Origin of the sequence: Pseudomonas aphyarum (assembly GCF_028657055.1) — a bacterium.
Classification (GTDB): domain Bacteria; phylum Pseudomonadota; class Gammaproteobacteria; order Pseudomonadales; family Pseudomonadaceae; genus Aquipseudomonas; species Aquipseudomonas aphyarum.
This window is the reverse complement of sequence record NZ_JAMDGS010000010.1, coordinates 229416-287086: the sequence shown is the minus strand read 5'-3', so window position 1 is coordinate 287086 and position 57671 is coordinate 229416. Positions and strand designations below refer to the sequence as shown.

The following is a 57671-nucleotide window of genomic DNA, read 5'->3' as shown; positions in this document are numbered from 1 at the left end:
CCGATGGAGTAACGGTGTCGATGCCTTGATCAGCAGCGACAACGCGCGCCGTCAGGAGCAGTTTCTCGATGGTCTGGACAGGGCAGTGCGCAAGGTCGGGATTGGCGAATTATCGCGAAAGGGCGGCGGGTTCGATGAACTGTTCAGTCTGCTCGACAGCCTCGGCGGCGATTGTTATCGCGAACTCTACTCGCAAGACGATCGGATGCCGTGGCGTCCGCTCGGCGAATTCGAAGCGTGCCGTCGCACCAGCTATATCGGTATCGACGATATGGTGGTGGGCAAAATGGAAGAGCGGTGGCCCTTGCTCAGCGATTTTCTCGGGTTTCAGGCCGACGACCTGATGCTTGAAGCGCGCACCGGCGAGTGCGCCGATCCCCTGGTCGGTGCCTACCTGAAAGGGTTGCAAGCCAGTTATGTCGAAGGGCGCACCTATGAGGCCGGAGTCTCGGAGTATCAGCAGCAATGCCTGGCGACGATGCGCCGCAGAAACACCCCGGAGCAGGTTTGTGAACGTTTTGAATCCGCTTTCGGCAATCTGTCCGATCTGGCGGAGCATCGATCGCTGGCGGCAGCCTCCCTGCAGAAGAATTTCGGCCTCAACGAACCGCAACTGGTTTGCCTGTTGTTTGCGCCCTTCATCAGTGCCGGCGCCGGTCTCGAGAGGTTCCTGCGCACCTGTCATCCGGGAATGCTGGTTGCCATGCCTGACCTGCACCGCGCCATGCAGGGCCTGCATGCGCCGGAGCAGGTGCTGCAATGGATGACCGATGTCAGCGGCTTGCCCCTGCGACTGATCAGCCGGTTGTATGCGATGGAAGCGGCCCCGATGGGCGATCACGTCGCAAAAACGCCCGAGTTGCCTGAGCATGACGTCACATTGGGCGACCGTTCGGCGGAAGGTTGAGCGTGTTCCTACTGCCCGACCACGGGGTCTGCCAGCAGGCGCCTGCCCATGAGTGAGTCGCGAGGATCCGATTTTGCCTATCAGGCGGTTTATCGTTACCTGACGCAACTGATCAGCGAACCGGGCATTGAGGGCGCGATTCGACTGCCGTCGTTACGGCAACTGGCCGAGCGGCTAAGCGTGTCGATTTCGACCATTCAATACGCCTACGCATTGCTGGAAAAAGAAGGTCGGGTCTATTCCGTAGCCAAATCGGGATATTTCGCACAACCGACATCGATGGTCATGCCGCCCGGACGCGGCAGTGATTTGCTGGAAACGGTCTACGTCAACGCCAGGTGCACTGGCATGCAGGTATTGAGCGCCGATGAACCGGCGTCGATCCAGCCCCTCGATCGTCCCTTGCTGATGCTTGAACGAGAGCTGTTGCGCCAGTATCCACGGCACTTGCAGGCGCCGGCCCAGCCTTGCGGCGAACTGGAGCTGCGCAGGCTGCTCGCGGCCCGCTATACCTCATCGGCCGAGCATTGCTGGCACGCCGAAGATGTCTACATCGGGGCCGACCTGCGAGGGGTGCTGGAGATCCTGATCGCTGTCCTTGAGCTGCGCCACGCAACGGTGGTGATCGAGTCGCCGTGCGACTGGATGATCCTGCGCCTGTTCCAGTCCGCCGAGGTTCGGGTGATCGAGCTGCCACTGCAGCCAGACGGGGCATTCGATCCGCAGAAACTCCAGAAGCTGCTTGAAAGCGAGCGGGTGCGATTGATCCTGCTGTCCTCCAGATTGAACATGCCCCACGGTACCTGCATCCCGCCAGCCAGCCGTGAGGCCATTGCACATCTACTCCTGAATCATGGCACCTGGTTGCTGGAAAATGATTGTCATGGCGAGTTGCCGGACCACGCCGATGGGGAGCCGCTGCGGGATCTGGTGGATCCCGACCGTCTGTTGGTGTTTTCCATGTTCGAAAAAGTCATCGGGGTCGAAGCCCCCTACGGTTTTGTCCTGTCGCGGCAATGGCGCGCGGATCTGCAGCGTCACTTCCTGTTGCGCTCGTTTCGCCTTTCACCGATCCGCCAGAAAGCGATTGCCCGGCTCTATGCGAGCGGGCGGGTCGACCAGCATTTGCCGGTACTCAAGCGCTTGCTCCGGGAACGTCGTACGCAATGGATCGATCTGATACGCGATCGGCTGGGGGACATTCTGCAAGTCGTCGAACCTGATGGCGGTGCGACGATCTGGTTGCATTCTGCGCGCCCGGTCGCGATGGATGCCGTGTTTCAACGGTTGCTCCGCCAGCATGTGTTGATTGCACCGGGGGAGCTGTTCAGTCTCAGGGGATTGCACGCGCAGCACCTGCGTTTGAGCGCGATTGGTGGCACGGAACACGAGTTGTTAAGACTTGTCGGACTGCTTGGGGATGCGTTACGACTGGCTCCGCGGACAGATGCGCGAAAACACTCGGCTTGTACGCAATAGACCCCATCGCACTCCGGACAAACTGCCAGTAAACTCCGGTGTAATTTCCTGAACCACTCTATTTCAGAGGTTTTGCATGACACTCAGTCCTTTTGCGGGCAAACCGGCACCAGCAGAACTGTTGGTCGACATCCCGCGACTGGTTACGGCGTATTACACCGGTCAACCCGACGCCTCGGTTTCCACCCAGCGCGTGGCGTTCGGCACCTCCGGGCACCGGGGCAGTTCCTTTGATTTGAGTTTCAACGAGTGGCACGTTCTGGCCATCAGCCAGGCGATCTGCCTGTATCGCGAAGCCCAGGGCATCACCGGGCCGCTGTTCGTTGGTATCGACACCCATGCTTTGTCGACCCCGGCCGGGGCAAGTGCCCTGGAAGTGCTGGCGGCCAACGGCGTGACCGTAATGATCGCCGAAGGCGATGAATACACCCCGACCCCGGCGGTTTCTCACGCCATCCTTTGCTACAACCGTGGTCGCACCACCGGTCTGGCCGACGGCATCGTCATCACCCCGTCGCACAACCCGCCACAAAGCGGCGGCTACAAGTACAACCCAACCAACGGTGGCCCGGCCGACACCCACATCACCAAGTGGATCGAAGCCAAGGCCAACGAACTGCTGGCCAACAAACTGGCCGGCGTCAAACTCATCAGCTACGAGCAGGCGCTCAAAGCCGAAACCACCCACCGTCACGACTACGTCAACACTTACGTGGCCGACCTGATCAACGTCATCGACTTCGACGCCATTCGCGGCGCCAAACTGCGCTTGGGCGTCGATCCGCTGGGCGGAGCAGGGGTGCGCTACTGGTCGGCAATTGCCGAGCACTATCGTCTGGACCTGGACGTGGTGAACAAGGAAGTCGACTCGACGTTCCGCTTCATGACTGTCGACTGGGACGGGCAGATCCGCATGGACCCATCGTCCAGCCATGCCATGCAAGGCCTGATCGGTCTGAAAGAGCGCTTTGACGTGGCCTTCGCCTGCGACCCTGACCACGACCGTCACGGCATCGTCACACCGTCCGGCGGCCTGCTGGCACCGAACAATTACCTGGCGGTGTCGATCGACTACCTGTTCCAGAACCGTCCGCAATGGCGTGCCGATGCAGCCGTGGGTAAAACCGTGGTCAGCAGCGGTCTGATCGATCGCGTGGCCAAGCGTCTGGGCCGTCGCCTGTACGAAGTCCCGGTCGGTTTCAAATGGTTTGCCGATGGCCTGTTCGACGGCTCGCTGGGTTTTGGCGGCGAAGAAAGTGCCGGCGCCTCGTTCCTGCGCAAGGACGGCGGTGTCTGGAGCACTGACAAGGACGGTCTGATTCCGGCCCTGTTGGCTGCTGAAATGACTGCCCGTACCGGCCGCGACCCAAGCCAGGCCTACCGTGCACTGACCGATGAGTTGGGCGAGCCGTTCTCGGTGCGTGTCGACGCCAAGGCCAACCCGGAACAGAAAGCGCTGCTGAGCAAGCTGTCGCCGGAGCAGGTCACCTCGACCGAACTGGCAGGCGAGAAGATCCAGAGCATTCTCAGCAAGGCTCCAGGCAACGATCAGGCCATCGGCGGTCTGAAAGTGATGACCGAAAACGGCTGGTTCGCTGCGCGTCCGTCGGGCACCGAAGACATCTACAAGATCTACGCCGAAAGCTTCATCGGCGACGACCACCTCAAACAACTGGTGGCCGAAGCGCAAACCCTGGTAGACGGTGCGATCAGCACCAGATAAATCCAGACAACGGAAAAGGGCGACCCTGAGGTCGCCCTTTTTTGTGCCCGCGATTCGCCGATCAGGCCAGATCCACCAACACGATCTCGCTGTCTTCCAGCGCCGTGACGGTCAACACCTGTTCATCAGCCACCGCCACGCCGTCTCGAGCTTGTGCGCGCAAGCCATTGACTTCAATCACACCCGTAGCGGGAACCAGATAAGCACGGCGTCCGGCATCAAGACGATATTCAGCGGTTTCCCCGGCCTTGATATTGGCCGCCACCAAACGCGCGTCGGCGCGGATGCGCAGGCTTTGATCGTCACCGTCCTTGCCGCTGGCGAGGGTCACGAAACCTTCGCGGTCGCCTTTCGGGAACGGTTTGGCGCCCCAAGACGGCGGTGCGCCGGTTTCGGTCGGCAGAATCCAGATCTGGAAAATCTTGGTGTCCGTGGCTTCCAGGTTGTATTCGCTGTGAGCGATCCCGGTGCCGGCGCTCATGACCTGCACGTCACCAGCCTCGGTGCGGCCCTTGTTGCCCAGGTTGTCCTGGTGGCTGATCGCACCTTCACGCACGTACGTGATGATTTCCATGTCGCGGTGCGGGTGAGTAGGGAAGCCCGTGCCGGCGGCAATGATATCGTCGTTCCACACGCGCAGGTTGCCCCAGCTCATGCGTTGCGGATCGTAGTACTCGGCGAACGAAAAATGGTGATGGGCATCCAACCAGCCGTGATGGGCGCCGCCCAGCGAGCTGAAAGATCTGAGTTCAAGCATGATCGTCTCCTCAAAAGGTTCGTCATGGGGCGTGATGCCTGAGCCACGAAGCGAGACCGGTGATTGATGGCAGGCATCATCTATCAGTCAATCATCGATAAAAAGCGTAAAAAGTGCGGCATTCCCATCGAATCGTTTGATATGAAAAAGGCTCGAAACCATCTCATCCCACCTTCAATTCATCGCCTAAACCAATGACCTGTAAGCATTTCGCTAGAACAAAAAAGCAAATGCAGACACCATAGCCCTCAACAGCCTCACATCCGGAGTCCGTCAGCGTGGCGCAACACACCCCCGATCTTCCTCCCGAACTTCGTCCCCTGGCCGAGATGCCCTGGTTCAAACGCTTGGCGGCGCGTTTCCTTGGGCACGGTCTGACGCAATTGCGCGCCCAGCACCGGGCTTCGTGGCTGCACGGTCAGGCCGACGGTTTTCGCAGCGGGCATACCGCCGGCGTGGATTACGGGTACAAGGAAGGCAAGGCAGATGGGCTGGAGGAGGGTCGGCAGGTCTTGTTGATCCGCGACAGCCGCAATACCGAGCATCGCCCGCCGGGTATCGACAATCATCTGTTCGACGACTGGCGCCTGCCACTCAGCGCAGAATTGAAGAAGCGCATGAAAGCCGACGTCGCGCGCCTGCTGCCTGCGCACGCCCAGCCGAGCGTGGCGCAATGGAAGATGATTTTCAGCGATACCCCGTCAACCTCGGTGATTGCCGGCGCCGGAGCCGGCAAGTCGACCACGCTGGTACTGCGGATCCTGCTGCTGACTCACTACCTGGGTTTTGAGCTCGATTCGATGACCGTGGTGACCTTCACCCGCGAGTCGCGCAAGGATTTCATCAACAAACTGATCGAACTGTTCGTATTGTGGGGCCGGGCACTCAGTCAGAAAGACGCGCGGGATCTGGTGCGCACCTTCCACTCGCGGATCTTGCCGATGGTTCGCAGTCTGCCGGGGTTCGAGCGCTTGCAGGCATTCGAAAACCTCAGCCACCGCGCGCAGGGTGTAGATGAAGACGTCGACAGCAATCCGTTCGATCTACGCATCAACGACGCACAGCGCCAGCAGCTCAACGCCTGTTACCACCGACTCTACAAAGAAGACCCGCGCTTTGCGCAACTGATCCAGCCGTTGTCCCGGCACGCCTTGCAGCTTAAAGAGCTGGAACGTGATCACCCGGACGTGCAAAAGCGCGTCGCTGTAACGGAGCTGGCGGCTCGCCGCGACGAAGAGCTGTGCGACATGATCGAGGACATGTGGCTCCGCGCCGGCGCCTGGCCGATCAAGGGCATCGAACCGAGCCGCCAGACTTTCGAAATCAACGGCGCGTCCTTCCATTGCCACGGCTACATTCCGAGCCTGGATGCCTGGGTGGTATTGGGTTTCGATCCTCGGGAAAACCCGCAGGTCTGCCGTCCCAACGCCAAGCTGACGGTGCGTGCAGAGTGGGCAGTCAAGCGTACCCTGTTTCAAGCTTTCTGTCGTAAGCCATTGATTTGGCTTGATAGTTACGAGTCATCAAAGCGTTTATTGGCCACGCTGGCTGGTGATGTCAGCGCCGGTCCGGGCTTCGACTACAAGGTCAAAGGTGAGCTCGCGTCCGCGCCATTGCTCGACTGTTTTGTCGCCGCCGCAGGCTTTATCGAGAACCTGGGGCTGGACGTGCCGGACGCCGTTGGCCGCATGAGTTTCGCCAAGGACGATCCGGACCGGTTTTTCTTCGAGGCCTTGAGCCTGTTCTGGCGAGCGCTGGAAGACCATTTGCTGGATCAGAAGCCGCCGGTCATGACCTACAACCGGATGTTTGCGCTGTTCAGCGAACACTCACCGGAAAACTTCAAACTGCTCAGCGATGAGCTGCTGAGGCCGATGTCGCACCTGATGATCGATGAGTTTCAGGACGTTTCGCCGCAGATCGTCTCGTGGATCCGCGCCAGTCTCTCGGAAATCCGCAGTCGCGGCCCGGCCATGCACGTCGGACGAGGCGCGCAGCGATCGTCGCTGCTTTGCGTCGGTGATGACTGGCAATCGATCTACGGCTGGCGCGGCAGTTCACCGAGCTACTTCATGGAGTTCAACAAGGAATTCCCTTCGCCGAGCACGACCCGGGTGATGCTCAGCGACAACTATCGCAGCCATCAGCACATCATCGACGCGGCAGAGCACATCGTCCGGGCAGCGCCGGCGATCCCGGGCAAGAAGGCCAAAGCCAGCGGCGAGGAGAGACCGGTGCAGCCAGTCAACGTACTGGAGCGCGACGATCAGGCACTCGGCGAGCGCCTGGCAGAACACTATCGAAAGGGCGACTCAATCCTGATGCTCTATCGAAAAAGCAGCGATAAGTTGTTGATAGAGCAGCATATTCAGTCTGTAGTTAATGTGGATTCGAGCTTGCCGTACGAATCCCGTCGCCTGAAACAACTGACCTATCACAGTGCGAAAGGCCTGCAGGCCGACGCGGTTTTTCTGCTGGGCGATTGCCAGCACCTGACCAGTTCACCTTACAAGAATCAGGTGTATCGCATGGCCGGGCTGGGCAAGGCCGGCGACAGCGAGCCGTATGACAGCGCGCAAAAAGACGAAATCCTGCGCCTGGCCTATGTCGGTATCACTCGCGCAGTCAGCCATTGCTACTGGTATGTCGAGCCGCAAGACACTCAGGCGGTCAACATGCCCCGGGCCTCGGACCGGATTGCCAAAGGCAAACCGTTCTTCGTCGATCATCGTCCGGAAAAGAAAACAGCCTGAATCCAACGCCCATGAAAAAGCCCGCACAAAGCGGGATTTATTATTCTAATCAGCTAGTTACGCGTAACTCTTGAGAGATTCCGGAGGAATAAAAGCCTCCAGTTCATCCTCGACGGCTTCGATTATTCGTTCCACATCCGCCGCGTTCATCACCGTGGCACAGGGAATGCCGGCGATGGCGATCAGGGTTTCGCCGCTGGCCCGATCGAACAGGCGCGCGACCAGACTGCCCGGCGCATCCATGGTCGCCTCGAAACCCATGGGATGAAAATGCCAGCGCATCAGCTGGCAGGCATTGGGGAACGTGACCTTGCTTGACCCTTTATTCATGTGTTGCCCGCCTTCTTCATCGAGCGCTTCCGTTTGCTCATGGTAGGTGGGAAGAGCCTTCATTGGCCCAACCGGTGATTGCCTTTAAAAGTAGCATCTGGATGTGAAATTCCTGTGAGAATTTTCAGTTCATTTAGCGATTGCGCGGATTTTTTTGATGTAAGTCACAGCCCACCCCAATCGTCGCCAAAGTGCCATCACGTCCGGGTTGTTGATGCCGCGAGAGAAGTTGGGCAAGCTCGGTTCTTTTTCCAAGAGTCCCTTATGCACGCCGATGATGACGGCCCGGAACAGACGCGGGCCACGGCCGAAACGGTCATGCGCTATCACCTGTGCTGGAAACACCGGGACCTGGATGGCGTGATGGCGCTGTACCACTCGGACATTCAGTACAACGATTTCTTCCAGAACCGCGTGCTTGGTCTCGACGAGTTGCGCGAGTACGTCCGGGTCAGCATGCCGCGCGAATCCGACGAAGCGCTGGAGCATTGCGACCGCATCCGCATCGACGGCAATACCGCCTTCATTCAGTACGAAGTGACGTTGCGCGGCGGCAACGGGCTGGTGTCGTTTCGTTCCAGCGAAGCGATCACGGTCAAGGACGGGCAGATCTGGCGGGTCAACGAATATGCTTCGCTGGTGCGCGAGCAGGCCGACAGCCCGACGGCTACCAGCCAGCGCCCGGCGGTTAGCCGTCTGGGCCTGTCGCCGCGTCAGTTGAGCTTCATGGCCGATGACCTGCAGCAGTATTTCCAGCGTCAGCAGCCTTATCTCGATCCCGAGCTCGACCTGCAGCGAGTGGCGAAGGAGTGCGGTTACAGCCGCAACCAGATTTCCTATTTGCTGAATCAGGTGCTGGGGCAAAGCTTCTACCGCTACGTCAATCAGGCGCGTCTGCAACATCTGTTGCAGGCGCTGGACAACGCTACGCCGCCGTTGCGCATCGATGAACTGGCTTTCGCCGCCGGTTTCAATTCGCTCTCGGCTTTCTACAGCTGCTTTCGCCAGCACACCGGCCAGTCGCCCAAGGCCTACGCGAAGCAAATTTCTTTGCGGACACGCGCGCAAGACAATCCCTGAGTTCTGCCTCTAGGATCGACGCCATCGAAATCTGGATTGGCGGAGTCTTGCATGCCGGCGTGGCGCACTATCAGTTTGTGGATGGATCAACTCGACGAGCCGCTGACCGCGCGTCCGTCGCTTGCGCAGGATCTGGACGTCGACGTGGCGATCATCGGCGCCGGTTACACCGGGCTGTGGACTGCGTACTACCTGAAACAACAGGCGCCGAGCCTGAACATCGCCATCATCGAAGCGCAAACCGCCGGGTTCGGCGCATCCGGTCGCAACGGCGGCTGGTTGATGGGCAATTTGCTGGGCGAGGATCGTTTGCTGGCGGGCCTCTCGCCACAACAACGCCGCGCTTCGTTCGACCTGTTGCACGGCATTCCTGATGAAGTAGAAGTCGTCCTCGAACGCGAAGGCATCGACTGCGATTACCGCAAAGGCGGGGTGCTGTACTGCGCCGCGCGTTATCCCGAGCAGGAAGCCAGTCTTCGCGATTACCTGAAGAAACTCCACGCTCAGGGCCTGACTGACGACGATTACCGCTGGCTCAGCCCCGAACAATTGGCGCAGCAGATCCGCATCGCCAAACCTTACGGCGGCATCTTCGCGCCACATGTGGCGACCATTCACCCGGCGAAACTGGTGCGCGGTCTGGCGCGAACCGTTGAAAGCATGGGGGTGAAGATCTACGAAAACAGCCCGGTGACCCATTGGCAGGCCGGCAGCCTTCGCACCGACAACGCCAGCGTGCGCAGCCGCTGGGTCGTCCCGGCCATCGAAGGTTATTCGGTCACGTTGCCTCCGCTAGGCCGTTATCAATTACCGGTGCAGAGCCTGATCGTCGCCACCGAGCCGTTGTCCGCCGCGACCTGGGACGCCATCGGCCTCAGTCGGGGCCAGGCTTTCAGCGAATTCAGTCGTCAGGTCACTTACGGTCAGCGCAGCGCCGACAACCGGCTGATCTTCGGTGCCCGTGGCGGTTATCAGTTCGCCGGCAAGTTGCGGCACAACTTCGACCTGACCCGTGATGAAGTCGAGCTGCGCCGCTACCTGTTCGGTGAGCTGTTCCCGCAACTGAAAAACGTCCAGATCACCCACGCCTGGGGCGGCAACCTCGGCATGTCCCGGCATTTCAAACCGCACATGCTCTGTGACCGGGCCAACGGCATCGCGTTGTCCGGCGGCTATGGCGGGGAGGGTGTCGGCGCTTCCAACCTGGGCGGGCGGACGCTTGCGGATCTGATTCTCGAGCGCGATACCGAGCTGACCCATCAGCCGTGGGTGCTGCCCGACGGCGGGATTCACGCGCTGCGGGCCTGGGAGCCGGAACCGTGCCGCTGGCTCGGCTACAACGCGATCATCAAAAGCTTCGTCCACGAAGACCAGACCCTGGCCAACCCGGCGACCGCGCCATGGCGGCGCAAGCTTGCCAGCCAGGTAGCCGGGTTCATGGAAGGTTTCATGCACTAAACGTTGTTTACTACCAGACAGGTAACGCCATGAGCATCACCCAATTCAAGAACACCGCCACGTTGCAGCTGGATGAGTCCAACCCGGTGGCCGTGCCGCTCGGCACACCGGTGGCGATTGCCTCAACCACCAGCGTCGAGCGCGACGACGGCGTCGAAACCGGCGTCTGGGAATGCACTCCCGGTCGCTGGCGCCGGCAGATCACCGCTCAGGAGTTCTGCCATTTCATTTCCGGTCGCTGCACGTTCACCCCGGACGACGGCGGCGAAACCCTGCACATACAAGGTGGCGACGCACTGATGTTGCCGGCCAACACGCTCGGGATCTGGGACATCGAAGAAACCGTGCGCAAGACCTATGTCCTGATTTTCTGACGTTTTGATCCTTTTGATTGCCTGCCAACAACAATAGCCAATACAGGAATCGATCCATGATCCGAAAGACCCTCGCGCTCGCACCCTTGATGCTCGCCGTTTCCCTCGCTCAGGCGGCGGATACGGTCAAGGTTTACAACTGGTCCGACTACATCGCGCCGGACACCGCCAAGAACTTCGAAAAGGCCAGCGGCATTGGCGTCACCTATGACGTCTACGACAGCAACGAAACCCTCGACGGCAAGCTGATGACCGGCAAATCCGGTTACGACGTGGTGTTTCCGTCCAACCACTTCATGGCGCGGCAGATCGAGGGCGGGGCCCTGAAGAAGCTCGACAAGAGCCAGCTGCCTAACTGGAAGAACCTCAACCCGGTGTTGCTCAAGGCCTTGCAGACCAACGATCCGGGCAACGAACACGGCTTTCCGTACCTGTGGGGCAGCACCGGCATCGGCTACAACGTCGCCAAGGTCAAGGCCGTACTGGGTGACAACGCGCCGGTGGATTCCTGGGATCTGATCTTCAAACCCGAATACATGGAAAAGCTGCAGAAATGCGGCGTGGCGATCCTCGACAACGGCCCGGAACTGCTGCCGGCGGCGCTCAACTACCTGGGATTGCCGCATCACAGCAAGAACCCTGAGGACTACAAGAAAGCTGAAGCGCTGCTGATGAAAGTGCGGCCGTATGTCAGCTACTTCCATTCCTCGAAGTACACCAGCGATCTGGCCAACGGCGACATCTGCGTGGCCGTCGGTTTCTCCGGCGACATCCTGCAAGCGGAAAACCGCGCCAAGGAAGCGAAGAACGGCATCGAAATCGGCTACGAGATTCCCAAGGAAGGTGCCGCTATCTGGTTTGATATGGTCGCCATGCCCGCCGACGCACCGGACGAGAAGGCCGGCTACGCGTTCATGAATTACCTGCTGCAGCCCGACGTGATGGCCGGCATCAGCAACTACGTGCACTACGCCAATGGCAACGAACAGGCCGACAGCCTGATCGACCCGGCGATCAAGAACGACACCAAGGTTTATCCGAGCCCGGAAATGATGGGCAAGCTGTTCGCACTGGAAGCGATGCCGCTGAACATTGACCGGATCCGCACGCGGGTGTGGAACAAGATTCGTACTGGCAGCTGAAGAAAACAGGCGAGGGCGGTACAGCCCTCGCATTTCCTGTCTGATTTATTTGATATCAATACACTGGCATTGCACTAATAAAGTGCAGCAAAGTGAGACGCTGCTAACAAAAAACAACTTACCGATATTTAATATTTAAATAAGAAATCGTCAGACAATTAGGCAAATTCACCACACTTACAAACTTCTTTCGGCGGCACGCGCTTTGTTTACGGGAGTTTCCCGGAACAGTTCAATTTGATCTCAAAAAAACGCTAGACGTTAGATTTCAAATTGTGTCAGGTTTCTTACGCCTTCATTGGGCGAGTGATAGGACAATCTCGCCAGAGGTTGTCGCTATCGGACAAAAACTGTTCCATTGCTAAACAAGGAAGTGTGTTTATGTCGAAAGTAAAAGCTAACGCTATTGATACCGCCGAACAGGCTTTCCAGCTGGGCGCGGCGCCGGAACCACTGGCGGCAACCAGCACGGCGTATAACCAGATCAATAGCTTCAGCCATCAGTACGATCGTGGCGGCAACCTCACGGTCAATGGCAAACCCTCCTTTTCCGTCGACCAGGCCGCAACCCAGTTGCTGCGCGACGGCGCTGCCTACCAGGACAAGGATGGCAGCGGCAAGATCGAACTCACCTACACGTTCCTGACTTCGGCATCGTCCAGCACGATGAACAAACACGGGATCAGCGGGTTCAGTCAGTTCAGTACCCAACAGAAAGCCCAGGCCGTGCTCGCCATGCAATCCTGGGCCGATGTGGCCAATGTCACCTTCACCGAGAAAGCAACCGGCGGTGACGGCCACATGACCTTCGGTAACTACAGCGGCGGCCAGGATGGCGCTGCAGCGTTCGCTTATCTGCCAGGCACCGGCGCCGGTTACGACGGCACGTCGTGGTACCTGATCAACAGTGGCTACACGCAAAACAAAAACCCGGATCTGAACAACTACGGTCGTCAGACTCTGACCCACGAAATCGGCCACACCCTTGGCCTGGCGCACCCGGGCGACTACAACGCCGGCAACGGCAACCCGACCTACAACGACGCGACCTACGGGCAAGACACCCGCGGCTACAGCGTCATGAGCTACTGGAGCGAAAGCAACACCAGTCAGAACTTCAGCAAGGGCGGCGTGGAAGCCTATTCCTCCGGCCCGCTGATGGATGACATCGCAGCGATCCAGAAACTCTACGGCGCCAACCTGACCACCCGTACCGGTGACACCACCTACGGCTTCAACTCCAACGCCGGTCGCGATTTCCTCAGCGCCTCGTCGTCGGCCGACAAGCTGGTGTTCTCGGTGTGGGATGCGGGCGGCAAGGACACCTTCGACTTCTCGGGTTTCACCCAGAACCAGAAGATCAACCTCAATGAAGCCTCGTTCTCCGACGTTGGCGGCCTGGTGGGCAACGTGTCCATCGCCAAGGGCGTTACCATCGAGAACGCGATCGGCGGTTCGGGCAACGACCTGCTGATCGGCAACAGCGCGGCCAACGAGCTCAAGGGCGGTGCCGGCAACGACATCATCTGGGGCGCCGGCGGTGCGGACAAACTGTGGGGCGGCGCGGGCTCGGACACCTTTGTGTTCGCGGCCAGCTCCGACTCCAAGCCGGGTGCGATCGATCAGATCCTCGATTTCGTCAGCGGTCTGGACAAAATCGACCTGACCGGTATCACCAAGGGCGCCGGTCTGCACTTCGTCAGCGCCTTCACCGGCGCGGCGGGTGATGCGGTTCTGACGTCCTCGGGCGGCAACAGCCTGTTGTCGGTGGACTTCTCCGGGCACGGCGTGGCTGATTTCCAGGTCAGCACCGTCGGCCAGGCAGCCACCAGCGACATCGTGGCGTGATGTAACAAGGGAAAGCGGCGCTTGATGCGCCGCTTTCTTCGCTTGCTTCGTCTCGCTACGTGCGCAAGGCTACACGCCGGAGTGAAATTTCCTATGATTCGAAACCCTTTTTCCCGCATGGCAGTCGTCTGTTTCATGCCGATGCTGATGATGATTTCTGGAGAAACAACCATGGCAAGCAGCCTCAGACTCGAAGATCCATCGGTATTCGCCGGGCACTGGCAGGCGACGCTGACCGCCGCCCATGACGCCCCCGAAGCGCAGGCGCTGCAAGACAAACCCTCTAACACCTGCGTAATCGACCTTGAGCCAAACCAGACGCTGGGCCAGGGCGCCGATTGCCTGAGCGCCTGGCTGCAAGAAAACGCCATCGGCTGGTTTCCGGACCCGGACGGTCTGTCCATCACCGGTAAGGAAGGCTCAAGAATCAAGTTCTTCGGCCGACAACATGACGGACTTTATTCAAGCACTTTGACGTCAGGTCTGATCGTGACACTCAAGCGTATCGAGCAATAACGCTGCTGGTAATCAACGAAGCGATATAAACAAGTGCCCGACAGTTATAAGTCTTCGAAAAAGTTGTTGTGAAAGTGTAAGCGGGTACTTGCAAGTCATCTCTCGCAGGTAAGCGAAATAACAATTGAGCGCTCGTCATTATTTGGGCGAGTTCAATCATTTCAGGAAGAATCAATGAAGATGGCGAAGGCCCCAGCCACTGCTCCCTTATTCAAGGCCTTGGGTGACTATAAAAGCATTCTGATCAGCGTCGGATGTTTTACCGCATTGATAAACGTGCTGATGCTGGTGCCCTCCATATATATGCTCCAGGTTTATGACCGGGTGCTGTCTTCGCAGAACGAAACCACCCTGGCGATGCTGTCGCTGATGGTCGTCGGTTTCTTTGCCTTCATTGGTCTGCTGGAAGTGGTGCGCAGCTTTATCGTGATCCGCATCGGCAGCCAGCTGGAGCGCCGCTTCAATCTGCGGGTTTATCAGGCAGCGTTCGAGCGCAACCTGTTCAAGGGCGAGGGTAACGCCGGGCAGTCCCTGGGCGACCTGACCCACATTCGCCAGTTTGTCACCGGGCCTGCGCTGTTCGCGTTCTTCGATGCGCCGTGGTTCCCGGTCTACCTGTTCGTGATTTACCTGTTCAACGTCTGGCTCGGTGTGCTCGCCACGGCGGGTGCACTGCTGCTGATCGCGCTGGCGTGCCTGAACGAATACATGACCAAAAAGCCGCTGGGCGAAGCTGCCGGTTACTCGCAGAAGTCCAGCCAGTTGGCCACCAGCCATCTGCACAACGCCGAAACCATTCAAGCCATGGGCATGCTCGGTGCCTTGCGCAAGCGTTGGTTCCAGGTGCACTCGCGCTTTCTCGGCCTGCAGAATCAGGCCAGCGACACCGGCGCGGTGATCAGCTCGCTGAGCAAGACCCTACGTCTGTGCCTGCAATCGCTGGTTTTGGGCCTCGGCGCACTGCTGGTGATCAAGGGCGACATGACCGCCGGAATGATGATCGCCGGCTCCATCCTGATGGGCCGGGTGCTGAGCCCGATCGATCAATTGATTGCCGTGTGGAAGCAGTGGAGCGGGGCGAAGCTGGCTTACCGTCGCCTCGATGCGCTGCTGCAAGCCTTCCCGCCGAGCGATGACGCCATGGCGCTGCCGGCGCCGAAAGGCCAGATCACCTTCGAACAAGTCAGCGCCGGCCCTCCGGGTCAGCGCGCCGCAACCCTGCACATGGTCAACTTCAACCTGGCGGCCGGTGAAGTGCTCGGCGTGCTCGGTGCTTCCGGCTCCGGCAAATCGACCCTGGCGCGGGTGTTGGTTGGCGTATGGCCGGCCCTGGGCGGCACCGTGCGTCTGGACGGCGCCGATATTCACCGCTGGAACCGCGATCAGCTCGGTCCGTACATCGGCTATCTGCCGCAGGACATCGAACTGTTCAGCGGCAGCATCGCCGAGAACATTGCCCGCTTCAGCGAAGCCGATCCGCAAAAGGTCGTGGCTGCCGCGCAACAGGCCGGCGTGCACGAACTGATCCTGCGTATGCCGCAAGGCTACGACACACAGTTGGGCGAGGACGGCAGCGGTTTGTCCGGCGGCCAGAAACAGCGCGTGGCACTGGCCCGTGCGTTGTACGGCAACCCGAGCCTGGTGGTGCTGGACGAGCCGAACTCCAACCTCGACACCGTCGGCGAAGCCGCGCTATCCAGCGCGATCGTGCAGCTCAAGGCCCAGGGCACCACCGTGGTGCTGGTGACCCACCGTTCTTCGGTACTGGCCCAGGCCGACAAGCTGCTGGTACTCAACGACGGTCGCCTGCAAGCGTTCGGCCCGAGCCATGATGTGCTCAAGGCGCTGTCCGCCAACCAGCCCGGCAATCAGCCACAACACAATGAAAAACCTGCGCAAGCACCGGCCGGGCTCAGCATGAGCCGACAGTATCAGCCGACGACAAGGAATTCGGGTGTATGAGCAGCGCGAGCATGAACACGCAAAACGAAGCCACCATGGAACACGCGTACATCACCGAACGCCCGGAGCGCGATGCGAAATTCTTCGCCCGCATGGGCTGGATTCTGGCGCTGGTCGGTGCTGGCAGTTTCTTCACCTGGGCGGCATTGGCGCCGCTGGATCAAGGCATTCCGGTGCAAGGCACTGTGGTGGTGTCGGGCAAGCGCAAAGCCGTGCAGTCGATGAGCAGCGGCGTGGTCAGCCGGATTCTGGTGCGTGAAGGCGAGATCGTGAAGCAGGGCCAGCCGCTGTTCCGCCTCGACCAGACGCAGGTCGCCGCCGACGTGCAGTCGTTGCAGGCGCAATATCGCATGGCCTGGGCCAGCCTGGCGCGCTGGCAGGCCGAGCGTGACAACCTCAAGCAAGTGACCTTTCCGGCAGAACTGAGCGACAACGCCGATCCGCGCCTGGCGCTGGTACTGGAAGGCCAGCGCCAATTGTTCAGCAGCCGCCGCGAAGCGTTTTCCCGCGAGCAGGCCGCCCTGCGCGCCAGTATCGAAGGCGCCACCGCGCAACTGGCCGGCATGCGCCGCGCCCGTACTGACCTGAATGCGCAGGCCGACTCCCTGCAACAGCAGTTGAGCAACCTACAACCGTTGGCCGACAACGGCTACATCCCGCGCAACCGCTTGATGGAATACCAGCGTCAGCTGTCGCAGGTTCAGCAGCAACTGGCCGAGAACACCGGCGAAAGTGGCCGGGTGGAGCAGGGCATCCTTGAGTCCCGCCTGAAACTGCAACAGCACGGCGAGGAATACCAGAAGGAAGTCCGCACCCAGCTGGCCGACGCGCAACTGAAAAGCGTCACGCTGTCGGAGCAACTGACTTCCGCCGGTTTCGACCTGCAACACAGCGAAATACTCGCCACCGCCGACGGCGTGGCAGTCAACCTCGGCGTGCACACCGAAGGCGCCGTGGTGCGTCAGGGCGAAACCCTGCTGGAAATCGTCCCGCAAGGCACGCGCCTGGAAGTGGAAGGGCACCTGCCGATCAACCTGATCGACAAGGTCGGCACGCACTTGCCGGTCGACATCCTGTTCACCGCGTTCAACCAGAGCAAGACGCCACGAGTGCCCGGCGAAGTCAGCCTGATTTCCGCCGACCAGATGGTCGACGAGAAAACCGGCGTGCCGTACTACGTGCTGCGCAGCAGCGTCAGCGATCAGGCCATGGAAAAACTCAACGGTCTGGTCATCAAGCCCGGCATGCCGGCGGAAATGTTCGTGCGCACTGGCGAACGTTCACTCCTCAACTACCTGTTCAAGCCGCTGCTCGACCGCGCCGGTTCCGCGTTGACCGAAGAATAAGGATGTTCGGCTGTATGAATAAGCTTTCCATGCTGGCGGCAGCGATCGCGCTGCTCGCGGGCAACAGTGCAGTGGCGGCCATGGGGCCGTTCGAAATCTACGAACAGGCGTTGCGCAATGACCCGGTGTTCCTCGGCGCGATCAAGGAGCGCGACGCCGGCCTTGAAAACCGCGCCATCGGCCGCGCCGGCCTGTTGCCGAAGCTGGGTTACAACTACAACAAGGGCCGCAACTCGTCGAAAGCCACGTCCCTCGACGAACGTGCGCGCAATCGCACCGATGACCGTAACTACAGCAGTTACGGCTCGAGCCTGACCCTGCAACAACCGTTGCTCGACTACGAAGCCTACGCGGCGTATCGCAAGGGCGTGGCCCAGTCGCTGTTTGCCGACGAGAACTTTCGCGGCAAGAGCCAGGAACTGCTGGTTCGCGTACTGGATAACTACACCAAGGCCTTGTTTGCCCAGGATCAGATCGACATCGCGCAGGCCAAGAAGAAGGCGTACGAGCAGCAGTTCCAGCAGAACGAGCACATGTTCAAGCAGGGCGAGGGCACTCGCACCGATATCCTCGAAGCCGAGTCGCGTTATGAACTGGCGACCGCCGAGGAAATCGAGGCGCGCGACGAGCAGGACGCCGCGCTACGGGAGCTGGGCGCATTGGTAGGCGTGCCGGCGATGGACATCAGTGATCTGGCACCGCTGGATCAGAACTTCCAGACATTCACCTTGATGCCGGCCAATTACGACACCTGGCACGAACTGGCAGTCAGCAACAACCCGAACCTCGCGTCCCAGCGTCAGGCGGTGGAAGTGGCGCGGTACGAAGTCGAGCGCAACCGCGCCGGACACCTGCCGAAAGTCAGCGCTTACGCCACGATGCGTCAGAACGAGTCGGAAAGCGGCAACACCTACAACCAGCGTTACGAAACCAACACCATCGGTTTCGAAGTCAGCGTGCCGTTGTATGCCGGCGGCGGCGTGTCGGCCTCGACCCGTCAGGCCAGCCGCACCATGGAACAGGCCGAATACGAACTGGACGGCAAGACCCGCGAGACGCTGATCGAATTGCGCCGCCAGTTCAGCGCCTGCCTGTCCGGGGTCAACAAGTTGCGCGCCTATCAAAAGGCCCTGGCCTCGGCGGAAGCGCTGGTGGTGTCGACCAAACAAAGCATTCTCGGTGGCGAGCGAACCAACCTCGACGCACTGAACGCCGAACAACAACTATTTACCACCCGCCGTGATTTGGCCCAGGCACGCTATGACTACCTTATGGCCTGGACCAAATTGCATTACTACGCGGGCACGTTGAGCGAGCAGGATCTGGCGCGGGTGGATGAGGCGTTTGGGGTGGCTCGACGTTGATGTGCATGGCTTCAGACCGGCCCTCACCCTAACCCTCTCCCGGAGGGAGAGGGGACCGATCGGGGGATATTTTAGAAGTACGCCGACCTGATCGAGCGTCACTGAATCCAGCATCGACCCGGTTTTTCAGGTCGGTGCATGACCCGAAAGTATTGGAGATTTTTACCGGCCCGGATGGATCCATAGTCGACCGTTTTTTTCAGGTCGATGTATGACGCAAGACAACTCGGTCAGCTCCCTCTCCCTCCGGGAGAGGGCTGGGGTGAGGGGAACAGGCAACACCGCAGAATCAACCTGCATAAAACAATAAAAGTGAGTGGTGAACATGGACGTACGCATCAAGCCGGTTTCGGTCGGCACCCTGCTGCTTGTGATTTCTGCAACCCAGGCCCAGGCCCAATACCTCGAAGCCGGAAAACCCGGCGATCCCGTCAGTTGGCGCAGCGCCGAATTCCTGCGTGACTGGGGCCTGGAGCGGATGCAGGCGGATCAGGCCTACGCCGCCGGCATCACCGGCAAGGGCGTGAAGATCGGCGCGCTGGACTCCGGTTTCGACGCCGCCCATCCCGAATTCGCCAGCGACCGTTATCACCCGGTAATGGCCAGCGGCAGCTACCTCGACGGCTCGCTGTTCAACGTCAACGGCACCCTCAACCCGAACAACGACTCCCACGGCACCCACGTGGTCGGCACCATGGGCGCGTCCCGCGACGGCACCGGCATGCATGGCGTCGCGTACAACGCGCAGATCTACGTCGGCAACACCAACAAGAACGACAGTTTCCTGTTCGGCCCCAACCCGGATCCGCGCTACTTCAAAGCGGTGTACGACGCCCTGGCCGATGCCGGTGTGCGGGCGATCAACAACAGTTGGGGCAGCCAGCCGCCGGATGTCAGCTATCGAACCCTCGCGGATCTGCACGCCGCTTACGCCCAGCACTGGAACAAAGGCACCTGGCTGGATGCGGCGGCGGACGTTTCCCGTCGTGGCGTGATCAACGTGTTCAGCGCCGGCAACAGCGGCTACCCGAATGCCAGCGTGCGCTCGGCGCTGCCGTACTTTCAGCCGGATCTGGAAGGCCACTGGCTGGCGGTTTCCGGGCTGGATCAAAGCAATCAACAGAAATACAACCAGTGCGGCATTGCCAAGTACTGGTGCATCACCACGCCGGGGGCGAAGATCGACAGCACCATTCCCGACGGCGGTTATGCGATCAAGTCCGGCACCTCGATGGCCGCGCCGCACGCCACCGGCGCACTGGCGTTGGTGATGGAGCGCTATCCGTACATGAATAACCAGCAGGCTCTCGAAGTGCTGCTGACCACCGCCACCCAACTCGACGGTTCGGTGACCGACGCACCGACCGAGCGAGTCGGCTGGGGCGTGGCCAACCTGTACCGGGCGATGCGCGGGCCGGGGCAATTGCTCGGGGCGTTCGACGCTAATCTGGCGGCCGGGCAGAACGATGTCTGGAGCAACGACATCAGCGACAAAGCGCTGATCCAGCGCCAGAGCGAAGACCTCGCCGAACACAGCGCCTGGCAGCAAACCCTGCAAAGCAAAGGCTGGCAGAACGGCGTGCCGGCCGGCGCCAGCCAACAGGATCAGACCGATTACGCCGTGGGCATGGCCCGAGACGCAGCGGCTTCCACTCGGGTTTATCAAGGCAGCCTGATCAAGTCCGGCGACGGGCGACTGGTTCTGACCGGTGAAAACACTTATCGCGGGCCGACCACGGTCAATGGCGGTCTGCTGACGGTGAACGGCTCGCTGACCTCCGCCGTGACCGTCAACGACGGCGGCACACTCGGCGGCTCCGGACGAATCGGCGCGTTGACCGCCAACAACGGCGGCCGCGTGGCACCGGGCAATTCGATCGGTACGTTGAACGTCGCCGGTGACGTGACCTTCGCACCGGGTTCGACCTACGCCGTTGAGTTGTCGCCCACCAGCAGCGACCGCATCGTCGCCGGCGGCACCGCCTCCATCAACGGCGCTACCGTGAGCCTGTCGCTGGAAAACAGCCCGACGCTGCTCAGCACCACCGAGGCCAGAAGCCTGCTCGGCCGGCAGTACGACATTCTGCAAGCGGCGGGCGGCATTCAGGGTCGGTTCGGTGCGGTGCTGCCGGATTACCTGTTCATCGGTGGCAGCCTGGCCTACAGCGGTAACGGCATTGGCTTGAACGTCGAGCGCAACGCGACATCGTTCGCCAGCGTCGGCCAGACCCCGAATCAACGCGCTGTGGCTGCCGCCGTGGAAGGCATGGGCGCGGGCAGTTCGGTTTACGAAAGCCTGCTGTTGTCGGCCACCGCCAGTGATGCGCAACAGGCCTTTCAACAGTTGAGCGGTGAAATCTACCCGGCCCTCGGCTCCGTGCTGATCAACGACAGCCGCCAACTGCGCGATGCAATCGGCGAACGCCTGCACGATGCGCAAGCCACGCAAAGCAATGGCTGGATCAAAGCCCTCGGCGCCTGGGGAACAACCGACTCGCGCCACGATACCTCTGGATACAGCACGTCGATTGGAGGCCTGTTGGCAGGTGTCGACGGCGCGGTCGACGAGCAGACCCGCATCGGTCTGGTCACCGGTTACAGCGACAGCTCGCTGAGCATGGGGTCGGGCACGCATTCTTCAGCCAAGGTCGACAGCTATCACCTCGGCGCCTACGCCGGTCACGACATCGGTGCCTGGCGCCTGAGCACCGGCGCGGCCTACAGCTGGCATCGCGCCGATGTGAAACGTGACTTGCAGTACGGCAACGTCAGCGCCAAACAGAAAGCCAAGGTCGATGCCGCCACCACCCAGGTATTCGGCGAGGCGGCCTATCGACTGAACCTGCAACCGCTGGCCCTGGAGCCGTTCGCCAACCTGGCCTACGTGCACCTCGACACCGACGGTTTTACCGAGAAGGGCGACGCCGCCGCGCTGAAAAGCGGCGACGACCAGCGCGACGCAGTGTTGAGCACCCTCGGTGTGCGGGCGATCAAGACCTTCGACCTGCCGTCCGCACAGAAACTGGAAGTGAGCGGACATCTTGGCTGGCAGCACAGCCTGACCGACATCGACTCCGAACAGCATTTGCGTTTTGCCAGCGGTAGCGCGCCGTACACGGTCGAGAGCTCGCCACTGGTGCGCGACGCCGCGCTGGTCGGCGTGCAGGCCAGCCTGGCACTGACCCGCGACGTGCGGATCAACCTCGATTACACCGGACAACTGGCCAGCCGCGAGAAGCAGCACGGCGTGGGCCTGAGCCTGAACTGGCAGTTCTGATTGATCGCAACTGATCGTTCCCACGTCGAGGCGTCGAACCGTCTGCGTGGGAATGCCTCTAGGGACGCGGAGCGTCCAGTGACGCGGAGCGTCACGGGCTGCATTCCCACGCGGGAGCGTGGGAACGATCAGCGGGGAGAGCGTGGAACGATCAGAGATTGAAATAGACGGATTTTTCGCAACATCACTAAGGAAGGTCGCTGGATGAAAAACAACAACACCCCCGCGCAATCGAGTGGAGGCTTTCGCCTGAAAACTCTCAACATCGCGTTGCTCTGCGCGATGACTACGTGGAGCAGCGCACACGCCGCGCCCTACGTGGAAAGCGGTCGGGCAGGGGATCCGGGCAGCTGGCGCAGCGCCGAATTCCAGGCCGACTGGGGCCTGGGTGCCATCGGTGCGGATCACGCCTATGCCGCCGGATACACCGGCAAGGGCGTGAAGCTTGGGATCTTCGACCAGCCGGTCTACGCCGCGCACCCGGAGTTCTCCGGCAGCAACAAGGTCATCACCCTGGTGACCTCGGGGATCCGCGAATACACCGACCCGTACATCCCGGTCAAAGCCGGGGACGCGTTCCGTTATGACGGTTCGCCCTCGGTCGGTTCCGACGGCAAGCTCGGCGCCCACGGCACCCACGTTGGCGGTATCGCCGCCGGCAGCCGTGACGGTGGGCCGATGCACGGTGTGGCGTTCGGCGCGCAGATCATCAGTGCCGACAACGGCGACCCGGGCCCGGAAGACGGCATCGTGCGCGGCAACGACGGCGCGGTGTACAAGGCTGGCTGGGATGCGCTGATCGCCAGCGGTGCGCGGATCATCAACAACAGCTGGGGCATCGGCATCACCGACCGTTTCGACCTCGGCGGCCGTGACCCGGCGTATCCGCACTTCACCGTCAACGACGCTCAAGTGCAGTTCAACGAGATCCGCACACTGCTGGGCACCAAACCCGGCGGCGCCTACGACGGTGCAATCGCCGCCGCACGCAGCGGGATCGTGACGATTTTCGCGGCGGGCAACGACTACAACCTGAACAACCCGGACGCCATCGCCGGTCTCGGTTACTTCGTGCCGGAGATCGCGCCGAACTGGATCACCGTCGCCGCACTGCAAAGGAACCCGGATCAGGCCAGCGCCAATCCGTACATCATGAGTACGTTCTCTTCGCGCTGCGGCTATACCGCCAGTTTCTGCGTCTCGGCACCGGGCACACAGATCTACAGCTCGATCATCGAAGGCACCAACGCCGACAACCTGACCACCGGCTACAAGAACTACAACGGCACCTCGATGGCCGCGCCGCACGTGGCCGGTTCCATGGCGGTGCTGATGGAGCGCTTCCCGTACATGTCCGGCGATCAGGTCGCCAGCGTGTTGCGCACCACGGCCACCGACCTCGGCGCACCGGGCATCGACGCTCTGTATGGCTGGGGCATGATCAACCTGCGCAAGGGCATCGACGGCCCGGCGATGTTCGTCACCGAGCAGGACATCCCCGAAGAGTTCCGCATCCAGGGCGCCTACGGTTCCGGTCAGTTCGTGGCCGATCTGCCGGGCATCGGCGCGATCATCGATGCGGGCAAACCCACCGAGCGCGTGTGCAACGACATCACCTGCGGGCTCGACACCTGGCGCAACAACATCTCCGGCCACGGCGGTCTGACCAAGCAAGGCATCGGCACCCTGGTGCTGACCGGCAACAACACCTACAGCGGCCCGACCCTGGTCAATCAGGGGCGACTGGCAATCAACGGCTCGTTGCAATCGGCGGTCACGGTCAATGACGGCGGCATCCTCGGTGGTAACGGCCGGATCGCCGCGCTGACTGCCAACAGCGGCGGCACCGTGGCGCCGGGCAACTCCATCGGCACCTTGAACGTGGCCGGTGACGTGACCTTCGCGCCAGGTTCGACCTATGCGGTGGAAGTGTCGCCGACCAGCAGCGACCGGATCGTCGCCGGTGGCAAAGCGGTGATCGAAGGCGCGACCGTAACCCTGTCGCTGGAAAACAGCCCGACACTGTTGACCACCGGCGAAGTGAAAAGCCTGCTGGGCACCCAGTTCAACATCTTGCAGGCAGCGGGCGGCATTGAAGGGCAGTTCGGCCAAGTGTTGCCCGACTACGCGTTCCTCGGCGGCACCCTGGCGTACTCGGCAAGCGGTGTGCAACTGGACGTCGGTCGTAACGGCGCCTCGTTCGCCAGTGTCGGCGTGACCCCGAACCAGCGCGCGGTCGGTGCTGCCGCCGAACGCCTCGGCGCCGGCAATGCGTTGTTCGAAACCCTGTTGCTGTCGCCGTCGGCGGCCGCTGCGCAGGATGCCTTCCAGCAACTGTCCGGCGAGATTCATCCGGCCATCGGCACGCTGCTGATCAACGACAGCCGCTACCTGCGCGATGCCGTGGGCGAACGTCTGCGCGAACGCGATCTGTTCGATGCCGGCGCGCCGACCGATGACCGCAGCAACGCCTGGCTCAAAGTGCTGGGCGCCTGGGGCAAAAGCGATGGCGGGTCGAAATACGCCGATTCCACCAGTTCCATTGGCGGCCTGCTAGCCGGTGTCGACGGTTTGATCGCTGAAGATACCCGTCTGGGTTTCGTTACTGGTTATAGCGACAGCTCGTTGAGCATGGGCGAGGGTACACATTCGTCCGCCTCGGTCGATAGCTATCACCTGGGTGCATACCTGGGGCATCAGATCGATGCGGTGCGTCTGACCGCCGGTGCGGCTTACAGCTGGCATCGCATCGACGTCAAACGCGACCTGCAGTTCGGTGGCGTCAGCGGCAAACAGAAAACCAAGCGCGATGCGACCACCGCGCAACTGTTCACCGAAGCGGCCTACGACCTGGGCCTGCAACCGATGAACCTGGAGCCGTTCGCCAATCTGGCCTACGTGCACCTCAACAGCGACAGCTTCACCGAGAAGGGTGATGCCGCCGCACTGAAGGGCGGCGAAGACAACCGCGATGTGGTGTTGTCGACCCTTGGTGTGCGGGCCAAACGCACGTTTGCCCTGTCGGAGAAACACCAGCTGGAACTGGGTGCAAGCCTGGGCTGGCAGCACAACTTGAGCAGCGTGGATTCCGACAGTCACTTGGCCTTCGTCAATGGCAACAGTGCGTTCACCGTGCAAAGTGTGTCGATGGATCGAGATGCAGCGGTGGTCGGCGTACGCGCCGGGCTGGCGCTCAATCGCGATGTCCGGGTCAACCTGGACTACAACGGGCTGATCGGCTCCAACGAAAAGGACCACGGAGTGGGCCTGACGCTGGACTGGCAGTTCTAAGGGGTAGCGGCAGTTCTTTAGAGAACTGCCGTTTTTGAAAGGAAGAGAGAGCACAACATGGGATTGTTCGATTACAAAAATGCCGACGGCAAAGCGCTTTACAGTGATGCCATCGCCCTGACGCTGTATGCCTACACGCCGACCGGGCAGGCCTTGCCCGGCACCGGCTGGAAGCCGATCGGCGCCACGGCGCTGGGCTATCAGGGCAAGGTCGGGGCGCAGGGCACGTTCTTCGGCGAGAAGGACGGCTTCACCAGCGCCGAAGCCGAAGTGCTCGGCAAGTACGACGCCGCGGGCAAACTGATCGGCATCGGCGTGGCCTTCCGGGGCACCGGCGGGCTGGGTTACAGCGACACCTTCGGCGACATGAAAAACAATCTGCTGGCCGCCATCGGCCCGACGGATTACGCCACCCAGTACGCGAAAAATGCGTTCGACAACCTGCTCAAATCGGTGGCGGCTTTCGCTGTCGCCCACGGCATTGCGGCCAAGGACGTGCTGGTCAGCGGCCACAGCCTGGGCGGTCTCGGGGTCAACAGTGTGGCGGAGTTGAGCGCGAGCAACTGGGGTGGTTTCTTCAAGGACGCCAACTACATTTCGTTCGCCTCGCCGACCCAGAGCAGCACCGGCACCAACGTGCTGAACATCGGTTACGAGAACGACCCGGTGTTCCGCGTGCTCGACGGCACCACGTTCAGTACCGCGTCGATGGGCAAGCACGACAAGCCGCACGATTCGACCACCGACAACATCGTCAATTTCAACGACAACTACGCGTCCACCGCGCAGAACCTGGTGCCGTTCAGCATCGCCAATCCGCTGAACTGGTCGGCCCACAGCTCGCTGGGGTATGCCGACGGCCTGAACCGGGTGATCGCGTCGAAGTTCTACGGCCTGACACACAAGGACTCGACGATCATCGTCTCCAACCTTGAGGAAGCGTCGCGGGGCAAGACCTGGGTCGAAGATCTGGGCCGTAGCGGCGAGCCGCACACCGGCAGCACGTTCATCATCGGCACCGACAGCGGCGACTGGCTCAAGGGCGGGGCGGGCAACGACTTCCTCGAAGGGCTGGGCGGCGATGACCGTTTCCGTGACGACGGCGGCTTCAACATCCTGCTCGGTGGCCAGGGCCACAACACCTTCGAGCTGCAAAAACCGCTGCAGAACTTCAGCTTCGCCAACGACGGCGACGGCACGCTGTATGTGCGTGACGCCTACGGCGGCATCAGCATGACCCGCGACATTGGCGCGCTGGTGAGCAAGGAGTCGGGTTCGTGGTGGGGCAGCAAGGAAATCACCTGGACCGTCACCGCCAAAGGCCTGGCCAACGGTGCCGAACTGACCCAGTACAACCATTCGCTCAGCGGCGGCGCCATGGGCGACACCCTCAAAGCCACCGCTGACGGCGACTGGCTGTTCGGCCTGGGCGGCAACGATCACCTGCAAAGCGACAAGGCCCACGTGACCTTCGTCGGCGGCGCCGGCAACGACGTGATGAGCGCGGTGGGTGGCAACAACACCTTCCTGTTCAGCGGCGCGTTCGGCTTCGACGCGATCAATGGCTACCAGGGCAGCGACAAACTGGTGTTCATGGGCGTCGAAGGCGCGGGTCTGGGCTACGACTACAAGCAACACGCGTCGCAGTCCGGAAGCGATACCGTGCTGAAGATTGGCGACTTTGCCGTGACGCTGGTCGGGGTGGGTGTGGCTAACCTGTCGGATTCGAGTTTCGTCTTCGCCTGACAAACGAAAGTTGTACTGAAATGCTCCGGGGCGCCTCGGGAGGGGCGTTCTGGTTGTGAGCTATCTCTGAACAATTCCAACAAAGAGAGAGGCAACAGCAATGGGTGTGTATGACTACAAGAATTTCGGTACGGCGGAATCCAAGGCGCTGTTCAGCGACGCCATGGCCATTACGCTGTATTCCTACCACAACCTCGATAACGGCTTTGCCGTCGGTTATCAGCACAACGGCTTCGGCCTCGGCTTGCCGGCCACGCTGGTGACCGCGCTGATCGGCGGGACGGATTCCCAAGGGGTGATCCCCGGCATTCCGTGGAACCCCGATTCGGAAAAAGCCGCGCTCGATGCGGTGAAAAAAGCCGGCTGGACCCCGATTACCGCCTCGCAACTGGGTTACGAGGGCAAGACCGATGCCCGCGGCACCTTCTTCGGCGAAAAGGCCGGCTACACCAGCGCCCAGGTGGAAATCCTCGGCAAATACGACGCTCAGGGCCATCTGACGGAAATCGGCATCGCCTTTCGCGGCACCAGCGGCCCACGGGAAATCCTGATCGGCGACTCCATCGGTGACGTAATCAACGACTTGCTCGCCGCATTCGGGCCCAAGGATTACGCCAAAAACTACGTCGGCGAAGCTTTCGGCAACCTGATGAACGATGTGGTGGCGTTCGCCAAGGCCAACGGCCTGACCGGCAAAGACGTGCTGGTCAGCGGCCACAGCCTCGGCGGGCTGGCGGTCAACAGCATGGCGGACCTGAGCACCAGCAAATGGGGCGGGTTCTTCCAGGATTCCAACTACATCGCCTATGCCTCCCCAACCCAGAGCAGCACCGACAAGGTGCTCAACGTCGGCTACGAAAACGATCCGGTGTTCCGCGCCCTCGACGGCTCGACCTTCACCGGCGCCTCGCTCGGCGTTCACGACGCGCCGAAGGAATCGGCGACCGACAACATTGTCAGCTTCAACGACCACTACGCCTCGGCGGCGTGGAACGTGCTGCCGTTCTCGATCGTCAACATTCCGACCTGGATCTCGCACCTGCCAACCGCTTATGGCGATGGCATGAACCGGGTGATCGAGTCGAAGTTCTACGACCTGACCAGCAAGGATTCGACGATCATCGTCGCCAACCTGTCGGATCCGGCGCGGGCCAACACCTGGGTGCAGGACCTGAACCGCAACGCCGAAACCCACAAGGGCAGCACCTTCATCATCGGCAGCGACGCCAATGACCTGATCCAGGGCGGCAGCGGCAACGATTATCTGGAGGGCCGCGCCGGCAACGACACGTTCCGCGACGGCGGGGGCTACAACATCCTGCTCGGCGGCTCGGGCAACAACACCCTGGAGTTGCAGAAGTCGGTCAATACCTTCGACTTCGCCAATGACGGTGCCGGCAACCTGTACATCCGCGATGCCAACGGCGGGATCAGCATCACCCGCGACATCGGCAGCATTGTCACCAAGGAGCCGGGCTTCCTCTGGGGCCTGTTCAAGGACGACGTGACCCACAGCGTCACGGCGACCGGCCTGAAGGTCGGCAACAACGTCACCCAGTACGAATCGAGCGTGAAGGGCACCGGCGGCGCCGACACCCTCAAGGCCAAGACCAGCGGTGACTGGCTGTTCGGCCTGGACGGCAACGACCATCTGATCGGCGGGACGGGCAACGACGTCTTCGTCGGCGGCGCCGGCAATGATCTGATGGAATCGGGCGGCGGGGCGGATACGTTCCTGTTCAGCGGCGCGTTCGGCCAGGATCGCGTGGTGGGTTACACCGCCAACGACAAACTGGTGTTCCTCGGCGTGCAGGGCGTATTGCCCAACGACGACTTCCGCGCCCATGCCACGGCGGTGGGCCAGGACACGGTGCTGAAGTTCGGTGCTGACTCGGTGACGCTGGTCGGGGTTGCGTTGAACAGCCTGAGTGCCGACGGGATTGTGATCGCCTGACGGCAAGGGTGGGGAAGGAGCGTACTCCTTCCCCATATCAAAAGTGACTCACCAGCCATTCCCTGACTCCAATCCCTGCACCAACAGGAAATGCGGCCTAAAGCCATGACGGCAACGTTCGTCATGTAAGGGTCGCCAACGAGTACAGGAGATTCACACGTGAAAGGTTTCAAGAGGTTTATCGGTATCGCGGGACTGGCGCTGCTGTCGGCCAATGCCTGGGCCGATCTGCCTCACAGCTCGATTCTGAGCCGCTATGGCGTCACCACCGATGAACTGCCAAAGCCGGCCGAGAGTGATGACGTCAAACCCGTCGAAGAAAAAAGCCGCTTTCATATTCAGCCCGAACAACCGTTCGTGACCGTTCGCATCGGCGAAGACAAAACGCCGGAGATGACCGGCAATCTGAGTATCGACCGCATGGCGCAGCAGGAGCGTCAGCGTTGCCAGCGCTTGCAGGAAGAACTGGTTCGCCGGGGCGAGCGGCCCTTCAGCTGCGACGACTCCCTCCCGGGCATGGCATTGCCCCGCTGATAAATGCAAAAAAGGCTGCGTTCCAACAGGATCGCAGCCTTTTTTGATGGGGTAACCGTCAGTCTTCTTTGCGCACGGTGGCCACTTCGTCGGCACGCACGCGGATCTTGGCGCCGGAAATATCCTTGAACTCGTAGAAGCCGTCCTCGTTTTTGGTATCGGGCATGTCTTCGGTCAGGTACTGGGTGCCGTTCTGCAGGGTGACCACCGTCGGGGTCGAGCAACCGGCCAGCGTCAGCAGGGCCGCAACAGCCAACGGGATCCCGAGAGTCTTGATTTTCATAAGCAGCGTTCCTGTTCATTTCGACCATTGTCGGCCTCTAACGCGGTTGGTGCCATTACGCCGGTAAAAGTTCGATGGCCACCTGAAAAAATCCGCAATGAAGGTGCCACTGATCTTTTTCCGTTTGCGCCCGCCGGGGCAGGCTGGTATCTGTACGCATAACCAGTACTCGCTTGCCATGGCCCCGAAATCACCGTGACTGCCAATCCCCTCGACGACCCGTTCTATTACCTCAACAACTTTCGCCAGGTGCTTGATTGGCTTGAGCTTCGTTACGCCGATGCCATGAGCGAAGCGGAGCACGCCTTCATCCGCGATTTCAAGGCACTGCCGCGAGGATCCCAGGGATTACTGGTGCGGATGGTGATGCGCAAGGGCGTGCATTTTCGTGCCGGCAAGCTGAATTATCCGGAAATCGGCGACATCGCCGAGGCGGTGCAACCGCTGCTGGAGCACGGCTGGCTCGATGAACAGGCGCCGTTGTCGATGGCGGATCTGTTCGAGGTGTTGCTCAAGGCCGAGATCCTGCAAGCCTTCGGCCCGGCCATCGATCAGCCTAAAGGCAAGAAAGTCGACTGGCTGCCGTTGTTGCACGAACAATTCCCCGAGCCCCGCAGTTTTCAGCAATGGTGCCCAACGCTGGCGGATCGGCTGTTCAGCCTGACGCTGATGGACCTGTGCGACCGTTTTCGCCTGATGTTCTTCGGCAACCTCTATCAGGACTGGTCGGAGTTCGTGCTCGCCGACCTCGGCATCTTCACTTATGAAAAAGTCGAATTCAGCGCCGATTCCCGAGGCTTGCGCAGCCGTGCCGACGTCGATGCCTGCCTGTTTCTGCACGACTGCCAGCTGTATTTCGAAGCCGGCGAGCCGCTGGAGCCGATCGTCGAACAGATCGCGGCGCTGCATTTCGACAACCCGTGGCTGCAACGCCGGCGCGGCAAGCTGTTGTTCCAGATCGGCCAATACTGCGAGCGCCTCGGCGAATTCGCCCTGGCACTGAAGATCTATCGCGACTGCGCCTATCCCGGCGCGCGATTGCGGATGATCCGTGTGCTGGAGCGCAGCACCGAATATGCGTTGGCTCTGGAACTGGCGGTCATTGCCGAGCATGCGCCGGAAACCGCCACCGAACAGCAGGGCCTGCAACGGGTGTTACCGCGCTTGCGGCGCAAGCTCGGCGGGCCACCGATCAAACGCACGGCGCCGGGCCTGGTGGAGCGACTGGATCTGCACCTGCCGCGTCTCGATCCGGCGTTGTCGGTGGAATATCACGTTCAGGCGCACCTGCACGAAGAAACAGGCCCGGTGCATTACGTGGAAAACAGCCTGATCAATTCATTGTTCGGCCTGCTGTGCTGGCCGGCGATCTTCGCGCCGCTGCCGGGCGCGTTCTTTCACCCGTTCCAGCGCGGGCCGGTGGATCTGCCCAATGAAGACTTTCAGCCCCGACGCGCCGAGCTGTTTCAGGCCTGCCTGGCCGAACTCGACGATGGCCGCTATGCCGACACCATCCGCACGCGGTTCGCCGCCAAATGGGGCGTGCAGTCGCCGTTCGTGTTCTGGGGCGCACTCAATGAAGAACTGCTGGAGCAGGCCTTGGCCTGTCTGCCGGCCGAACATCTCAAGCACTGGTTCAGCCGTCTGCTGCTGGACATCAAGGCCAATCGTGCCGGCATGCCCGACCTGATCCAGTTCTGGCCGCAGCACAAGACCTACCGGATGATCGAAGTCAAAGGCCCCGGCGATCGTTTGCAGGACAACCAGTTGCGCTGGCTGGAGTTCTGCCACACGCACCGCATGCCCGTCGCCGTGTGTTACGTGCAATGGGCGGAGCAGGGCGCTTGAGCTACAGCATCGCGGTGCGGGCGTTGTGCGAGTTCACCGCGAAAACCGGTGACCTCGACTTGCGCTTCACCCCGTCACCGACCGCGCTGGAGGGGATTGCCGGGCATCGCACCGTGGCGTCCCGGCGCAACGACGCCTACCAGAGCGAAGTGGCGCTGGAGGGCGCATTCGGGCCGTTGAAGGTCAGGGGCAGGGCGGACGGCTACGACCCGACGCAGAACTGCCTGGAAGAAGTCAAAACCTACCGCGGCGACCTGAGCAAGCAACCGGCCAATCACCGTTCGCTGCATTGGGCCCAGGCGAAAATCTACGGCTGGTTGATGTGCTGTCGTTTGCAGCTTGAGCAGATCAATCTGGCGCTGGTGTACTTCGACATCGTCACGGAAAAGGAAACCTGTCTGGTCGAGGCGTTCAGCGCCGAAGCGCTGCAGCAGTTCTTCGAACAACAGTGCGGTTTGTTCCTGGCGTGGGCCGAACAGGAAATGGCCCACCGCGACGCGCGCAACCGGGCGGCGCAGCAGCTGGGTTTTCCCCATGCCGCGTTTCGCCCCGGCCAGCGCCACCTCGCCGAATCGGTGTTCAAGGCCGTCAGCACCGGCCGCTGCCTGATGGCCCAGGCCCCAACCGGGATCGGCAAGACCCTCGGCACCCTGTTTCCGATGCTCAAGGCGTTGGCGCCGCAGCAACTGGACAAGGTCTACTTCCTCACCGCCAAGACACCCGGACGCAAACTGGCGCTGGATGCGGCGCAAGTGCTGTTCGATCACAGCGAAACCTTGCCGCTGCGGGTGCTGGAAATGGTCGCCCGGGACAAGGCCTGCGAACACCCGGACAAGGCCTGCCACGGCGAATCCTGCCCGTTGGCCCAAGGCTTTTACGACCGCTTGCCCGCTGCCCGTGAGGCTGCCAGCCAATTGCGGCTGCTGGATCAGGCTGCGCTGCGAGACGTCGCGGCGCAGCACGCGGTGTGCCCGTATTACCTGAGCCAGGAAATGGCCCGCTGGGCCGACGTGGTGGTGGCGGACTACAACTATTACTTCGATTTCAGCGCGCTGCTGTTCGGTCTGGCCCAGTTCAATCAATGGAACGTTGCGGTGCTGGTGGACGAGTCGCATAACCTGGTCGAGCGCGGGCGGCAGATGTACAGCGCCACCCTCGATCAGGCGACACTGGGCAGCGTGCGCAAAACCGCGCCCGAGGCCTTGAAGAAGTCGTTGCAACGGGTCAACCGCGAATGGAACGCCCTGCACAATGACCAGTTGGCGCCGTATCAGGCCTACGACAAGGCGCCGGAAAAACTCTTGCAGGCGCTCTCTTCCTGCACGGCGAGCATCGGCGACTACCTCAACGATCACCCTCAAGGGCTCGACAGCGCGTTGCAGAACTTCTATTTCGAAATGCTGCAGTTCGGCCGGGTGGCGGAACTGTTCGACGCGCATTACCTGTTCGACATCAGCAAGCGCGACCTCGAGCGCAAACGCCCGCTGTCCCAACTGTGCCTGCGCAACGTGGTGCCGGCGGCGTTCATCGGCCCGCGCCTGACAGCGGCGCGCAGCAGCGTGCTGTTTTCCGCAACCCTCAGCCCGCGCCACTATTACGCGGATTTGCTTGGCACGCCGGCCGACACGGTCTGGATCGATGTCGAGTCGCCGTTCAGCGCCGAGCAATTGCAGGTGCAGATCGTCAGCCGGATTTCCACGCGTTTCACGCACCGTCAGGCATCGCTGGAGCCGATTGTCGAGCTGATCGCCCGCCAGTTCAGCGAACGTCCGGGCAACTATCTCGCGTTCTTCAGCAGTTTCGACTACCTGCAACAGGTTGCGCAGCTGCTGGCCGAGCGACACCCGCACATCACCCGCTGGCAGCAATCCCGGGGCATGACCGAAGGAGCGCGTCAGGACTTTCTCGATCAATTCACCGCCGACAGCCAGGGCGTCGGTTTTGCCGTGCTCGGCGGCGCGTTCGGCGAAGGCATCGACCTGCCCGGCGCACGCCTGATCGGCGCGTTCATCGCCACTCTCGGGCTGGCCCAGCTCAACCCGGTCAATGAACAGATGAAGCGGCGCATGGCGGCAATCTTCGGCGCCGGCTACGACTACACCTACCTGTTCCCCGGCGTGCAGAAAGTGGTACAGGCCGCCGGGCGGGTGATCCGCACCCAGCAGGATCGCGGCGTGGTGATGCTGATCGATGATCGCTTTGCCGAAAGTCGCGTCCGCCAGTTGCTGCCACGCTGGTGGCACCTTGATCTCGCAGAAGCACCTTTCCAATCCGCTGGTTTGACGCATACTCCAGTGATTGAAAACCTGCTTTGAGCCAAGCCTGATGAGCGAGAACAAGAAGTCCGCTGCGATCGAAGAGATGCGCTTTCGTTTGCTGATCGATGCGGTGGTCGATTATGCGATCTACATGATCGATCCCGAGGGCATCATCACCAGCTGGAACTCCGGCGCCAAACGTTTCAAGGGATACGAAGAAGCCGAAATTCTCGGCGAACACTTTTCCCGGTTCTACACCGATGAGGACCGTGCCAACGGTTTACCGCAACGGGCGCTGGACACGGCGATCCGCGAGGGCCGGTTCGAGGGTGAAGGCTGGCGGGTACGCAAGGACGGCACGCATTTCTGGTGCCACGTGGTGATCGATCCGATTTTCAGCCCGAGCGGGCAACTGCTCGGGTTCGCCAAGATCACCCGCGACCTGACCGACCGCAAGATGGCCGAAGAAACCCTCAAACAGAGCGAACAGCAGTTTCGCCTGCTGGTGCAGGGCGTCACCGACTATGCGATCTACATGCTCAGCCCCGAAGGCCGGGTGACCAACTGGAACCCCGGCGCGCAGCGGATCAAGGGTTACAAGCCGGATGAGGTCATCGGCAAGCATTTCTCGATGTTCTACACCCCGGAAGACCGTGAGGCCGGTGAACCCCAGCGAGCCCTGGAAACCGCGGTGCGCGAGGGCCGCTTCGAGAACAAGAGCTGGCGCCTGCGCAAGGACGGCACGCGGTTTCTGGCCCATGTGGTGGTCGATGCGATTCGCGGCGACACCGGCACCTTGCTCGGTTTTGCCAAGATTACCCGCGACGTGACCGAGGCTACCCAGGCGCAACAGGCCCTGGAGAAAACCCGAGAAGCGCTGTTCCAGGCGCAGAAAATGCAGGCCATCGGCCAACTCAGCGGCGGTATCGCCCATGACTTCAACAATCTGCTGACGGTGATCCTCGGCAACCTGGAAATCGTGCGCAAACGCCTGGGCGACGACCCGAAAGTCAGCCGTCTGCTGGAAAACGCTACCCAGGGCGCACTGCGCGGCGTGTCGCTGACCCAACGCATGCTGGCCTTCGCCCGGCGTCAGGAACTCAAGACCGAACCGATCGAAATTCCGAAACTGGTGCAGGGCATCACCGGGCTGTTGCGCAGCTCACTGGGGCCGGGGATCCGCATCGAAACACAGTTTCCCGAAGACCTGCAAGCGGTGCTGGCCGACAGCAACCAGCTCGAACTGGCGGTGCTCAACCTGGCGACCAACGCCCGCGACGCCATGCCCGAGGGCGGCAGCGTCACCATCAGCGCTGAATCTGAAGGGGTGCTTGAACAGCGCGATTCGACGATGGCGGCAGGGCGCTACGTTTGCCTGAGGGTGACCGATACCGGTGAGGGCATGGACGCTGAAACGCTGGCGTCGGCGACCGATCCGTTTTTTACAACCAAAGGCTTGGGCAAGGGCACAGGTCTGGGGTTGTCGATGGTCCATGGCTTCATCGAGCAACTGGGTGGCCGCTTCATTCTGAAAAGTACCAAAGGGCAGGGCACCACCGCTGAACTGTGGTTGCCGGTGGCCGTCGACGGCGTTGTCGCCAAACCGCTTGGCCCGATGGTGTCCACCGATACAGTGCCGCGCCTCAGCGTGCTGGTGGTGGACGACGACAGCCTGGTGCGCACCAGCACGGTCCTGCTGCTGGAAGACCTCGGCCATCGGGTGATCAGCGCCAGTTCCGGCGCCAAGGCATTGGAGTTGTTCGATCAGGGCGAGGTCATCGATCTGATGATCACCGACATGGCCATGCCGCAGATGAGCGGTGCGCAACTGGCTCACGCCGTGCGCCTGCTCAAGCCGGACCTGCCGATCATCCTCGCCACCGGTTATGCCGAGCGCCTCGAAGGTTTTGCAGCGGGCTTGCCGAGACTGTCGAAACCGTTCAATCAGCTGAATCTGGTGGAGATCATCGCCCAGTCGATGAAGTGAACCGGGGCACAATCGGTCTGAACTTGTCCGGAGCGCGGCGCCTCCAAACGCTTTGTTTCGGAGCGTTCCACCGTGCCACGCATATTGACCCAACCGACCGCCGAAGAAACCCTGAACGAACATAACGCCAAAATGTTCGGTTCACCCAAAGAGCGGCTGGATTTCTACCGACGGGAAATCCAGTACGAAACCAGCATCCTGGCCAACCGAACCGACGCCTACCTGGCGGCGCAATCGTTTCTGGTGATTGCCTTCGCGTCCTGCATGGCCAACCTCAACCCCGAGTGGGGCAAGTTGTTCACCCTGGTGGTGCCACCGTTCCTGGCCTTGCTCGGCCTGCTCAGTTCGCTCAATGCCTGGCCGGGGATTCGTGCCGCCTACGACATCATCGATCATTGGCATTTCAAGCAGAGTGAATTGCTGCGCAGCGAACCCCTGATGGGCCTGGCTTATGACGAATCGCCGCTGTTCAGCGAAATGGAGTCGAGCCACAAGGGGTATCGCAAGTCACTGCTGTTTTCCATTCGTACGCCGTGGATCTTTGCCACGTTCTGGATGTTGCTGGGCAGTTATGCCTTCTACATTCAGGTGACCAACCCGGGAAGCTGAAGCACCACCGCGCTCTTCGGGTTTGCCCGGTTTTTGACGCCGCTCGTAGCGGGCCAGAATCGGCTGGGTGCTGACGCCGTGCAGCAGAATGCTCAGCGCCACCACCGACAGGGTCAGGTCGGTACACAACATGCCCACGCTGTCGCCCAGCCCATGGTTCAGCGCATAGAAGAGGTAGAACAGACTGCCGATGCCACGAATGCCGAACCAGCCGATCAATAACCGTTGGCGCCCAGCCAGCAGCGATCCCCACGGCATCAACCCCACGCAGACCGGGCGGATGACACAGAACAGCACGCCGCCGACCAGCAGCGCCCGCCAGTCCCAGTGACTGACCAGCACCACGCCCAGCAGCGTGACCAGAAACACCTCCATCGCCCGCTCAACCAGACTGCCGAAGGCGAGCATATCGCCCATCATGATCCCGGCGGCCACCTGGCTGTCTTCCAGTCGTTCGGTATCGCCGTGCACCGCGTGCTGCGGCTCGACGTTCTGATGACCGACCACCGGTTGCACCAGATGCTCGGCGGGCGGTTGGTGGGCGCCGGTGGATTTGACTTCCTCCTGCCGCAACCCCAGGCCGGCGGCGAATACCGACAGAAACCCGTAGCCACCAATGGATTCAGCCACCACATAGGCCAGCGCGATCAACGCCAACGCCAGATAGTCGTTGGGGCTGAGGGTGCTGTCATCGTTGCGGATGCGCAGTGACAAGGTCAGACGGCCGATGCCGCGGCCCATCCAGTAACCGCAAAGCAACCCGGCGGGCACGGCCCAGAGCAGGCTGCGCAACACCCAGTCGGGCCATTCAGCGGCAAAACCTTCACCGTTAAGCAGTAACAGGCCGAGGATCACGAAGGGAAAGGCAATCCCGTCATTCAGTCCGGCCTCACCGGACAGGCCGAATCGCACGCTGTCGACGTCCCGCGCATCGTTGACCTGCACCAGCGCCGCGAGCACCGGGTCGGTCGGGGCGAGGATCGAGCCGATCAGCAACGAAGGCCCCCACGGCATGTGCAGGCCGAAGTGCAACAGCAGGCACACGCCGGTGATGGTCAGCACCATCACCGGGCCCGCCAGGCCGAATGCGATCCGCCAGCGCTTGTCGCGCAACGGCAAACGCAGCTTCAAACCGCAGACGAACAGGGAAAACAGCACCGCGACCTCGGTCAGGTGCTCCATCCACTTGGAGGCTTTATCCAGCGGCAACTCCAGCAGATCGAGCCCGACCGGGCCGATGCCGATACCCAGCAGCAGACACACCGCCGACGTTGTCACCGGCATCCAGCGCAGGTACGACGACGTCAGGGCTAGGGTCAGCAGCACGGCGCCGAGAACTGCCACCCAGATGATAAATGTCATGGTTGCCGGCCCGTCCTCACCCTCGCGACCCGTTTGGGGGCCTTGAATGTATTGAGACGCGTCCGGTGCGCCGGTTCACTTTTTCCTGCGGCCACTGTCTGGAACAGCCTCCGCATTCAGATCACGGCAGCGTCAGGCCTTGCGTTCGGCCAGGCTGCGCGCCATCCGCGCAATCCCTTCTTCGAGCATCGAACGCGGGCAGCCGAAGTTCAGGCGCACGAACTGCTGGCTTTGATCGCCAAAATCCAGGCCCGGGCTGAGGCCGACGCGGGCGTGGTCCAGGAAGAATTTCTGCGGATCGTCCAGATCCAGCGCCGAGCAGTCGAGCCAGGCCAGGTACGTGCCTTGCGGGACATTGATGGTCACGCCGGGCAAGCGGTTGCGCACGGCGTCCACCAGCCAGTCACGGTTGGCTTGCAGGTAGTGTTTCAGCGCTTCAAGCCATGGGCCGGCCTCGCTGTAGGCCACGCGGGTGGCTTCCATGCCCAATGGGTTGACGCTGTCGACCATGCCGCAACGGGCGTGGTTGACGCGCTCGCGCAGGGCGGCGTCCTGGATGATCATGAACGAGGTCTTGAGACCGGCGATGTTGTAGGCCTTGCTCGCTGACATCAGGGTGATGGTGCGGCGGGCGATTTCCGGGCTCAGGGACGCGGTCGGAATGTGGACGCGGCCGTCGTAGCACAGCTCGGCGTGGATCTCGTCGGAGATGATCCAGGCGTCCTGCGCCACGCAGATGTCCGCCACCGCTTGCAGTTCTTCACGGCCAAAGACCTTGCCGATCGGGTTGTGCGGGTTGCTCAGGAGCAGGGCGCCGCCACCGGTCAGGGATTCACGCAGTGCGTCCAGCGGGGTGGCGTAGCTGCCGTCGGCCTGGGCATTGAATTCCAGTTCGATCTTGTTCAGGTCCCAATGGCCCGGCGCATGGCGCAGCGGCGGGTAGTTCGGGGTTTGCACCACGACGTTCTGCTGCGGTTGCACCAGAGCCTTGAGCGCCATGTTGAAACCCGATTCCACCCCCGGCAGGAAGATCAGCTCTTGCGGTTTGACCCGCCAGGCGAACTTGTTCCAGAGGTCGGCGACGATCGCCTCGCGCAGGTTGTCCTGGGCCACGCTGTAGCCAACCAATGGGTGCAGCAGGCGTCGTTGCAGCGCCTCGATAACCACCGGCGGCGCGGCGAAATCCATGTCAGCGACCCACATCGGCAACACGTCGGCCGGATAGCGGCTCCACTTGGTGCTGCCGGTGTCGTGGCGGTCGAATACCTGATCAAAATCGAAAGTCATGCGCGGTCTCTGAAGGCGGAGATGGGTCGTGCCGGCGATGATAAACCCCAAGTACTGCGGGAGCCACATTACCTGTGGGAGCTGGCTTGCCAGCGATGGCGGTGGGTCAGTCAATATTCATGTCGGATGTGCCGACGTCATCGCTGGCAAGCCAGCTCCCACAAGTATTCATATATTTGCCCGACGGTCGGTTTTCACACAAGCGGCGGAGGCGTTGTCTACAGTGAAAAGATCGGCATTCGTTTGCCGCAACCGTGATTGTCCAGAACAAACCCGGCTCAAGTACCGGGTTCCACCTGATCAGGAGTGCACGATGGATCTCAGCCGTCGTCAGTTCTTCAAGGTCGCCGGTATCGGCCTTGCAGGCTCTAGCCTGGGCGCGTTGGGCATGGCCCCGACGCTGGCCTTCGCCGAGCAGGTGCGCCACTTCAAGCTTGCCCACACCCATGAAACCCGCAACACCTGCCCGTATTGCTCGGTCGGTTGCGGCTTGATCATGTACAGCCAAGGCGATGCCGCGAAGAACGTTGCGCAAAACATCATCCATATCGAGGGCGACGCCGACCACCCGGTCAACCGCGGCACCCTGTGCCCGAAAGGCGCCGGTCTGCTGGACTTCATTCACAGCCCCGGCCGCTTGCAGTACCCGCAGGTGCGCAAGCCCGGCAGCAGCGAATGGACCCGGATCACCTGGGACGAAGCCCTCGACCGCGTCGCCGACCTGATGAAGGCCGACCGCGACGCCAATTTCGTCGAGCAGAACGCCCAGGGCCAGACAGTCAATCGCTGGCTGACCACCGGATTCCTCGCAGCTTCGGCAGCGTCCAACGAAGCGGGCTACATCACCCACAAGGTGGTTCGCAGTCTCGGCATGCTGGGGTTCGATAACCAGGCGCGTGTCTGACACGGCCCGACGGTGGCAAGTCTTGCCCCGACGTACGGCCGTGGAGCCATGACCAACACCTGGACCGATATCGCCAACGCGAATCTGATCCTGGTGATGGGTGGCAACGCAGCAGAAGCCCATCCTTGCGGCTTCAAATGGGTGACCGAAGCCAAGGCGCACAATGCCGCACGGCTGATCGTGGTCGATCCGAGGTTTACCCGGACCGCGTCCGTGGCCGATTACTACGCGCCGATCCGCACCGGCAGCGACATCGCGTTCATGGGCGGGCTGATCAATTACCTGCTGACCGAGGACAAGATCCAGCACGAATACGTGCGCAACTACACCGACGTGTCGTTCATCGTCAAAGCCGGGTTCGGCTTCGAGGACGGACTGTTCACCGGTTACGACGCGGCCAAACGCAGCTACACCGACAAATCCACCTGGGGTTACGAACTGGGGGATGACGGCTTCGTCAAAGTCGACCCGACCCTGCAGGACCCGCGCTGCGTCTATCAACTGATGAAGCAGCATTACAGCCGCTACAACATCGACCTGGCGAGCCAGATCTGCGGGATGCCGGTCGATGCGATGCAGAAAATCTGGGAGGAAATCGCCACTTGCTCGACCCCGGGCAAGACCATGACCATTCTCTACGCGCTGGGCTGGACCCAGCACTCGATCGGCTCGCAGATCATCCGCAGCGCGGCGATGGTGCAACTGTTGCTCGGCAACGTCGGCATGCCCGGCGGCGGGGTCAATGCCTTGCGCGGGCACTCCAACATTCAGGGCCTGACCGACCTCGGCCTGCTGTCCAACGCGCTGCCGGGTTACCTGACCCTGCCGACCGACGCCGAGCAGGATTACGCGGCCTACATCCATAAACGCACGCAAGTACCACTGCGGCCGGGGCAATTGTCTTACTGGCAGAACTACAGCAAGTTCCACGTCAGCCTGATGAAAGCCTGGTACGGCGCCAATGCCACCGCCGAAAACCAGTGGGCCTACAGCTATCTGCCGAAACTCGACATCCCCAACTACGACATCCTCAAGGTGTTCGACCTGATGGGGCAGGGCAAGGTCAACGGCTACATGTGCCAGGGCTTCAACCCTATTGCCGCGTTGCCGGACAAGAATCGGGTGATGGCGGCGCTGGCCAAACTCAAATGGCTGGTTGTGATGGACCCGCTGGCCACCGAAACCTCGCAGTTCTGGGAACACGTCGGGCCGTTCAACGATGTGAAGAGCGCCGACATCCAGACCGAAGTGATCCGCCTGCCGACCACCTGTTTTGCCGAAGAGGACGGCTCGCTGGTCAACAGCAGCCGCTGGCTGCAATGGCACTGGAAAGGGGCCGACGGCCCCGGCGAGGCGCGCACTGACGTGCAGATCATGAGTGCGTTGTTCCTGCGCCTGCGTGAGCGTTATCAGGCCGAGGGCGGAAAATTCGCAGAACCGCTGTTGAAACTGTCGTGGCCGTACAAGATCGCCGAAGAACCCTCGCCTGAAGAGATCGCCAAAGAGGTCAACGGCTACGCCACTACTGACTTCACCGACGCTACGGGCGCGGCGATCAAGGGCAATTCGCAACTGGCAGGGTTCGCCCAGCTCAAGGATGACGGCAGCACTGCGTCCGGCTGCTGGATTTTCTGCGGCAGCTGGACCGAAGCCGGCAACCAGATGGCCCGCCGCGACAACAACGACCCTTACGGCATGCATCAGCACCAGGGCTGGGCCTGGGCCTGGCCGGCCAACCGACGGATTCTGTACAACCGTGCTTCTGCGGACGTCGCCGGCAAGCCGTGGGATCCGAAAAAACGCCTGGTCTGGTGGAACGGCAAGACGTGGGGCGGCACCGACGTGCCGGACTACAAGGCCGACGTGCCGCCGGAAGCCGGGATGAACCCGTTCATCATGAACCCCGAAGGCGTGGCGCGGTTCTTCGCCGTCGACAAGATGAACGAAGGGCCATTCCCCGAGCACTACGAGCCGTTCGAAACGCCGATCGGCATCAACCCGCTGCACCCGGACAACAAGAAAGCCACCAGCAACCCGGCGGCGCGGATCTTCGATTCGGTATGGGACAGCCTCGGCGTGGCCAAGGATTACCCGTACGCCGCCACCAGCTACCGGCTGACCGAGCATTTCCACTTCTGGAGCAAGCACTGCAAGTTGAACGCGATTGCCCAACCCGAGCAGTTCGTGGAAATCGGCGAAGTGCTGGCCAAGGAGAAGGGCATCGCTGCCGGCGACCGGGTGCGGGTCAGCTGCAAGCGCGGGTTCATTGAAGCGGTGGCGGTGGTGACCAAAAGGATCCGGCCGTTGCAGGTCAACAACCAGGTGGTGCACCAGATCGGCATCCCGCTGCACTGGGGTTTCACCGGCCTGACGCGTCACGGTTACCTGACCAACACCCTGGTGCCGTTCCTCGGCGATGGCAATACACAGACCCCGGAATCCAAGTCATTCCTGGTCAACGTGGAGAAACTATAAATGGCCAGCCAAGACATCATTGCCCGCTCGGCCACCACCACGCCGGCACCTTCGATACGCGGTCAGGAACAGGTGGCCAAGCTGATCGACACCACCAAATGCATCGGTTGCAAGGCGTGCCAGGTCGCGTGCTCGGAATGGAACGAGCTGCGCGACGAGGTCGGCCACAACCACGGCACCTACGACAATCCGCAGGACCTTAGCGCTGATTCATGGACGCTGATGCGCTTCACCGAGCACGAAACCGACGCCGGCAACCTCGAATGGCTGATCCGCAAGGACGGCTGCATGCACTGCGCCGAGCCCGGTTGCCTGGCGGCGTGCCCCAGCCCCGGCGCGATCATCAAGCACGCCAACGGTATCGTCGATTTCGATCAGGACCACTGCATCGGTTGTGGTTACTGCATCACTGGCTGCCCGTTCAACATCCCGCGCATTTCGCAGAAGGACCACAAGGCCTACAAATGCACCCTGTGTTCGGACCGGGTGGCGGTAGGGCTGGAACCGGCCTGCGTGAAAACCTGCCCGACCGGTGCCATCGTGTTCGGCACCAAGGACGACATGAAGACCCACGCCGCCGAGCGCATCGTCGACCTGAAAAGCCGTGGTTTCGACAATGCAGGCCTGTATGACCCGGCAGGCGTCGGCGGCACCCACGTCATGTACGTGCTGCATCACGCGGACACCCCGTCGATATACGCCGGACTGCCCAACGATCCGGCCATCAGTCCGTTGGTAGGCCTGTGGAAAGGCATCAGCAAACCGCTGGCGCTGCTGGCCATGGGCGCGGCGGTGCTGGCCGGGTTCTTCCATTACGTGCGGATCGGCCCGAACCGGGTGGAGGAAGATGAACATCCCGAACCGCCCGACACCTCGGTGCACGTCGTCGATCCGGCGGTGCACACCTTCGACCCACGCGGGGAGGGCCGGCCATGAGCAACAAGACGATCCTGCGCTACACCGCCAACCAGCGCACCAACCACTGGCTGGTGGCGATTCTGTTCTTCATGGCCGGGCTGTCGGGGCTGGCATTGTTTCATCCGTCGATGTTCTGGCTGACCAATCTGTTCGGCGGCGGGCCGTGGACGCGGATCCTGCACCCGTTCATGGGCGTGCTGATGTTCGTGTTCTTCCTTGGCCTGGTGTTTCGCTTCTGGCGCTCGAACTTCTTCATCGACAACGACTGGAAGTGGCTGCGGCGCATTGACCGGGTGCTGGTCAACGACGAGGAAACCGTGCCGGCGGTGGGCAAATACAACGCCGGGCAAAAGCTGCTGTTCTGGACTTTACTGCTGTGCATGCTCGGATTGCTGTTCACGGGACTGGTGATCTGGCGCGCGTATTTCAGCCATTACTTCGGCATCACCACGATCCGCTGGGCGATGTTGCTGCACGCACTGGCGGGGTTTGTGCTGATCCTGAGCATCATCGTGCACATCTACGCCGGAATCTGGATCAAGGGCTCGGTGGACGCGATGATGCACGGCTGGGTCAGTCGCGCCTGGGCCAGGAAACACCATGCACTCTGGTATCGCGAGGTGGAGAGCAAAGATCCGCCAGAGCGACCGGTCACGAAAAAGGGCTGACAGTTGCCAACCATCCTTGAACCCGGAGAAATCGAAGCGGCGGCCAGTTCACCGCCGTTTCTGCACCTGCCGCCGCACAACCTGTTCATGCTGCGGGCCCAGCGTCTAGAACGTTTGGCCGAAGGGCATCCGCTGGTCGATTACCTGCATTTGATCGCCGGGTTGTGCCGTGTCCAGCAACAGATCTTCGACGAGCCGCCCTCGACCGCGCCGCTCGATGAACAGCGGCTGGAAGTCTGCCGGCAACACGGCATGCCGCCGTTCGCCGCCGACACCCTGATTCGCGAGGACACCTGGCAGCTGTATCTCGAAGCCTTGCTCCAGCGTTATATCGCCCCCGAGCAACCCGCGGTGGTCGAGGCCGTGACCACGCTGCGCATCGCCAGCCCCGGTCAGCTACGGGCGTGGGCCGTGGCGCTGGTCAGCGGCCAGTATTCGCTGGTGCCGGCGGCGCTGGTGCCGTTTCTCGGGGCGGCGCTGCAAGCGGCGTGGAGTCACTGGCTGCTCAGTGCGCCAAACCTGCAACTGTCGCCCGGCGACAGCCTCAGCCAGTGCCCGGCCTGTGGCTCGCCGGCCATGGCCGGGGTGATCCGCCATCGCGGCAAGCACAACGGCCTGCGTTATCTGGTGTGTTCGCTGTGCGCCTGCGAATGGCATGTGGTGCGGGTCAAGTGCGTGTATTGCGAGCAGAGCAAAGGGCTTGAATACCTGAGCCTTGAGGATGACCGCCATGCCGCCAATCAGGCGCCGCTGCGCGCCGAAGTCTGTCCGGGCTGCAATAGCTACCTGAAGTTGTTGTATCTGGAGAACGACGGGGAGGGCGAGGCGCTGTCGGCGGATCTGGGCAGTCTGCTGCTCGACATGCGCCTGGCTCAGGACGGTTTTCAGCGTCTGGCGCCGAATCTGTTGCTGGCGCCCGGCGACGAATAAGCCTCAGCGATGGGGCAATTCAACCCGCGCGCGCAAGCCGCCGCTGCGGCGATTGCGCAAACTCAGTTCGCCACCCTGTTCCCGAATGATCCCCCGGGCCGCCGAAAGACCGAGCCCGACACCGCCGGTGTCACGGTTGCGCGAGGTCTCGAGACGGAAGAACGGGTCGAACACCCGCTCCAGCGCGTCCTCGGGAATTCCCGGCCCCTCGTCAATGACCTCGATGCGAATCGACGTGTCATCGCTGCTCAGCACCACGCTGGGGCGCTGTCCGTATTTCACCGCGTTATCCAGCAGATTGACGATGACCCGTTTGATGCCCAGCGGCCGGCCGTCATACACCACATGTGCCGGACCGATGAAACCGATGTCGATGTGCTGATCGCGGTAGTCATCGACGATGGTTTGCAGCAACTCCGACAGATCGAACGCGGTGGATTGCTCCAGGTGGGTGTCTTCCCGGAAGAACGCCAGGGCGGCGTTGATCATCGACTGCATTTCCTCGATGTCGCGGATCAGCTTGCCCTGATGGTCGAGGTCTTCCATGAACTCGCTGCGCAGGCGCATCCGGGTCAGCGGGGCGCGCAAATCGTGGGAGATGGCAGCGAGCATGTGGGTGCGTTCGCCGATGAAATGCTGGATCTGCGCTTGCATCGTATTGAACGCGACGATGGCCTGACGGATTTCGTGCGGGCCTTCGAGGTGGATTGGCGGCGCTTTCAGATCTCCGCCAAAACGCCGCGCGGCATGGGCAAAACGCTGTAATGGCTGGGCCAATTGGCGTGTGGCGAGCCAGGCGACCAGCAACGTGGCAACCAGACCCAGGGCAACGATCACGGCAATCCGCACGTTCAGGCTCAGGCCCCAACTGCGCTCCGGCGGCGTGAATGAGAGCCAGCTGTCATCCGCCAGCCGCACGAGCGCCATGTAATGCGCGCGAGGGCTGCCGGCGGGCCAGTCGTCGGGGTTGAACACGTCGATCTGCCGGTCATTGCCAAGCAATTGCCGCAGCGCCGGCACTTTTCCGGCCTCGACCTGTTCGCCATCCCCAGGCAGACCGAAGTCGACCCGACGGGGTTTCCACACCACTTCCAGCATCGGGCTGCTGGCGGCACTGGCCAGTTGCGGGCGCAAGTTCGCCGGCGCTGCCTCGATCACTCGGGTGGTCGCGGCAATCTGCTCCAGCAGCCCGGTGCGCTCGATCGGCGGCCGGGCCCAGATCCCCGCGACCTGAACGAACAGCGCATTGAGCAGCAGCGACGCGAGCATGGCCGCGACGATTGTCAGGGCAATCCGCCGGCTGAGGGTGTCGCGTCGCAGCATCCGGCCGATCATGAGCGGCTCACCTTGGCGGTGAACATGTAGCCGCCGTTGCGCACGGTGCGGATCAGGTCCGGCCGCTTGCTGTCCGGTTCGATCTTGCGCCGCAGCCGGCTGATCTGCACGTCGATGCTGCGGTCATAGGCGTCGTGACCCTGGCCGTGGGTCAGGTCGATCAACTGCTCGCGGGTCAGGATGCGTTGCGGATGTTCGAGCAACACCAGCAGCAGGTCGAATTCGCCGGCGGACATCGGAATCATCACGCCTTCGGGCGAGCGCAGTTCGCGGCAGGTGATGTCCAGATGCCAACCGGCGAAGGCCATGACCGGCCGTGAAGGCTCGCCAACCGACGGGGTGTTTTCACCGACCCGACGTTGCAGGGCGCGCACCCGGGCCAGCAATTCCTGCGGGGCAAAGGGTTTGGTCAGGTAGTCGTCGGCGCCCAGTTCCAGGCCGACAATTCGGTCGCTCAACTCGGCCATGGCAGTGAGCATGATGATCGGGATGCCCATCTGCGCCCGGACCTTCTGGCACAGGCTCAGGCCACCCTCGCCGGGCAGCATCAGGTCGAGGATGATCGTGTCCGGCCGTGCCTGCGCAATGGCCGCCCACATGGCCTCGCCATGGGCGGCGACATCGACCTGATAGCCGTGCTGAACAAAGAACTTCTTCAGCAAGGACAGAATTTCCCCGTCGTCATCGACGATCAGCAATCTGCTCACGTTTACGCAATCCACGAACCCAAAAGAAGCGCATCTAAAACCATTTCGATGCGCCGGTCATATATTTCAATCCTGCAACATTCCTTCAGCGCGGACATCAGCCGGACATCGTCGGGCAAACATCCGCAGGCACTCTGCACGCCTTCCAACCAAGGGGGCTCAACATGAAGGACATGAACAGCGGCTACATCACCCGGGACCATGGCGCCGTGCGCCCGTTGATCCTGACCCAGCGCACCACCGCACCGGGCCCTGACACGCCGATCCTGTTCCAGGAGACGTGCCTGGGGCTGGCCAACGATCAGAGCCAGTTGATCCTGCGCCGCTATTTCGAGCGATTCAGCCCGACCGAAGCCCATTGGGTCGAATACCTTCACACGATTCCTACCGCCGAATTCATCCAATGGATCATGACCCACGGCCAGTTGCGCATCGAATGCTCCGACAACACCCCGCACAACCACGTCCACGCCTGAAAAAGGAAACACCCTCGATGAGTAACCATCGCTCACTGGCCGTGCTGTTTGCCGCCACCCTCAGCCTGTCGGCGTGCAGCAGCAAGAAGCTTCCGGCCGAGCCGCAGGCCGGGTTTCTACGGGATTACAGCGTGCTCAAGGAAGGGCAGACCGCTTCGGGGCAGAAGATTCTGAGTTGGGTCAGCCCGACACTGGCGAGGGGCCGTTACACCCAGGTTTATCTGGCGCCGAGCCAGTTCTATCCACGGCCCCAGCCTTCGCCGCGCATTCCCCAAAGTACCTTGTCGGGCGTGACGCATTATTACGACGCAGCCCTCAGGCTGGAGCTGGGCAAGGTGCTGCCGCTGGCGTCGAAACCCGGCCCGAACACGCTGATCGTCAAACCGGCCATCACCCAGGTCGCCGCCAGTACTCAGGGCCTGCGTTTTTATGAATGGCTGCCGGTGACGCTGGTTGCGGCGGGTGTGAGCACTGCCACAGGCATTCGTGACCGGGACAGTGAGATCGCCACCGAAGTGTCCTTCGAGGACGGTTCGACCGGGGAAGTCGTGGCCGAGGTGGTGCGCAAGGGCAAGGGTGTGCCGCTGGAGAACGACAAACAGGTCATGACGCCCGATAACGTGAAAGCCGTACTCGATGGCTGGGCCACGGACCTGAGTCAAACCTATGTACCGGTTCAGAGGGCCGCGCTGCGCTAGAAGCAGGGTGGTCTAACATCATCAGGCGTATTTCGATTTCGGGAGTGCCTGATGTCCGTGAGTGTTGCCCTGCGGTTACCGTCCATTGACAGCCTGTTGCGCCACCCCGCGTGCCAGCCTTTGGCCGAGCGTTACGGGCGCGAGGCCCTGTTGACGGGGTTTCGCCAGTTACTGGATGACTTGCGCGAAGCGGTGGTGGCGGGGCAACTGACCGCCGTTGAAATCAGCCCTGAAGCACTCGCCGGAAGGGTCGCCGAACGTCTGGCTCTGAAGCAGCGCAGCCAGGTGCGCCGGGTGTTCAACCTGACCGGCACCGTGCTGCACACCAACCTCGGCCGGGCCTTGTTGCCCCAAGAAGCCATTGACGCTGTGCAACTGGCGGCGCGCTATCCCTTGAATCTGGAGTTCGACCTGGCCAGCGGCAAGCGCGGTGACCGCGACGACCTGATCGAAGGCCTGATCCGCGAACTGACCGGCGCCGAAGCCGTTACGGTGGTCAACAACAATGCCGCCGCCGTGCTGCTGACCCTCAACAGCCTCGGCGCGCGCAAGGAAGGCATCATTTCCCGGGGCGAGCTGATCGAGATCGGCGGGGCGTTCCGCATCCCCGACATCATGAGCCGCGCCGGCGTGCGCCTGCACGAGGTCGGCACCACCAATCGTACCCACGCCCGTGACTACGAAGCCGCAATCAGCCCACGCAGCGGCCTGATCATGCGTGTGCACGCGAGCAACTACAGCATCGAAGGCTTCACCGCCCGGGTGCCGACCTCCGAACTGGCCGCGTTGGCCCATCGGCATGACCTGCCGCTGCTCGAAGACCTCGGCAGCGGCAGTCTGCTGGATCTGACCCGCTGGGGTCTGCCGGCGGAACCGACGGTGCGCCAAGCGCTGCTCGATGGTGCCGACATCGTCACCTTCAGCGGCGACAAATTGCTCGGCGGGCCCCAGGCGGGAGTGATCGTCGGGCGCAAGGACCTGATCGCGAAGATCAAGAAAAACCCGCTGAAACGCGCGTTGCGGGTCGACAAACTGACCCTGGCCGCACTGGAAGCGGTGCTCGGGCTCTATCGCGACCCGGATCGTCTGGCCGAACGCTTGCCGAGCCTGCGCCTGTTGACCCGCCCGCAAGCCGACATTCTGGCCCAGGCCGAACGCCTGCAACCGGCCTTGTCCGAGTTGTTGGGCGAGGGCTGGACCGTCACGGCGGAGCCCGCGTTGGGCATGATCGGCAGCGGCAGCCAACCGGTGGCGCGCCTGCCAAGCGCAGCGCTGTGCCTCCGCCCGCAAGTATCGAAGCGCCTGCGCGGCCGTTGCCTGCTGAATCTGGAAGCCGCGCTGCGCGCCTTGCCGATCCCGGTGCTCGGACGCATCGATGACGACGCGTTGTGGCTGGATCTGCGGCAACTCGACGATGAACCGACGTGGCAGGCGCAACTCGGGCAGTTGCAAACGTGATCGTCGGCACGGCAGGGCACATCGACCACGGCAAGACGTCACTGCTCGAAGCGCTGACCGGGCAAACCGGCGACCGCCGCCCGCAGGAACGCGAGCGCGGGATGACCATCGACCTCGGCTATCTGTACGCAGAACTGGCGCCCGGCGCCGGGCTGACCGGTTTCATCGACGTGCCGGGCCACGAGAAATTCACCCACAACATGCTCGCCGGTGCGCAAGGCATCGATCTGGTGTTGCTGGTGGTGGCGGCGGATGACGGCGTGATGCCGCAGACCCGCGAACATCTGGCGATAGTCGAGCTGCTGGGCATTCCACGGGCGCTGGTGGCGATCACCAAGTGCGACCGGGTCGAGGCGGGCAGGGTAGAAGAGGTTCGCCGACAGATTGAACGCCTGCTGGCACCCGGGCCCTATGCCGAAGCACCGTTGCTGACGGTTTCCAGCGTGACGGGCGAGGGCGTCGATGCGCTACGCGAGGCATTGCTGCAGATAGAAGGCGAGGAGCGCAGTCACGAAGGCGGATTTCGCCTGGCCATCGACCGGGCGTTCAGTGTCGCCGGCGCCGGCATCGTGGTGACGGGGACGGCGCTTTCGGGCTCGGTCGCCGTGGGTGACAAACTCAGCCTCGGCCCGGCGGGAAAAACCGTACGGGTCAGGGGCCTGCACGCGCAGAATCAAGCCGCCGAACAAGCCTTCGCTGGCCAGCGCGTGGCCCTGAACATCAGCGCGGACCGTCTGGAACTCGGGCAGATCCATCGCGGCCAATGGTTGCTCGCCGAATGGCTGCACGCACCGACCCAGCGGCTGGACATCGAGTTCCGACTGCTGCCGGGCGAACGGGTTTTCGAGCATTTCCAGCCGGTGCACCTGCATATCGGCACTCAGGACGTGATCGCCCGGGTCGCCTTGCTGGAAGGCTCGAGCCTGGCACCCGGCGAGCGCATGTTTGCGCAACTGCTGACGAACGTCCCGGTGCACGGTGTCCACGGTGATCCGCTGATCCTGCGTGACGCCAGCGCCCAGCGAACCCTTGGCGGCGGGCGCGTGCTCGATCCCTTCGCCCCGGCCCGCCAGCGCCGCAGCCCGGAACGGCTGGCGCAACTGCGTGTGCTGTCGATCAGCTCCGAGCTGGAACAGGCCTTGCCGACGTTGCTGGAATACAGCGAAAGCGGCCTCGATCCGCAGCGCCTGGAGCGTCAGTTCAATCGTCCGCGTGACAGTTGGTCACTGCCGGACAACGTCCGCCTGATCGAAACCCGGCAAGGGCCGGTGCTGTTCAATGCGCAGCGCTGGGGCATGCTCAAGTTCACCCTGCTGGAACAATTGGCGCGCTTTCATGAACTGGAGCCCGATCAAATGGGCCCGGATCGCGACCGTCTGCGGCGTTTCAGCGGTTTGAGCCTCGAACGCGCGACCTTCATCAGCCTGCTCGAAGAACTGCTCGGCGCCGGTTCGCTGGTCGCGAGCGGCCCGTGGCTGCATTTGCCCGACCATCAAGTGCGCCTGAGCACCGACGACGAAATCCTGTGGCAGGCGCTACAGCCGTTGTTCGAACAGGCCGGCTTCGATCCGCCGTGGGTTCGTGATGTGGCGAAAGTCGTCGGTCAGGAGGACGCGACCGTGCGTTTGCTGCTGCGCAAACTGGCGCGTCTTGGCGTGATGCATCAAGTGGTGCGCGACCTGTTTGTCACCGACATCACGCTGCGGCAAATGGCGGCAGTCCTGCTGCGCCTGGCCGAAGAAAATCCGCAGATCGAAGTCACGGCATTCCGCGATGCGCTAGGCTTGGGACGCAAGCGCAGTATTCAGATCCTCGAATACTTCGATCGGCTGGGCCTGACCCGGCGCGTCGGCGAAGGCCGGCAAATCCGCTTCGACAGTGCGCTGGCCAACCCCGGCGCCGACTGAGTTCAAGGAAGGCAATCGCGCCCGGTGGCGCGGCCGGGCTTCAAACCCGGTTGGGGACGGCATCCGTTCCCGGGCAGGTTCGACTCCGGCTGCCTTCCGCCAGTTTCCCTCAAAAGCCCAACGGGTACTGAATCACCACGTAGATCCGGTCGATGTCATCGCCCGCCTGGGCGCTGTTGGCCCGGTGCGACACGTGGGACAGCTGCACCGACAGATCCTTGGCCGCGCCGGACTGGACGATGTAACGCAGATCGATGTCGCGTTCCCAGTGTTTGCCGCCGTCCCCTTGCTGTGGCTGGTATTGCCCGCTGTCCGCGTCAAACGGGTTATAGGCACCACCCTTGGGCGCGTGGGTGCCGTCGATGTGGCTGCCGGCGACGTAGCGGGTCATGAAGTTCAGCCCGGGAATGCCGAAGGCGCCGAGATCCAGGTCGTAACGCGCTTGCCAGGAGCGCTCGTGGGCGCCGTTGAAGTCGGCGTATTTGATCGAGTTGGCCAGGTAGATGGAATCGCCACCGACAAAATCGAACGGCGTGTCGCCATTGATGCGCTGCCAGCCGAGCATCACCGCGTGGGCGCCGAAAGTGTATTTGCCCGAGAGGCTGAACGCGGTGTTGTCGATGTCGCCGGCCCGTGCCTGACCGGTGTCGCGGGTGTGGTAGACGTTGGCGTCGAGCAACAGCCCGGACTGTTTGAAATGCAGGTTGGCGTAGTACTGGCGCCAGGTGTCGCTCAGATCGGACGCATACAGCGCACCGCCCACCGGGCTGTCGCTGAACAGGTCGGTGCCGATAAAACTGATGCTTTCGCCTTGGGTGCTGGCGCCATAGCCCTGAAAGTCGCCTTTGCCGGAAGAGCTGTCCTGGTTCTTGAACGCCGTGAAGCGCCCGGCGACAAGGCGCGCGTTTTCTATCTCATGGCTGTCGAGCAGAAACCCCGTGGCATATTCCGGTTGCAGGCGTTTGTCCGAAGTGTCGAACACCGGCGTTTCCACGGTCATTTCACCGAAGGCGAGGGTGGTTTTCGAGGCCTTGAGCTTCAATGCACCGCCGGCGCTGGAATAGTCGCTTTCACTACGGCCGTCACTGTCCACCGGCAACAGTCCCGTGCCGGAATGCCCCTTGCCGCCATCGAGTTTCAGTCCATAAAAGGTGTGGGCATCGAGGCCAAATCCGACGGTTCCTTGCGTGAAACCGGATGCGAAAGTGCCGATAAAGCCCTGAGCCCATTCCTGTTTGTAGTTTTTCCCGGCGGGCGAGGGCGATCGGTAGTCGTTGCTCAGGTAGAAGTTGCGGCTGAGCACTTCGGTCTTGGCGTCGTCGAGAAATCCGCTGGCAAATGCCGAGTCGGCCATTGCGCAATACAACAGTGCCAAGGCGAAACGCGGTTGCATGAAACCTTTCATGTGTCAGTGACCGGCCGTGATGGAAGTCGCCGGATACTGAAGTAAACCGTCGCGCCGCGATTGAGCGGATGTGCTGAGTCAGCGTCCTCAGGTCACCCGGCCTTTTCGCGGCCTGGAAGGATCGACAGCAGCGGCTCTTGATGCCTGCAGAAGACTGGCGAAGGCCGCCTTGTCGATCGGGCGACTCATGTAATAACCCTGCACTTCGTTACATTGATCCTTGCCCAGTATGTCCAGCTGTTCCTCGGTTTCGACGCCTTCGGCGGTCACGGTCAGCCCCATCGCTTTACCGAGTCCGATGATGGCCTGCACCACCGCCCGATCATTGGCGCCGGTGCTGATGGAAGCAATGAAACGTTTGTCGATCTTGATGCCATCGAACGGGTAGGCCCGCAGATAGCCAAGGGAGGAATAACCGGTGCCGAAGTCATCCATGTTCAGGCGCACGCCCAGTTCCTTGAGCGCGGTCATGGTGGTCAACGCGCCGTCCGTGTCGTTGAGCATCACGTTCTCGGTGATTTCCAGCTCCAGCCGGCTAGCCGGGAAGCGAGTGCCAACCAGCACTTCGCGTACATCTTCGACCACATCGCTGATCGCAAACTGCGCAGGTGACAGGTTGACCGACAGGAGAATGTCCGCCGGCCAGGTCAGTGCCGTTTCACAAGCCTCACGCAGGACCCAGCGGCCGAGGGGAACAATCAGGTCTGTCTGTTCGGCCAGCGGAATGAACAAATCCGGCCCGAGCAACCCTTTGGCAGGATGCTGCCAGCGCACCAGTGCCTCGACCGAGACGATTTCCTTGCCATCGACCTTGTATCGGGGTTGATAGTGCAGCACGAACTCATTGTTCGTCAGGGCACTTCGAAGGTCGTCCTCCATCTGCCGGCGGGTCTGGATCTGATCGCTCATGTGCGCTTCGAAATAGCACCAGGTGTTCTTGCCTTCGGATTTGGCCTGGTACAGCGCAATGTCCGCGCAACGGATCAGCTCGCTCGCCACGTAGCCGTGACGCCGGCTCAGGGCGATTCCGACGCTGGCGCCGATGTGCAACGGTTGCTGTTCGAAGAGGATGGGCTGATGCAGGCTGCCGATCAGGCGTGTGCAGAATCTGTCGATCTCCTGATGCGTGTCCATGCCGCAGAGCACAACGACGAACTCGTCACCGCCCAGACGGGCGACGATATCGTGGTCGCGCGTGCATTCTCGCAGTCGACCGGCGACCTCGTGCAGAACGGCATCGCCGGCCGGGTGCCCGAGTGAGTCGTTGATGGGCTTGAAATTGTCCAGGTCAATCATCAACAGCGACACCGGCGGGGCGTGCTCCTTGAGCAGCAGAGCGTCGTCCAGATAGCGCGACAGTTTGTTGCGGTTGGGCAGACCGGTTAGGGCGTCATGCAAAGACAGGTGCTGGATCTGCGCATGCGCGGCAACTTCGTCGGTAATGTCGCTGGCGGTGCCGCGATAGCCGACGAGCGTTGCGCTTTCCATGATTGGCCTGGCCGAAAGACGGCAATGGCGCTGCTGCCCCTTGCAATCGCGGTAGGTGCACCGCAAGTCGCTGGCATTGCTGTCCTCGTTGAGCTTTCTCAACCACAGATTCAACGGTGTTGTGTCGCATGCCAGCAAGTGCCCGATGCCTTGCCCGATCCACTGTGCCTGCGGATAGCCCGTAACCGCACTGAACCGGGCAGATAAATAGGTGATGGACAACTCCTGGTCCACTTCCCAGATCCAGTCGGAAGCCGCTTCGGCCACCGCGCGGAAACGCTCTTCACTGGCTTCCAGCGCACGGTTGGAAGCCAGCAGTGCCTGGTTCGAGGCCTGCATCGCTTCAACGCTGTTGTCGACATACCGTGAAGAGCGCAAGGCATGCCGGAAGAACCATGCCGTCAGCGCCATCAACACGATCAACGCGGGACTCAGGGTTGGCAACAATGACCACAGCAGGTGCTGACCCGGTCGCTCCAGATCCGCAACGAGGCTATATCCGGTACTGTCCAGCGCAACGCGCGGCTGTCCCGGGTCAATGGTTTCGTCCGGGGCCAGGGTCAGATTGTTCAGTCCATAACCGCTGCCGATCTTGCGCAGCTTTGTGGGCGTCAGTTTGTCGACGAATACCAGCACCGATGTCTTGTGTGGATCACCCACCGGACGTTCATCGTTGGGAATGATCGCCGCGGCGGTGACCAGCGCCGGCCAGTCCTCGAACAAGGCATAAGTGCTGACGGGTTTGGTCAGGTCCGGCTGATTCTGCACTTGTTCGATCAGGCTCATCGCCGGCACCTGGAGAAAAGCGGGCATCTGCGCATCAAGCAATTGCCCACGGACGACGGCATATTGGGTGCGCTCCCGATCCAACACGAACAGACCGTCATAGCCGTCGTTGGTGAACAAGGTCTTGCCCATGTTCTGCTCGTTGTAGGCCCAGTTCGTGTCGACGGTGCCACTCAAACGTTCATAGGCTGTCGTCCAGTAGGCATAACTGGTGATGTAGTTCTTCGATGCGGTGATCCGGTTTTCCAGCGCTCGGGCCGAATAGAACCGGACATCATTGATGTCGTCTTCATCCAGCTGGCGGGCGATACCGAGCAGCGCGGCAGTCGCCGCGATCACTCCGGCAATGAACAGCGCACCCACTGCAATGGCCAGGCGCCGGGTGACAGGGCCCTGAAGGTCGGGTAACGGCGTCGCACGGCTGGAAATATCCATTCGCTCGTCCTTGATCCGGGTTCTACCCCATCTAGAACATCGCCAGCCTCGGGATGTTCAGAACTTGTGCGAAACGTGTATTGGATCGGGTAACGAATTCTGCACTCGCCTGCGATCTCCGAATGCAGATCGAGTGCTGGTGCTGAAAGGTTGCGGTGGTTTTCTTCAATGCCAGGTGGCATATTGATATCAATTCCGAACCTACACGGTTGATGAAGCGAGTCAAAGCTATCAATTCGAAATTGAGTAGATGATTCTCAGAAGGCAAAAATGAATGTACACATCCGAAACTAACGTATTTTACTGTCAGATAGATTCGTGTCGCGCACTAAAGGAATATCAACAAGGCGGGCGTTGCGTGCGAATGCTTGCTGTGGAAGAGCAGTTTTTCGAATCCAATACACTGGAGCGCAAGGAAGGGGTCAAGGTTTTTTCAATTGAAGTCAGCTACTGGACTTTTCTTCAGCTTTTATATGGCCGACTGCCCGATGTTTCTAAACGTGAAAAATTTGATCTTCTTGACGAGTCTGTCGAGGCTCGAAGCCGCTGGTATCGTCTGAAGGTCGAATGGGACACAACACCACGGGATGGTTATGCCTACCCGACCTTCAGCGAGGAGCAGCCAAGGTTCTTCAGACTTTTATCCTGCGGTATGGCAAGCCAGAACATTCATTTGCTTAGCCCCCCGTCACTTGCTGAAGAAGTATTGAATCTCTCTGTGCCTGACGGTGATTTGAACGCTTCAACCCCTTCCACTTGGACCTTGTCCGCTTTTCACGTCGGGCAAGGGATGTGCTCGATAGTATCCAACAAGAAACGGGCCTATTTACTGGATATCGGGGCCGGCAAGCCGGTCATCAGGCCGTTGTATCAGGGGAAAAAAATCAGGAACGATTTGGCTCGCTTCATTGATGGCATAGATACCATTGATATTGTTCTTTCCCATGCGGACCAGGATCACTGGAGAATTCTGGCCTGGGATTCAACGCTCAGGAAAAAAATCCGCCATATATATGTGCCGAAAGGAGCAAAATCATTAGCATATAAAGATCCCGCCATAAAATTCGATATCAAAGCAATTGAACGTCTTCATGTTGATCTTTCAGCCAATAGCTGGCTTGACATATATAGAAGCGCTCCGACGCAAAATGATGATAACGGCCATTGCCTTGTAACTGTTTTTGAAAGCGCTGGCAAAAGAGCGCTTATCGCCGGCGACTATGTTTATAGCCGTATCCGTACAGACACCAACACTTACGTCGCAGAACTGCATGCCATGGATTTTGACGCGGTCATAGTCCCTCATCACGGAGATGCTGAAAGCGCGAATGAAATCGTCAAAGCACGACAGGGAGCTGTCGCGTTTTTTTCGGCTGGTGACAATCTGGCGTGCAAGCACCCGACGCAGGTATCGCGCGATAGTCATATAAATGAAAAGTACCGGGAGATCTGCGACAACTATTGCCCGGACATCAAAAGAGTTCTATTGATTTAGTAGCCATCTGGTGCGGCAGCCTCAAAACCCGCTCTCGCGCATCAGCACCGCCAGCACGTAGGTCGCCCCGTCCCCCAGCAAGCTACGACGCTCGCCCTCGATTTTCAGATG

General features: G+C 61.4%; 41 protein-coding genes and 1 tRNA gene (2 of these 42 cut by a window edge). 32 read left to right on the top strand and 10 right to left on the bottom strand.

Annotated features, from left to right (window positions below; genetic code table 11):
- The 3 genes from M5G18_RS15380 to pgm all read left to right on the top strand — a co-directional run.
- Positions 1 to 907, top strand: the 3' portion of a protein-coding gene (locus M5G18_RS15380) for a hypothetical protein (protein ID WP_273899452.1). Its footprint begins 548 nt before the window's first position; only the last 907 of its 1455 coding nucleotides appear in the window; its start codon lies off the left edge, out of view; the stop codon is at positions 905 to 907.
- 48 nt (positions 908 to 955) lie between these two features.
- The gene (locus M5G18_RS15375; protein ID WP_273899453.1) at positions 956 to 2386 is read left to right on the top strand and encodes an aminotransferase-like domain-containing protein; all 1431 of its coding nucleotides are present in this window, start codon (positions 956 to 958) and stop codon (positions 2384 to 2386) included.
- A gap of 76 nt (positions 2387 to 2462) precedes the next feature.
- Positions 2463 to 4109, top strand: a complete 1647-nt coding sequence (gene pgm, locus M5G18_RS15370) for a phosphoglucomutase (alpha-D-glucose-1,6-bisphosphate-dependent) (protein ID WP_273899455.1) — start codon at positions 2463 to 2465, stop codon at positions 4107 to 4109.
- 61 nt (positions 4110 to 4170) lie between these two features.
- On the opposite strand, the gene M5G18_RS15365 is transcribed toward pgm, so the two are convergent.
- Entirely contained in the window at positions 4171 to 4866 is a 696-nt protein-coding gene (locus M5G18_RS15365; RefSeq protein WP_273899456.1) for a pirin family protein, read from the bottom strand.
- 278 nt (positions 4867 to 5144) lie between these two features.
- Here M5G18_RS15365 and M5G18_RS15360 point away from each other — a divergent pair, with 278 nt between their 5' ends.
- A complete protein-coding gene (locus M5G18_RS15360; RefSeq protein WP_273899457.1) occupies positions 5145 to 7619 on the top strand; it encodes a UvrD-helicase domain-containing protein in 2475 nt (824 codons plus the stop codon).
- A 57-nt stretch (positions 7620 to 7676) separates the two neighbouring features.
- On the opposite strand, the gene M5G18_RS15355 is transcribed toward M5G18_RS15360, so the two are convergent.
- The gene (locus M5G18_RS15355; protein ID WP_011334086.1) at positions 7677 to 7949 is read right to left on the bottom strand and encodes a DUF1652 domain-containing protein; all 273 of its coding nucleotides are present in this window, start codon (positions 7947 to 7949) and stop codon (positions 7677 to 7679) included.
- A gap of 264 nt (positions 7950 to 8213) precedes the next feature.
- On the opposite strand from M5G18_RS15355, the gene M5G18_RS15350 reads away from it, so the two are divergent.
- From M5G18_RS15350 to M5G18_RS15285, 14 genes are all read left to right on the top strand, one after another.
- On the top strand, positions 8214 to 9029 hold the full coding sequence (locus tag M5G18_RS15350) for a helix-turn-helix domain-containing protein (RefSeq protein ID WP_273899459.1): 816 nt from the start codon (positions 8214 to 8216) through the stop codon (positions 9027 to 9029).
- A gap of 51 nt (positions 9030 to 9080) precedes the next feature.
- Positions 9081 to 10487: an NAD(P)/FAD-dependent oxidoreductase gene (locus M5G18_RS15345; protein ID WP_273899460.1), complete on the top strand. Its 1407-nt coding sequence runs from the start codon at positions 9081 to 9083 to the stop codon at positions 10485 to 10487.
- Positions 10488 to 10516: 29 nt separating this feature from the next.
- A complete protein-coding gene (locus M5G18_RS15340) occupies positions 10517 to 10861 on the top strand; it encodes a cupin domain-containing protein (protein ID WP_011334089.1) in 345 nt (114 codons plus the stop codon).
- A 56-nt stretch (positions 10862 to 10917) separates the two neighbouring features.
- On the top strand, positions 10918 to 12003 hold the full coding sequence (locus tag M5G18_RS15335; protein ID WP_273899461.1) for a polyamine ABC transporter substrate-binding protein: 1086 nt from the start codon (positions 10918 to 10920) through the stop codon (positions 12001 to 12003).
- Positions 12004 to 12384: 381 nt separating this feature from the next.
- Positions 12385 to 13851 carry a serralysin family metalloprotease gene (locus tag M5G18_RS15330; RefSeq protein WP_273899462.1) on the top strand — a complete coding sequence of 489 codons (1467 nt, stop codon included), beginning with the start codon at positions 12385 to 12387 and terminating at the stop codon, positions 13849 to 13851.
- A 93-nt stretch (positions 13852 to 13944) separates the two neighbouring features.
- Complete coding sequence (locus M5G18_RS15325) at positions 13945 to 14367, top strand: AprI/Inh family metalloprotease inhibitor (protein WP_273899635.1); 423 nt, start codon at positions 13945 to 13947, stop codon at positions 14365 to 14367.
- 174 nt (positions 14368 to 14541) lie between these two features.
- Positions 14542 to 16329, top strand: coding sequence for a type I secretion system permease/ATPase (locus tag M5G18_RS15320; RefSeq protein ID WP_273899463.1), 1788 nt, complete (start codon positions 14542 to 14544; stop codon positions 16327 to 16329).
- Positions 16326 to 17675 (top strand): HlyD family type I secretion periplasmic adaptor subunit, encoded by a 1350-nt coding sequence (locus M5G18_RS15315; protein ID WP_085603749.1) that lies wholly within the window; start codon positions 16326 to 16328, stop codon positions 17673 to 17675. Before M5G18_RS15320 ends, M5G18_RS15315 begins: the two co-directional genes overlap by 4 nt.
- Positions 17676 to 17677: 2 nt before the next feature.
- Positions 17678 to 19039, top strand: coding sequence for a TolC family outer membrane protein (locus tag M5G18_RS15310; protein WP_273899464.1), 1362 nt, complete (start codon positions 17678 to 17680; stop codon positions 19037 to 19039).
- A 325-nt stretch (positions 19040 to 19364) separates the two neighbouring features.
- Positions 19365 to 22316 (top strand): autotransporter serine peptidase EprS, encoded by a 2952-nt coding sequence (gene eprS, locus M5G18_RS15305; RefSeq protein ID WP_273899465.1) that lies wholly within the window; start codon positions 19365 to 19367, stop codon positions 22314 to 22316.
- A 204-nt stretch (positions 22317 to 22520) separates the two neighbouring features.
- Positions 22521 to 25607: an autotransporter serine protease gene (locus tag M5G18_RS15300; RefSeq protein ID WP_273899466.1), complete on the top strand. Its 3087-nt coding sequence runs from the start codon at positions 22521 to 22523 to the stop codon at positions 25605 to 25607.
- Positions 25608 to 25664: 57 nt separating this feature from the next.
- Entirely contained in the window at positions 25665 to 27353 is a 1689-nt protein-coding gene (locus tag M5G18_RS15295; protein WP_273899467.1) for a polyurethane esterase, read from the top strand.
- 100 nt (positions 27354 to 27453) lie between these two features.
- Complete coding sequence (locus M5G18_RS15290; RefSeq protein WP_273899468.1) at positions 27454 to 29307, top strand: polyurethane esterase; 1854 nt, start codon at positions 27454 to 27456, stop codon at positions 29305 to 29307.
- A 159-nt stretch (positions 29308 to 29466) separates the two neighbouring features.
- The gene (locus tag M5G18_RS15285) at positions 29467 to 29841 is read left to right on the top strand and encodes a hypothetical protein (RefSeq protein WP_273899469.1); all 375 of its coding nucleotides are present in this window, start codon (positions 29467 to 29469) and stop codon (positions 29839 to 29841) included.
- Between the two features lie 58 nt (positions 29842 to 29899).
- Here the strand turns inward: M5G18_RS15285 and M5G18_RS15280 are convergent, their stop codons facing one another.
- The gene (locus M5G18_RS15280) at positions 29900 to 30124 is read right to left on the bottom strand and encodes a YgdI/YgdR family lipoprotein (RefSeq protein WP_007951417.1); all 225 of its coding nucleotides are present in this window, start codon (positions 30122 to 30124) and stop codon (positions 29900 to 29902) included.
- 195 nt (positions 30125 to 30319) lie between these two features.
- Here M5G18_RS15280 and M5G18_RS15275 point away from each other — a divergent pair, with 195 nt between their 5' ends.
- The 4 genes from M5G18_RS15275 to M5G18_RS15260 all read left to right on the top strand — a co-directional run bounded on the left by M5G18_RS15275 (position 30320) and on the right by M5G18_RS15260 (position 36826).
- Positions 30320 to 31972 (top strand): VRR-NUC domain-containing protein, encoded by a 1653-nt coding sequence (locus tag M5G18_RS15275; RefSeq protein WP_273899470.1) that lies wholly within the window; start codon positions 30320 to 30322, stop codon positions 31970 to 31972.
- On the top strand, positions 31969 to 34287 hold the full coding sequence (locus M5G18_RS15270; protein ID WP_273899471.1) for an ATP-dependent DNA helicase: 2319 nt from the start codon (positions 31969 to 31971) through the stop codon (positions 34285 to 34287). Before M5G18_RS15275 ends, M5G18_RS15270 begins: the two co-directional genes overlap by 4 nt.
- A gap of 10 nt (positions 34288 to 34297) precedes the next feature.
- Positions 34298 to 36217, top strand: coding sequence for a hybrid sensor histidine kinase/response regulator (locus tag M5G18_RS15265; RefSeq protein ID WP_273899472.1), 1920 nt, complete (start codon positions 34298 to 34300; stop codon positions 36215 to 36217).
- Between the two features lie 72 nt (positions 36218 to 36289).
- Positions 36290 to 36826: a hypothetical protein gene (locus M5G18_RS15260; RefSeq protein WP_007951411.1), complete on the top strand. Its 537-nt coding sequence runs from the start codon at positions 36290 to 36292 to the stop codon at positions 36824 to 36826.
- Here the strand turns inward: M5G18_RS15260 and M5G18_RS15255 are convergent.
- Both M5G18_RS15255 and M5G18_RS15250 read right to left on the bottom strand, forming a co-directional pair.
- Positions 36725 to 38188, bottom strand: coding sequence for a cation:proton antiporter (locus M5G18_RS15255; RefSeq protein ID WP_273899473.1), 1464 nt, complete (start codon positions 38186 to 38188; stop codon positions 36725 to 36727). The genes M5G18_RS15260 and M5G18_RS15255 overlap by 102 nt on opposite strands.
- Positions 38189 to 38320: 132 nt before the next feature.
- Positions 38321 to 39475, bottom strand: a complete 1155-nt coding sequence (locus M5G18_RS15250; RefSeq protein WP_273899474.1) for a MalY/PatB family protein — start codon at positions 39473 to 39475, stop codon at positions 38321 to 38323.
- A 313-nt stretch (positions 39476 to 39788) separates the two neighbouring features.
- On the opposite strand from M5G18_RS15250, the gene fdnG reads away from it, so the two are divergent.
- From fdnG to fdhE, 4 genes are read left to right on the top strand one after another with little or no spacing between them, the layout of a single operon-like run.
- Entirely contained in the window at positions 39789 to 42854 is a 3066-nt protein-coding gene (fdnG, locus tag M5G18_RS15245; RefSeq protein ID WP_273899475.1) for a formate dehydrogenase-N subunit alpha, read from the top strand.
- Positions 42855 to 43790: a formate dehydrogenase subunit beta gene (gene fdxH / locus M5G18_RS15240; protein WP_273899476.1), complete on the top strand. Its 936-nt coding sequence runs from the start codon at positions 42855 to 42857 to the stop codon at positions 43788 to 43790.
- The gene (locus M5G18_RS15235) at positions 43787 to 44440 is read left to right on the top strand and encodes a formate dehydrogenase subunit gamma (RefSeq protein WP_039768364.1); all 654 of its coding nucleotides are present in this window, start codon (positions 43787 to 43789) and stop codon (positions 44438 to 44440) included. Before fdxH ends, M5G18_RS15235 begins: the two co-directional genes overlap by 4 nt.
- A gap of 3 nt (positions 44441 to 44443) precedes the next feature.
- On the top strand, positions 44444 to 45370 hold the full coding sequence (gene fdhE, locus M5G18_RS15230; RefSeq protein WP_273899478.1) for a formate dehydrogenase accessory protein FdhE: 927 nt from the start codon (positions 44444 to 44446) through the stop codon (positions 45368 to 45370).
- A 3-nt stretch (positions 45371 to 45373) separates the two neighbouring features.
- Here the strand turns inward: fdhE and M5G18_RS15225 are convergent, their stop codons facing one another.
- Together M5G18_RS15225 and M5G18_RS15220 are read right to left on the bottom strand one after the other, a co-directional pair.
- Positions 45374 to 46705 (bottom strand): ATP-binding protein, encoded by a 1332-nt coding sequence (locus tag M5G18_RS15225; protein WP_273899479.1) that lies wholly within the window; start codon positions 46703 to 46705, stop codon positions 45374 to 45376.
- Entirely contained in the window at positions 46702 to 47412 is a 711-nt protein-coding gene (locus tag M5G18_RS15220) for a response regulator (RefSeq protein ID WP_273899480.1), read from the bottom strand. Before M5G18_RS15220 ends, M5G18_RS15225 begins: the two co-directional genes overlap by 4 nt.
- A gap of 164 nt (positions 47413 to 47576) precedes the next feature.
- On the opposite strand from M5G18_RS15220, the gene M5G18_RS15215 reads away from it, so the two are divergent.
- From M5G18_RS15215 to M5G18_RS15195, 5 genes are all read left to right on the top strand, one after another.
- Positions 47577 to 47888 (top strand): hypothetical protein, encoded by a 312-nt coding sequence (locus tag M5G18_RS15215; RefSeq protein WP_007951398.1) that lies wholly within the window; start codon positions 47577 to 47579, stop codon positions 47886 to 47888.
- 17 nt (positions 47889 to 47905) lie between these two features.
- Positions 47906 to 48586 carry a DUF3313 domain-containing protein gene (locus M5G18_RS15210; RefSeq protein ID WP_273899481.1) on the top strand — a complete coding sequence of 227 codons (681 nt, stop codon included), beginning with the start codon at positions 47906 to 47908 and terminating at the stop codon, positions 48584 to 48586.
- A gap of 51 nt (positions 48587 to 48637) precedes the next feature.
- Complete coding sequence (gene selA / locus M5G18_RS15205; protein WP_273899483.1) at positions 48638 to 50044, top strand: L-seryl-tRNA(Sec) selenium transferase; 1407 nt, start codon at positions 48638 to 48640, stop codon at positions 50042 to 50044.
- Positions 50041 to 51951, top strand: coding sequence for a selenocysteine-specific translation elongation factor (gene selB / locus M5G18_RS15200; protein ID WP_273899636.1), 1911 nt, complete (start codon positions 50041 to 50043; stop codon positions 51949 to 51951). Before selA ends, selB begins: the two co-directional genes overlap by 4 nt.
- A gap of 6 nt (positions 51952 to 51957) precedes the next feature.
- Positions 51958 to 52053 (top strand) — tRNA-Sec (locus M5G18_RS15195).
- Positions 52054 to 52060: 7 nt separating this feature from the next.
- Here the strand turns inward: M5G18_RS15195 and M5G18_RS15190 are convergent.
- Positions 52061 to 53344, bottom strand: a complete 1284-nt coding sequence (locus tag M5G18_RS15190) for an OprD family porin (protein WP_273899485.1) — start codon at positions 53342 to 53344, stop codon at positions 52061 to 52063.
- 99 nt (positions 53345 to 53443) lie between these two features.
- Positions 53444 to 56065 carry a bifunctional diguanylate cyclase/phosphodiesterase gene (locus M5G18_RS15185; RefSeq protein WP_273899486.1) on the bottom strand — a complete coding sequence of 874 codons (2622 nt, stop codon included), beginning with the start codon at positions 56063 to 56065 and terminating at the stop codon, positions 53444 to 53446.
- 274 nt (positions 56066 to 56339) lie between these two features.
- On the opposite strand from M5G18_RS15185, the gene M5G18_RS15180 reads away from it, so the two are divergent.
- A complete protein-coding gene (locus M5G18_RS15180) occupies positions 56340 to 57560 on the top strand; it encodes a ComEC/Rec2 family competence protein (protein WP_273899487.1) in 1221 nt (406 codons plus the stop codon).
- Positions 57561 to 57581: 21 nt separating this feature from the next.
- On the opposite strand, the gene M5G18_RS15175 is transcribed toward M5G18_RS15180, so the two are convergent.
- Positions 57582 to 57671: the final stretch of a site-2 protease family protein gene (locus M5G18_RS15175; protein WP_273899488.1), read on the bottom strand. 2007 nt of this gene lie beyond the right edge of the window; the window shows 90 of its 2097 coding nt (coding positions 2008-2097); the start codon falls outside the window, past its right edge; it ends in the stop codon at positions 57582 to 57584.

Excerpts from the sequence above, each read along its gene's own strand:
- M5G18_RS15375 (WP_273899453.1), top strand. The coding sequence starts at position 956 with ATGAGTGAGTCGCGAGGATCCGATTTTGCCTATCAGGCGGTTTATCGT.
- pgm (WP_273899455.1), top strand. The coding sequence starts at position 2,463 with ATGACACTCAGTCCTTTTGCGGGCAAACCGGCACCAGCAGAACTGTTG.
- M5G18_RS15365 (WP_273899456.1), bottom strand. The coding sequence starts at position 4,866 with ATGCTTGAACTCAGATCTTTCAGCTCGCTGGGCGGCGCCCATCACGGC.
- M5G18_RS15355 (WP_011334086.1), bottom strand. The coding sequence starts at position 7,949 with ATGAATAAAGGGTCAAGCAAGGTCACGTTCCCCAATGCCTGCCAGCTG.
- M5G18_RS15350 (WP_273899459.1), top strand. The coding sequence starts at position 8,214 with ATGCACGCCGATGATGACGGCCCGGAACAGACGCGGGCCACGGCCGAA.
- M5G18_RS15345 (WP_273899460.1), top strand. The coding sequence starts at position 9,081 with ATGCCGGCGTGGCGCACTATCAGTTTGTGGATGGATCAACTCGACGAG.
- M5G18_RS15340 (WP_011334089.1), top strand. The coding sequence starts at position 10,517 with ATGAGCATCACCCAATTCAAGAACACCGCCACGTTGCAGCTGGATGAG.
- M5G18_RS15335 (WP_273899461.1), top strand. The coding sequence starts at position 10,918 with ATGATCCGAAAGACCCTCGCGCTCGCACCCTTGATGCTCGCCGTTTCC.
- M5G18_RS15330 (WP_273899462.1), top strand. The coding sequence starts at position 12,385 with ATGTCGAAAGTAAAAGCTAACGCTATTGATACCGCCGAACAGGCTTTC.
- M5G18_RS15325 (WP_273899635.1), top strand. The coding sequence starts at position 13,945 with ATGATTCGAAACCCTTTTTCCCGCATGGCAGTCGTCTGTTTCATGCCG.
- M5G18_RS15320 (WP_273899463.1), top strand. The coding sequence starts at position 14,542 with ATGAAGATGGCGAAGGCCCCAGCCACTGCTCCCTTATTCAAGGCCTTG.
- M5G18_RS15315 (WP_085603749.1), top strand. The coding sequence starts at position 16,326 with ATGAGCAGCGCGAGCATGAACACGCAAAACGAAGCCACCATGGAACAC.
- M5G18_RS15310 (WP_273899464.1), top strand. The coding sequence starts at position 17,678 with ATGTTCGGCTGTATGAATAAGCTTTCCATGCTGGCGGCAGCGATCGCG.
- eprS (WP_273899465.1), top strand. The coding sequence starts at position 19,365 with ATGGACGTACGCATCAAGCCGGTTTCGGTCGGCACCCTGCTGCTTGTG.
- M5G18_RS15300 (WP_273899466.1), top strand. The coding sequence starts at position 22,521 with ATGAAAAACAACAACACCCCCGCGCAATCGAGTGGAGGCTTTCGCCTG.
- M5G18_RS15295 (WP_273899467.1), top strand. The coding sequence starts at position 25,665 with ATGGGATTGTTCGATTACAAAAATGCCGACGGCAAAGCGCTTTACAGT.
- M5G18_RS15290 (WP_273899468.1), top strand. The coding sequence starts at position 27,454 with ATGGGTGTGTATGACTACAAGAATTTCGGTACGGCGGAATCCAAGGCG.
- M5G18_RS15280 (WP_007951417.1), bottom strand. The coding sequence starts at position 30,124 with ATGAAAATCAAGACTCTCGGGATCCCGTTGGCTGTTGCGGCCCTGCTG.
- M5G18_RS15265 (WP_273899472.1), top strand. The coding sequence starts at position 34,298 with ATGAGCGAGAACAAGAAGTCCGCTGCGATCGAAGAGATGCGCTTTCGT.
- M5G18_RS15255 (WP_273899473.1), bottom strand. The coding sequence starts at position 38,188 with ATGACATTTATCATCTGGGTGGCAGTTCTCGGCGCCGTGCTGCTGACC.
- M5G18_RS15250 (WP_273899474.1), bottom strand. The coding sequence starts at position 39,475 with ATGACTTTCGATTTTGATCAGGTATTCGACCGCCACGACACCGGCAGC.
- fdxH (WP_273899476.1), top strand. The coding sequence starts at position 42,855 with ATGGCCAGCCAAGACATCATTGCCCGCTCGGCCACCACCACGCCGGCA.
- M5G18_RS15235 (WP_039768364.1), top strand. The coding sequence starts at position 43,787 with ATGAGCAACAAGACGATCCTGCGCTACACCGCCAACCAGCGCACCAAC.
- M5G18_RS15225 (WP_273899479.1), bottom strand. The coding sequence starts at position 46,705 with ATGATCGGCCGGATGCTGCGACGCGACACCCTCAGCCGGCGGATTGCC.
- M5G18_RS15215 (WP_007951398.1), top strand. The coding sequence starts at position 47,577 with ATGAAGGACATGAACAGCGGCTACATCACCCGGGACCATGGCGCCGTG.
- M5G18_RS15210 (WP_273899481.1), top strand. The coding sequence starts at position 47,906 with ATGAGTAACCATCGCTCACTGGCCGTGCTGTTTGCCGCCACCCTCAGC.
- selA (WP_273899483.1), top strand. The coding sequence starts at position 48,638 with ATGTCCGTGAGTGTTGCCCTGCGGTTACCGTCCATTGACAGCCTGTTG.
- M5G18_RS15190 (WP_273899485.1), bottom strand. The coding sequence starts at position 53,344 with ATGCAACCGCGTTTCGCCTTGGCACTGTTGTATTGCGCAATGGCCGAC.
- M5G18_RS15185 (WP_273899486.1), bottom strand. The coding sequence starts at position 56,065 with ATGGATATTTCCAGCCGTGCGACGCCGTTACCCGACCTTCAGGGCCCT.
- M5G18_RS15180 (WP_273899487.1), top strand. The coding sequence starts at position 56,340 with ATGTACACATCCGAAACTAACGTATTTTACTGTCAGATAGATTCGTGT.